This is a genomic window from Ruegeria sp. BA2 (assembly GCF_056539605.1).
In genome coordinates, this window is sequence record NZ_JBQFVE010000011.1 from 53,700 (window position 1) to 107,843 (window position 54,144).

Annotated in this window: 62 protein-coding genes (2 of these 62 running past the window's edge); 39 read left to right on the plus strand and 23 right to left on the minus strand. The window is 59.4% G+C overall.

What is annotated here, in order from left to right; translation table 11 throughout:
* The 3 genes from ACR0NN_RS19410 to ACR0NN_RS19420 all read right to left on the minus strand — a co-directional run.
* A protein-coding gene (locus ACR0NN_RS19410) for an AAA family ATPase (RefSeq protein ID WP_170724511.1) crosses the window boundary here: on the minus strand, positions 1 to 2,024 show its 5' portion. It extends 1,432 nt beyond the left edge of the window; only the first 2,024 of its 3,456 coding nucleotides appear in the window; it begins with the start codon at positions 2,022 to 2,024; its stop codon lies off the left edge, out of view.
* Positions 2,025 to 2,165: 141 nt separating this feature from the next.
* Positions 2,166 to 2,561, minus strand: a complete 396-nt coding sequence (locus ACR0NN_RS19415; protein WP_170724513.1) for a hypothetical protein — start codon at positions 2,559 to 2,561, stop codon at positions 2,166 to 2,168.
* Between the two features lie 44 nt (positions 2,562 to 2,605).
* Entirely contained in the window at positions 2,606 to 3,799 is a 1,194-nt protein-coding gene (locus ACR0NN_RS19420; protein WP_170724515.1) for an aminotransferase-like domain-containing protein, read from the minus strand.
* 151 nt (positions 3,800 to 3,950) lie between these two features.
* On the opposite strand from ACR0NN_RS19420, the gene ACR0NN_RS19425 reads away from it, so the two are divergent.
* The gene (locus tag ACR0NN_RS19425) at positions 3,951 to 4,721 is read left to right on the plus strand and encodes an FCD domain-containing protein (protein ID WP_170724518.1); all 771 of its coding nucleotides are present in this window, start codon (positions 3,951 to 3,953) and stop codon (positions 4,719 to 4,721) included.
* Positions 4,721 to 5,209, plus strand: a complete 489-nt coding sequence (locus tag ACR0NN_RS19430; RefSeq protein ID WP_170724520.1) for a metal-dependent hydrolase — start codon at positions 4,721 to 4,723, stop codon at positions 5,207 to 5,209. The genes ACR0NN_RS19425 and ACR0NN_RS19430 overlap by 1 nt, the downstream gene beginning before the upstream one ends.
* Before the next feature lie 67 nt (positions 5,210 to 5,276).
* Here the strand turns inward: ACR0NN_RS19430 and ACR0NN_RS19435 are convergent, their stop codons facing one another.
* The 5 genes from ACR0NN_RS19435 to ACR0NN_RS19455 form a co-directional block, all read right to left on the minus strand.
* Positions 5,277 to 5,837 (minus strand): F0F1 ATP synthase subunit B, encoded by a 561-nt coding sequence (locus ACR0NN_RS19435; RefSeq protein WP_170686638.1) that lies wholly within the window; start codon positions 5,835 to 5,837, stop codon positions 5,277 to 5,279.
* A gap of 5 nt (positions 5,838 to 5,842) precedes the next feature.
* Positions 5,843 to 6,394 carry a F0F1 ATP synthase subunit B' gene (locus tag ACR0NN_RS19440; RefSeq protein WP_170686637.1) on the minus strand — a complete coding sequence of 184 codons (552 nt, stop codon included), beginning with the start codon at positions 6,392 to 6,394 and terminating at the stop codon, positions 5,843 to 5,845.
* An 86-nt stretch (positions 6,395 to 6,480) separates the two neighbouring features.
* Positions 6,481 to 6,705, minus strand: coding sequence for a F0F1 ATP synthase subunit C (locus ACR0NN_RS19445; RefSeq protein ID WP_005981269.1), 225 nt, complete (start codon positions 6,703 to 6,705; stop codon positions 6,481 to 6,483).
* A 48-nt stretch (positions 6,706 to 6,753) separates the two neighbouring features.
* Positions 6,754 to 7,512, minus strand: a complete 759-nt coding sequence (locus tag ACR0NN_RS19450; protein WP_170686636.1) for a F0F1 ATP synthase subunit A — start codon at positions 7,510 to 7,512, stop codon at positions 6,754 to 6,756.
* Between the two features lie 2 nt (positions 7,513 to 7,514).
* Positions 7,515 to 7,847 carry an AtpZ/AtpI family protein gene (locus tag ACR0NN_RS19455; protein ID WP_170724522.1) on the minus strand — a complete coding sequence of 111 codons (333 nt, stop codon included), beginning with the start codon at positions 7,845 to 7,847 and terminating at the stop codon, positions 7,515 to 7,517.
* 259 nt (positions 7,848 to 8,106) lie between these two features.
* On the opposite strand from ACR0NN_RS19455, the gene ACR0NN_RS19460 reads away from it, so the two are divergent.
* Together ACR0NN_RS19460 and ACR0NN_RS19465 are read left to right on the plus strand one after the other, a co-directional pair.
* Positions 8,107 to 9,039: a hypothetical protein gene (locus tag ACR0NN_RS19460; RefSeq protein ID WP_170724525.1), complete on the plus strand. Its 933-nt coding sequence runs from the start codon at positions 8,107 to 8,109 to the stop codon at positions 9,037 to 9,039.
* Between the two features lie 30 nt (positions 9,040 to 9,069).
* Positions 9,070 to 9,402, plus strand: coding sequence for a metalloregulator ArsR/SmtB family transcription factor (locus ACR0NN_RS19465; RefSeq protein ID WP_170686633.1), 333 nt, complete (start codon positions 9,070 to 9,072; stop codon positions 9,400 to 9,402).
* On the opposite strand, the gene ACR0NN_RS19470 is transcribed toward ACR0NN_RS19465, so the two are convergent.
* From ACR0NN_RS19470 to ACR0NN_RS19485, 4 genes are all read right to left on the minus strand, one after another.
* A complete protein-coding gene (locus tag ACR0NN_RS19470; RefSeq protein WP_170724528.1) occupies positions 9,399 to 9,812 on the minus strand; it encodes a universal stress protein in 414 nt (137 codons plus the stop codon). The two genes, ACR0NN_RS19465 and ACR0NN_RS19470, sit on opposite strands and share 4 nt — an antisense overlap.
* A gap of 81 nt (positions 9,813 to 9,893) precedes the next feature.
* A complete protein-coding gene (locus tag ACR0NN_RS19475) occupies positions 9,894 to 10,172 on the minus strand; it encodes a hypothetical protein (RefSeq protein ID WP_480685341.1) in 279 nt (92 codons plus the stop codon).
* A gap of 57 nt (positions 10,173 to 10,229) precedes the next feature.
* Positions 10,230 to 11,141 (minus strand): DMT family transporter, encoded by a 912-nt coding sequence (locus ACR0NN_RS19480; protein WP_170724531.1) that lies wholly within the window; start codon positions 11,139 to 11,141, stop codon positions 10,230 to 10,232.
* Positions 11,138 to 12,016, minus strand: coding sequence for a LysR family transcriptional regulator (locus tag ACR0NN_RS19485; protein ID WP_170686629.1), 879 nt, complete (start codon positions 12,014 to 12,016; stop codon positions 11,138 to 11,140). The genes ACR0NN_RS19480 and ACR0NN_RS19485 overlap by 4 nt, the downstream gene beginning before the upstream one ends.
* Positions 12,017 to 12,136: 120 nt before the next feature.
* On the opposite strand from ACR0NN_RS19485, the gene ACR0NN_RS19490 reads away from it, so the two are divergent.
* Entirely contained in the window at positions 12,137 to 12,718 is a 582-nt protein-coding gene (locus tag ACR0NN_RS19490; RefSeq protein ID WP_170724533.1) for an NAD(P)H-dependent oxidoreductase, read from the plus strand.
* A gap of 64 nt (positions 12,719 to 12,782) precedes the next feature.
* On the plus strand, positions 12,783 to 13,523 hold the full coding sequence (locus ACR0NN_RS19495; protein ID WP_170724536.1) for an aspartate/glutamate racemase family protein: 741 nt from the start codon (positions 12,783 to 12,785) through the stop codon (positions 13,521 to 13,523).
* On the opposite strand, the gene ACR0NN_RS19500 is transcribed toward ACR0NN_RS19495, so the two are convergent.
* Entirely contained in the window at positions 13,524 to 14,054 is a 531-nt protein-coding gene (locus ACR0NN_RS19500) for a prolyl-tRNA synthetase associated domain-containing protein (protein ID WP_170724539.1), read from the minus strand.
* Between the two features lie 89 nt (positions 14,055 to 14,143).
* Here ACR0NN_RS19500 and ACR0NN_RS19505 point away from each other — a divergent pair, with 89 nt between their 5' ends.
* Complete coding sequence (locus ACR0NN_RS19505) at positions 14,144 to 14,659, plus strand: UbiA prenyltransferase family protein (RefSeq protein WP_170724541.1); 516 nt, start codon at positions 14,144 to 14,146, stop codon at positions 14,657 to 14,659.
* Positions 14,660 to 14,662: 3 nt separating this feature from the next.
* Here the strand turns inward: ACR0NN_RS19505 and ACR0NN_RS19510 are convergent, their stop codons facing one another.
* A complete protein-coding gene (locus tag ACR0NN_RS19510; RefSeq protein WP_480685345.1) occupies positions 14,663 to 15,550 on the minus strand; it encodes a sulfotransferase domain-containing protein in 888 nt (295 codons plus the stop codon).
* A 257-nt stretch (positions 15,551 to 15,807) separates the two neighbouring features.
* Here ACR0NN_RS19510 and ffh point away from each other — a divergent pair, with 257 nt between their 5' ends.
* The 12 genes from ffh to ACR0NN_RS19570 all read left to right on the plus strand — a co-directional run bounded on the left by ffh (position 15,808) and on the right by ACR0NN_RS19570 (position 23,135).
* The gene (ffh, locus tag ACR0NN_RS19515) at positions 15,808 to 17,316 is read left to right on the plus strand and encodes a signal recognition particle protein (protein WP_170724546.1); all 1,509 of its coding nucleotides are present in this window, start codon (positions 15,808 to 15,810) and stop codon (positions 17,314 to 17,316) included.
* Positions 17,313 to 17,867: a GNAT family N-acetyltransferase gene (locus ACR0NN_RS19520; RefSeq protein ID WP_170724548.1), complete on the plus strand. Its 555-nt coding sequence runs from the start codon at positions 17,313 to 17,315 to the stop codon at positions 17,865 to 17,867. Before ffh ends, ACR0NN_RS19520 begins: the two co-directional genes overlap by 4 nt.
* A complete protein-coding gene (locus ACR0NN_RS19525) occupies positions 17,864 to 18,400 on the plus strand; it encodes a GNAT family N-acetyltransferase (RefSeq protein ID WP_170724553.1) in 537 nt (178 codons plus the stop codon). The genes ACR0NN_RS19520 and ACR0NN_RS19525 overlap by 4 nt, the downstream gene beginning before the upstream one ends.
* Entirely contained in the window at positions 18,397 to 18,936 is a 540-nt protein-coding gene (locus tag ACR0NN_RS19530; protein WP_170724555.1) for a GNAT family N-acetyltransferase, read from the plus strand. Before ACR0NN_RS19525 ends, ACR0NN_RS19530 begins: the two co-directional genes overlap by 4 nt.
* Positions 18,933 to 19,229, plus strand: coding sequence for a chorismate mutase (locus tag ACR0NN_RS19535; protein ID WP_074737903.1), 297 nt, complete (start codon positions 18,933 to 18,935; stop codon positions 19,227 to 19,229). Before ACR0NN_RS19530 ends, ACR0NN_RS19535 begins: the two co-directional genes overlap by 4 nt.
* A 42-nt stretch (positions 19,230 to 19,271) precedes the next feature.
* A complete protein-coding gene (rpsP, locus tag ACR0NN_RS19540; protein ID WP_170356106.1) occupies positions 19,272 to 19,661 on the plus strand; it encodes a 30S ribosomal protein S16 in 390 nt (129 codons plus the stop codon).
* A gap of 12 nt (positions 19,662 to 19,673) precedes the next feature.
* On the plus strand, positions 19,674 to 20,309 hold the full coding sequence (gene bluB / locus ACR0NN_RS19545; RefSeq protein WP_170724567.1) for a 5,6-dimethylbenzimidazole synthase: 636 nt from the start codon (positions 19,674 to 19,676) through the stop codon (positions 20,307 to 20,309).
* Positions 20,310 to 20,311: 2 nt separating this feature from the next.
* Positions 20,312 to 20,458, plus strand: coding sequence for a hypothetical protein (locus ACR0NN_RS19550; RefSeq protein ID WP_170392664.1), 147 nt, complete (start codon positions 20,312 to 20,314; stop codon positions 20,456 to 20,458).
* Positions 20,451 to 20,954 (plus strand): ribosome maturation factor RimM, encoded by a 504-nt coding sequence (gene rimM / locus ACR0NN_RS19555; protein ID WP_170724569.1) that lies wholly within the window; start codon positions 20,451 to 20,453, stop codon positions 20,952 to 20,954. The genes ACR0NN_RS19550 and rimM overlap by 8 nt, the downstream gene beginning before the upstream one ends.
* Positions 20,954 to 21,769, plus strand: a complete 816-nt coding sequence (locus ACR0NN_RS19560; protein ID WP_170686617.1) for a hypothetical protein — start codon at positions 20,954 to 20,956, stop codon at positions 21,767 to 21,769. Before rimM ends, ACR0NN_RS19560 begins: the two co-directional genes overlap by 1 nt.
* Complete coding sequence (gene trmD / locus ACR0NN_RS19565) at positions 21,766 to 22,575, plus strand: tRNA (guanosine(37)-N1)-methyltransferase TrmD (RefSeq protein ID WP_170724574.1); 810 nt, start codon at positions 21,766 to 21,768, stop codon at positions 22,573 to 22,575. Before ACR0NN_RS19560 ends, trmD begins: the two co-directional genes overlap by 4 nt.
* 197 nt (positions 22,576 to 22,772) lie before the next feature.
* Entirely contained in the window at positions 22,773 to 23,135 is a 363-nt protein-coding gene (locus ACR0NN_RS19570; protein ID WP_170724576.1) for a hypothetical protein, read from the plus strand.
* Here the strand turns inward: ACR0NN_RS19570 and ACR0NN_RS19575 are convergent.
* Positions 23,114 to 23,935: a glycoside hydrolase family 25 protein gene (locus ACR0NN_RS19575; protein ID WP_170724578.1), complete on the minus strand. Its 822-nt coding sequence runs from the start codon at positions 23,933 to 23,935 to the stop codon at positions 23,114 to 23,116. The genes ACR0NN_RS19570 and ACR0NN_RS19575 overlap by 22 nt on opposite strands.
* Before the next feature lie 370 nt (positions 23,936 to 24,305).
* Between ACR0NN_RS19575 and rplS the strand changes: the two genes are divergently transcribed.
* On the plus strand, positions 24,306 to 24,689 hold the full coding sequence (gene rplS / locus ACR0NN_RS19580; protein WP_039541573.1) for a 50S ribosomal protein L19: 384 nt from the start codon (positions 24,306 to 24,308) through the stop codon (positions 24,687 to 24,689).
* A gap of 11 nt (positions 24,690 to 24,700) precedes the next feature.
* Positions 24,701 to 24,922 (plus strand): 50S ribosomal protein L31, encoded by a 222-nt coding sequence (gene rpmE, locus ACR0NN_RS19585; protein WP_170542971.1) that lies wholly within the window; start codon positions 24,701 to 24,703, stop codon positions 24,920 to 24,922.
* 78 nt (positions 24,923 to 25,000) lie between these two features.
* On the opposite strand, the gene ACR0NN_RS19590 is transcribed toward rpmE, so the two are convergent.
* From ACR0NN_RS19590 to ACR0NN_RS19600, 3 genes are all read right to left on the minus strand, one after another.
* Positions 25,001 to 25,678 carry an SOS response-associated peptidase gene (locus ACR0NN_RS19590; RefSeq protein ID WP_170724581.1) on the minus strand — a complete coding sequence of 226 codons (678 nt, stop codon included), beginning with the start codon at positions 25,676 to 25,678 and terminating at the stop codon, positions 25,001 to 25,003.
* A gap of 51 nt (positions 25,679 to 25,729) precedes the next feature.
* The gene (locus ACR0NN_RS19595) at positions 25,730 to 27,319 is read right to left on the minus strand and encodes an MFS transporter (RefSeq protein ID WP_170724583.1); all 1,590 of its coding nucleotides are present in this window, start codon (positions 27,317 to 27,319) and stop codon (positions 25,730 to 25,732) included.
* 118 nt (positions 27,320 to 27,437) lie between these two features.
* A complete protein-coding gene (locus ACR0NN_RS19600; RefSeq protein ID WP_170724585.1) occupies positions 27,438 to 28,325 on the minus strand; it encodes an AEC family transporter in 888 nt (295 codons plus the stop codon).
* A 218-nt stretch (positions 28,326 to 28,543) separates the two neighbouring features.
* On the opposite strand from ACR0NN_RS19600, the gene ACR0NN_RS19605 reads away from it, so the two are divergent.
* On the plus strand, positions 28,544 to 29,353 hold the full coding sequence (locus tag ACR0NN_RS19605) for a division plane positioning ATPase MipZ (RefSeq protein ID WP_170686610.1): 810 nt from the start codon (positions 28,544 to 28,546) through the stop codon (positions 29,351 to 29,353).
* Here the strand turns inward: ACR0NN_RS19605 and ACR0NN_RS19610 are convergent.
* From ACR0NN_RS19610 to ACR0NN_RS19620, 3 genes are all read right to left on the minus strand, one after another.
* Positions 29,350 to 30,063, minus strand: coding sequence for a DNA/RNA non-specific endonuclease (locus ACR0NN_RS19610; protein WP_170724588.1), 714 nt, complete (start codon positions 30,061 to 30,063; stop codon positions 29,350 to 29,352). The two genes, ACR0NN_RS19605 and ACR0NN_RS19610, sit on opposite strands and share 4 nt — an antisense overlap.
* Before the next feature lie 197 nt (positions 30,064 to 30,260).
* The gene (locus tag ACR0NN_RS19615) at positions 30,261 to 31,496 is read right to left on the minus strand and encodes an adenylate/guanylate cyclase domain-containing protein (protein WP_170724591.1); all 1,236 of its coding nucleotides are present in this window, start codon (positions 31,494 to 31,496) and stop codon (positions 30,261 to 30,263) included.
* 62 nt (positions 31,497 to 31,558) lie between these two features.
* A complete protein-coding gene (locus ACR0NN_RS19620; RefSeq protein ID WP_170724595.1) occupies positions 31,559 to 32,011 on the minus strand; it encodes a MarR family transcriptional regulator in 453 nt (150 codons plus the stop codon).
* Positions 32,012 to 32,076: 65 nt separating this feature from the next.
* Between ACR0NN_RS19620 and ACR0NN_RS19625 the strand changes: the two genes are divergently transcribed.
* The 8 genes from ACR0NN_RS19625 to ACR0NN_RS19660 all read left to right on the plus strand — a co-directional run bounded on the left by ACR0NN_RS19625 (position 32,077) and on the right by ACR0NN_RS19660 (position 38,576).
* Positions 32,077 to 32,700: a LysE family translocator gene (locus tag ACR0NN_RS19625; protein ID WP_170724598.1), complete on the plus strand. Its 624-nt coding sequence runs from the start codon at positions 32,077 to 32,079 to the stop codon at positions 32,698 to 32,700.
* A 22-nt stretch (positions 32,701 to 32,722) separates the two neighbouring features.
* A complete protein-coding gene (gene fahA, locus ACR0NN_RS19630; RefSeq protein WP_170724600.1) occupies positions 32,723 to 33,979 on the plus strand; it encodes a fumarylacetoacetase in 1,257 nt (418 codons plus the stop codon).
* 84 nt (positions 33,980 to 34,063) lie between these two features.
* Positions 34,064 to 35,014, plus strand: coding sequence for an MBL fold metallo-hydrolase (locus ACR0NN_RS19635; protein ID WP_170497905.1), 951 nt, complete (start codon positions 34,064 to 34,066; stop codon positions 35,012 to 35,014).
* Between the two features lie 134 nt (positions 35,015 to 35,148).
* Positions 35,149 to 36,759, plus strand: coding sequence for an FAD-dependent oxidoreductase (locus ACR0NN_RS19640; protein ID WP_170724602.1), 1,611 nt, complete (start codon positions 35,149 to 35,151; stop codon positions 36,757 to 36,759).
* 5 nt (positions 36,760 to 36,764) lie between these two features.
* Entirely contained in the window at positions 36,765 to 36,962 is a 198-nt protein-coding gene (locus ACR0NN_RS19645; RefSeq protein ID WP_170392682.1) for a DUF2783 domain-containing protein, read from the plus strand.
* 5 nt (positions 36,963 to 36,967) lie between these two features.
* Positions 36,968 to 37,510 (plus strand): VOC family protein, encoded by a 543-nt coding sequence (locus tag ACR0NN_RS19650; protein ID WP_170392683.1) that lies wholly within the window; start codon positions 36,968 to 36,970, stop codon positions 37,508 to 37,510.
* 7 nt (positions 37,511 to 37,517) lie between these two features.
* Entirely contained in the window at positions 37,518 to 38,156 is a 639-nt protein-coding gene (maiA, locus tag ACR0NN_RS19655) for a maleylacetoacetate isomerase (protein ID WP_170724605.1), read from the plus strand.
* An 87-nt stretch (positions 38,157 to 38,243) separates the two neighbouring features.
* Positions 38,244 to 38,576 (plus strand): DOPA 4,5-dioxygenase family protein, encoded by a 333-nt coding sequence (locus ACR0NN_RS19660; protein ID WP_170724609.1) that lies wholly within the window; start codon positions 38,244 to 38,246, stop codon positions 38,574 to 38,576.
* Here ACR0NN_RS19660 and ACR0NN_RS19665 read toward each other — a convergent pair.
* Positions 38,573 to 40,201, minus strand: coding sequence for an acyl-CoA synthetase (locus ACR0NN_RS19665; RefSeq protein ID WP_170724611.1), 1,629 nt, complete (start codon positions 40,199 to 40,201; stop codon positions 38,573 to 38,575). The genes ACR0NN_RS19660 and ACR0NN_RS19665 overlap by 4 nt on opposite strands.
* 222 nt (positions 40,202 to 40,423) lie before the next feature.
* On the opposite strand from ACR0NN_RS19665, the gene ACR0NN_RS19670 reads away from it, so the two are divergent.
* Positions 40,424 to 41,815 carry an aminotransferase class III-fold pyridoxal phosphate-dependent enzyme gene (locus tag ACR0NN_RS19670; RefSeq protein WP_170686599.1) on the plus strand — a complete coding sequence of 464 codons (1,392 nt, stop codon included), beginning with the start codon at positions 40,424 to 40,426 and terminating at the stop codon, positions 41,813 to 41,815.
* Positions 41,816 to 42,477: 662 nt separating this feature from the next.
* On the opposite strand, the gene ACR0NN_RS19675 is transcribed toward ACR0NN_RS19670, so the two are convergent.
* Positions 42,478 to 43,269 (minus strand): hypothetical protein, encoded by a 792-nt coding sequence (locus ACR0NN_RS19675; protein WP_170724613.1) that lies wholly within the window; start codon positions 43,267 to 43,269, stop codon positions 42,478 to 42,480.
* A gap of 465 nt (positions 43,270 to 43,734) precedes the next feature.
* On the opposite strand from ACR0NN_RS19675, the gene ACR0NN_RS19680 reads away from it, so the two are divergent.
* The 8 genes from ACR0NN_RS19680 to cobT form a co-directional block, all read left to right on the plus strand.
* A complete protein-coding gene (locus ACR0NN_RS19680) occupies positions 43,735 to 44,550 on the plus strand; it encodes an ABC transporter substrate-binding protein (RefSeq protein WP_170724617.1) in 816 nt (271 codons plus the stop codon).
* 1 nt (position 44,551) lies between these two features.
* On the plus strand, positions 44,552 to 45,385 hold the full coding sequence (locus tag ACR0NN_RS19685) for an amino acid ABC transporter permease (protein WP_170724619.1): 834 nt from the start codon (positions 44,552 to 44,554) through the stop codon (positions 45,383 to 45,385).
* Positions 45,385 to 46,116, plus strand: coding sequence for an amino acid ABC transporter ATP-binding protein (locus ACR0NN_RS19690; RefSeq protein WP_170724621.1), 732 nt, complete (start codon positions 45,385 to 45,387; stop codon positions 46,114 to 46,116). Before ACR0NN_RS19685 ends, ACR0NN_RS19690 begins: the two co-directional genes overlap by 1 nt.
* A gap of 101 nt (positions 46,117 to 46,217) precedes the next feature.
* Complete coding sequence (locus tag ACR0NN_RS19695; RefSeq protein WP_170724623.1) at positions 46,218 to 47,693, plus strand: Y-family DNA polymerase; 1,476 nt, start codon at positions 46,218 to 46,220, stop codon at positions 47,691 to 47,693.
* On the plus strand, positions 47,690 to 51,037 hold the full coding sequence (locus ACR0NN_RS19700) for an error-prone DNA polymerase (protein WP_170724626.1): 3,348 nt from the start codon (positions 47,690 to 47,692) through the stop codon (positions 51,035 to 51,037). The genes ACR0NN_RS19695 and ACR0NN_RS19700 overlap by 4 nt, the downstream gene beginning before the upstream one ends.
* Positions 51,038 to 51,182: 145 nt before the next feature.
* A complete protein-coding gene (cobS, locus tag ACR0NN_RS19705) occupies positions 51,183 to 52,169 on the plus strand; it encodes a cobaltochelatase subunit CobS (protein ID WP_010437533.1) in 987 nt (328 codons plus the stop codon).
* A gap of 13 nt (positions 52,170 to 52,182) precedes the next feature.
* Complete coding sequence (locus tag ACR0NN_RS19710; protein WP_170724649.1) at positions 52,183 to 52,884, plus strand: aspartate/glutamate racemase family protein; 702 nt, start codon at positions 52,183 to 52,185, stop codon at positions 52,882 to 52,884.
* A protein-coding gene (gene cobT, locus ACR0NN_RS19715) for a cobaltochelatase subunit CobT (protein WP_170724654.1) crosses the window boundary here: on the plus strand, positions 52,881 to 54,144 show its 5' portion. The gene runs 614 nt beyond the window's last position; the window shows 1,264 of its 1,878 coding nt (coding positions 1-1,264); the start codon lies at positions 52,881 to 52,883; the stop codon falls past the right edge of the window. The genes ACR0NN_RS19710 and cobT overlap by 4 nt, the downstream gene beginning before the upstream one ends.

Here is a 54,144-nt window from a genome sequence, read left to right on the forward strand (position 1 = left end):
CGGTCGGCTTCAGTCACGTCGGCCAGTTGCTGCGAAAGTGCCTCATGCGCGGCGCGGGCCCCGTCGGCTTGCGCCTCGGTGCGGGCGAGTTCCTGTTTCAGCGCTTCCAATTTGTTGAGCTGTTCCAGACGCAGGGCCGCAGCACTTGGCGCATCTTCGGCCCAAGCGCGGAACCCGTCCCAGCGCCACAGATCGCCCGAGCGCGAGACCAGCCGCTGACCGGGTTTCAGCGATGCTTGTAGCCGTGCACCCTGATCCCCATCAACCAGACCGATCTGCGCAATGCGGCGGCTCAGGCGATCCGGGCCAGAGACATGCAGCGCCAGAGGCTCAGCGCCTTCCGGCAACGGTTGATCGCTGTCATATCCTGCAACCTGCACCCAGCCCGAGGGGCCATCACCTTCGACCAGCGGGGCGCGCAGGTCGTCTGCCAGCGCAGCCCCCAGTGCCTTTTCATAGCCCGATGCCACGCGCAGCATGTCGAGCACTTGCCCGCCCTCAGCCGTGTCGCGTTCGACCAGCTTGGCCAGCGCGGTGGTCTCGGCCCTTATTGCGCCCAGTTCACCCTCGGCTTCGGAGCGTTTCGCGCGGGCTTCGGCCTCGCGTGCTTGCGTTTCATTGCGCAGCTCATCGGCAGCGGCGAGTGCTTCTTCGGCTGCTTCAGCGGCTTCGCGGGCCTCTTCTTCGCCCTCTTGCGCGGTCTCAAAGGCCTCGCTTGCGCGGGTCAGCGCATTGCGTGCGTCATCCACGGCGGCGCGGGCCTTCTCCTCTTCGCCCTCGGACCGGGCCAGAGTTTTTCGGCTGTCTTCTACCAAGCGCTGCGCCGATTGATGGCGAGCGACCAGACGGGCCATGTCTTCGGTTTCTTGCGAGAGGTGATCTTCGCGATCTTGAAGAACCGAGGCAGCCTCACGGGCAATCTCAGCAGCCTCGGCGACCTTCTCGTCATAGCCCTCGGCGGCTTTGGCAAGCTCGCGGGCCTCCCATTCCAGCCGTTCGATCATCTCGCCGGCATCGCGGTTCAGGCCGGATTCGCGTTCGATGTCGTTGCCCAACTGCTGGATTCGGTTGGTCAGCGTTTCAATCGTCTGGCGCGCGCGGGTTTCCTGATCCGACAGCTGATCGCGCTGCACTTGCTGGCGTTGCAGGACGGCGGCGGCGATGGCCTCTTCCTCGCGCAGGGGTGGCAGGGTTTCCTCGATCTCAGCGCGTTTGGCGGCGGCTTCGCGGGCGGCAGCTTCGGCGCGGGAGGCTTCGGTGATCCGGTCGCGCAGCTTTTCTTCTGCCGCTTGGCGGGCCATGTCGGCCTCTTTCCAGCGACGATAGAGCAACATGCCCTCGGCTTGGCGCAGTTGCTCGCCGATTTCGCGATAGCGCGCGGCCTGACGGGCCTGACGGGCGAGTTGCGCCAACTGGCCGCCCAACTGTTCCAGCACGTCATCGACGCGGGTCAGGTTGGCCTCAGTTCCTTTCAGCTTCAGCTCGGCCTCGTGACGGCGCTGATAGAGGCCTGAAATCCCGGCAGCCTCTTCCAGAATGCGGCGGCGCGCGCGGGGCTTGGCGTTGATCAGCTCGGCAATGCGGTTCTGCCCCACCAGCGCGGGCGAATGCGCCCCGGTCGAGGCATCGGCGAACAGCATCTGCACATCGCGGGCGCGGACGTCTTTGCCGTTGGTCTTGTAGGCGCTACCCACGTCGCGGGTGATGCGGCGGACGATTTCAAGTTGGTCGCTTTCGTTGAAGCCTGAGGGCGCAAGGCGTTCCGAGTTGTCCATGGTCAGGACAACCTCGGCAAAGTTGCGTGCGGGCCGGGTGGCGGCACCCGCAAAGATCACATCCTCCATCGCGCCGCCGCGCATGGATTTGGGGCGGTTTTCGCCCATCACCCAGCGCAAGGCTTCCAGAAGGTTGGATTTGCCGCAGCCATTGGGACCCACAACTCCGGTCAGCCCGTCCGCGATGATCAGATCGGTCGGGTCAACGAAGCTTTTGAAGCCGGTCAGTTTGAGTTTGCTAAAGCGCAATGGCTGCTCGTGTTATGATTCCTCTGACTACAAAGTCTGCGCAAGGGATGGGCAAGGTGTCAACGTGATTGCGCAGGATATGGGATGATTGGTCAAGTTATCCACAATATCTTGGCAAAACTACGTGAGGTTTCGCGTATCTCAGTACGACGCGCATTCAAAGACCTGATACCCGTAATCTTCGTAGTATCCATAGTCGATGCATTCATAAGGACGGCGAAGGAGTGCACCAAAAATCAGCTTTTCCCCCAGTTCCTGGTCGCAGCCGAGCACACCCACAGTGATCGCCGCATCGCCCAAAACATCCAGAAGCGGGCAGCCCGAGACCTGCGCCATCGCCAATGCGGCCCTGTCCCGGATCGGACCAAGGCGCGGGGCGTATTGAGCGTTCACGCGGACGGCCTCGGCCAGTTCGTTGCGGACGCGGACGTCAAACACGCTGCCATTCACTGAGACCCGCGTCGCGGGCAAGTCGCGGAAATAGGGAGTGCCACCCGAACAGGCGGCCAGCAGCAGGAAGGCGAGCAGACGGATCATACCGCCGTTCTTGCGGCAATATGGTTAACGAAACCTTTCGCCGATCAGGTGCGCAGCACTTCGCCTAGTCGCCGAATGCCTTCACGGATTGTGTCCTCATCCGAGTTGGAAAAACTCAGCCGGATTGTATTGGCCCCGGTGCCGTCCGGATAGAACGCCCCGCCGGGGACAAAGGCAAGCTTGACCGTTTCCAGAGCCCGGGCCAACAGATCGGCCCCATTGGTGCCTTTGGGCAGGGTTAGCCAGACGAACATACCGCCCTCAGGCCGGGTCCAGTCGACGCCGTCGGGCATGTGTTGGGCCAAGGCCCCAAGCATCGTGTCACGGCGTGCGGCATAGGCGCGGCGCAGCTTCGGGACGTGAGCATCGAAATGGTCCCGCGCCACTTGATGAACGGCCATTTGGTTGATCGTGGATGAATGCAGATCAGCGGCCTGTTTCAGCAGCACCAGTTGCGAGATCACTGGCTTGGCAGCCACCACCCAACCAACACGCAGACCGGGCGACAGGGTTTTCGAGAAGCTTCCGCAATAGATTGTGCGGCAGTTTTCAATCGATCCCTTGCGGGCCTGTTCCAACGCCAGAATTGGCGGGATCGGGTCGCCGTCATAGCGCAGCGCCTGATAAGCGCCGTCTTCGATCACGGCGCAGTCCAGATCGTCGGCCAGATCCAACAGAGCCTCCCTGCCCCGCAGGTCGACGGTCTCACCCGTCGGATTGGCAAAATCGGCGGAGAGGTAGGCGAACTTGATCGGGCTACCGCCTGCCGCGTCGCGATACTCAGCCGCGCCGCGATTGCCGTTGACACTCAGTTGGTCAAAGCGCGGCTCATAGGCGTCAAAGGCGTTGAGCGCGCCCAGATAGGTGGGCCAACCGACCAGCGCCGTATCGCCTGGAGACAGGAATAACTTGCCCAGATAATCCAGCGCCTGCTGCGAGCCTGAAGTGATCAGGATGTTGTCGATATCACACGCCACTCCGATCCCGCGCATGTAACCGACCAGCCATTCGCGCAGCGGTGCATAGCCTTCGCTTACGGAATATTGCAGCGCCTGCGCCTGTTGATCCGGGCCAAGCGCGTTTTGGAACGCGTCGGCGAACGCGTCAGCCGGAAACAAGTCTGGGTCGGGAATGCCGCCTGCAAAGGATATAATACCTGGCTCACCCAAAAGCTTGAGCAATTCGCGGATTTCGGATGCTTTCATCCGGGAGGTACGGGTGGCGTAGAGTTGATCCATCTCAGCGGGCCTCCTCTGCCCTTGCGTCGCAGATTAGGCAAAGCGCAACTTATGTCAATAATGCTGACCTTATATTTCAATCTGCGTGAGCGGCTTGATCCTCCCCCGCAATCGTGGTCAGGTGAGTTGACCAATTTCTAGTGTTAGCCTCATGCCCTTTCAAAAAGTCCAGACCGAAAAACTGTCTTTGGCCGTCGTGCGCCAGATCGAGTTGCTGATCCTACGTGGCATACTGCGCCCCGGCGAGCGCCTGCCCTCGGAACGGGAATTGGCCGAGCGCATGGGCGTCTCACGCCCGTCGTTACGTGAAGCAATCGCGGCCCTGCAGGATCAGGGCTTGCTGACCGCCAAGGCCGGATCGGGCATATACGTGGCCGAGGTTCTGGGTTCAGCCTTTTCACCCGCGTTGATCCGTTTGTTCGGCAATCATGACGAGGCGGTGTTCGACTATCTCTCATTCCGGCGCGATATGGAGGGGCTTGCGGCCGAGCGTGCCGCGCGCATGGGCTCGGGCAGTGATCTGAAGGTGGTGCAGACCATTCTGGACAAGATGGAAGACGCCCATGCCCGCAATGCTGCCGAGGAAGAGGCGCATTTGGACGCCCAGTTTCACATGGCGATCATCGAGGCCAGCCACAATGTGGTGATGCTGCACATGATGCGGTCGATGTTCGATCTGTTGCGGCGGGGCGTGTTCTACAACCGTCAGATCATGTTCCAACAGCGCACCACACGCGATGCCATTCTGGATCAACACCGCGCCATCAACGCCGCCTTGCAGGACCGTGACCCCAAGGGCGCACGCCAGGCGGTCGAGGATCATCTGAGCTTTGTCAAAAGCTGCATGGCCGATCAGCAGAAGGCCCTGCGCAACGAAGAGATCGCCCAGCAAAGGTTGAAGCATGAGACTGGAGAGGCTTGATGTTCATCGGGCATCTGCCGGGGGCTTATCTAATCTTCCGGGCTACTGCGCCAATCCTTGGTAAACTTGCTTTTGCAGCCGCAATGATCGGGGCCGTTGCGCCCGATATCGATATCCTATGGTTCTATCTTGTCGACGATCGCGGGCACCATCATCATTCCTATCTGACCCACCGCCCGATCATCTGGGCTGGCTTGCTGCTGGTGGGTCTGCTGGTCCGACAATGGCTTTATCGGGTCGGGACATTTCTGACCTTCCTCGGCGCTGGCGGTCTGGTTCACCTGCTGCTGAATTCAATCACGGGTGAAGTTGCCTGGTTGTGGCCGTTTTCGAACGCCACTTACCCATTGGTAACGGTACAGGCGACACATTCTCTTTGGATACTGTCTTTTCTCAATCATTGGACGTTCAAGGTTGAGATCCTGATCACCATGGTCGCTCTGATCGTGCTTGTGGCGACTTGGCGCAGGTCACTGAGAAAATCATAATTCCGGACACAAAAAACCCGAGCGCCTCGCAGCCCTCGGGTTTTTTCAGATCATGTGATCCGGACGATCAGTGCAGTTTTTCGCCCACATCCGCGATGGCGGCGTCGATCAGCTTGTTCGCCTGAGTGGCGGTCATCTGCTTGGCCAGCACAGCGTTGGCTGCCGAAACAGCAACGGTGATGGCCTGATCACGAACCTCTTTCACAGCCGAGGCTTCCGCCGATGCGATCTGATCCTGCGCAGCGGCCAGACGGCGTGCGATGGATTTCTCCAGATCGGCTTTGGCCTGCTCAGCAGCCAAAGCGGCGTCGTCCTTCGCAGCAGCCACAATGGCATCTGCCTGTGTCTGCACTTCACGCTGCTTGCGCTCATACGAGGCCAGCAGGCTGCGGGCTTCTTCGTGCAGGGCGCGGGCTTCGTCCAGCTCGGACTGAATGCCATCGGCCCGCTTGTCCAAAGCGCCGCCGATCATGCCGGGGACTTTGAAATAGAACAAAACCGCGATGAAGACGATGAAGCCCAGAGTGACAACAAAGTCGGTGTTGCCAAGCGAAAAGAACGGGCCGCTTGCGGCCAGCGCGGGGCTGGCGGCGCCAACGCTTAGGATAAGGGCAAGAGTGTTCCGCATGTCACTTATCCTTTCGTCTGCGCGTCTACGGCACTGTTGATCGCTTTGGCATCCGCCTCGCCGCCCAGTGCAGTGACCAGTTCAGCCGCCGTATCCTTGGCAACCACTTGAATGCTTTCCAGCGCACCGGCACGGATGTCGGCAATTGCCTTTTCCGATTCAGCCGCCTTTGCAGCGATTTCCGCATCCGCCTTGGCAATCGCGTCATCCAGACCAGACTGGATTTCGGCGCGGGCTTCCGCTGCGATACGCTGTGCCTCTGAACGGGCATCGGCCAGCGCTTTGTTATAGGCCTCTTCGGCCTCGACCGCTTTGGCCTTCAGATCTTCGGCCGCAGCCAGGTCATTTGTAATGGTCCCCTGACGTTCAGCCAGGATTGCCGCGATGCGGGGCAGAGCCACGCGGGACAGGACCAGAAAGATGACGACCAGCGTGATGACCAGCCAGAAAATCTGGTTGGGGAACCAATCGAAGCAGAGCTGCGGCATCCCGATGGCAGAACCATAGGAGTCGACGCACGAGCCGGCTACTTCTTCTGTAATGGGTTCAGTCGCCATGATATCCTCCGTCGGAAACTTGTCTTTACAACAGGTGGGCCGCTATGGCTTGGACCCACCTGCGCGTAAGGATCAGGTTCCGCAGATTATACGGCGAACATCAGCAGCAGCGAGACCAGGAATGCGAAGATCCCCAGGGCTTCTGCGAAAGCGATACCGATGAAGAGGGTTGCGGTCTGCGAAGCAGCCGCCGAAGGGTTGCGCAGGGCGCCGGCCAGGAAGTTGCCTGCAACGTTGCCCACCCCGATTGCGGCTGCGCCGGAACCGATTGCTGCCAGGCCTGCGCCGATGTGTGCGAGATCGCCTTCCATGATGTATCTCCTTACGAATTGGAAGTTTCGATGTTGGGTGTTCGGACCTTAGTGCGACGGATGCAGCGCATCCTTCAGATATACACAGGTCAGAATGGTGAATACGTAGGCCTGAATGAAGGACACGAGGACCTCAAGGCCGTACATTGCGGTGATCGCCAGAACGGACACGGGCGAGATCGCGGCAATCGCGGCAAAGCCTGCGAACACTTTGATCACGGCGTGGCCTGCCATGACGTTACCAGCAAGACGAATGGAGTGGCTGACCGGGCGTACGAAGTACGAGATCAGCTCGATAATCGCCAGAACCGGGCGAAGCGCCAGCGGTGCGCTGGAAACCCAGAACAGGCCCAGGAACGCGGCACCGTTTTTGACAAAGCCGAGCACGGTCACGGTCAGGAAGACCGACAGAGCCAAAGGGATGGTCACGGCGAAATGCGATGTTGTGGTAAAGGACATGGGGATCATGCCCAGGAAGTTGGCGCAGACGATGAACATGAACAGCGTCATGACATAGGGGAAGTACTTGACGCCTTCCTTGCCGCAGATGTCTTCCAGCATTTTGTAGATGAAGCCATAGGCCAGTTCGGCCACCGACTGCATCCGGCTCGGAACAATCGCACGCTTTGAGGTGCTGAGCACCAGCAGGGCAAAGATCGCCGCAATCGCCAGGAACAGCCACAGGGTCACGTTGGTGGGCGTGTACCAGGCAATCGCACCGTCGCCAAAGAGCGGCTTAACGATGAACTGGTCCATCGGGTGGAAAACCAGGCTGCTGCCTTCTGCTGCGGTGGTCTCAGTTGCCACGTTCAGTCCCTCTCGTCCTTCTCGGCAGCTGTCGCTGCCGCTTGTTTCTCTTGAACCTCTTTCGCGCTGCGGAGCATAACCTTCACGCCCGCGACAAGGCCCAGCAATGTGAACAGCACCAGAAAGATCGGGATCGTCCCGAACAGGCTGTCCAGCCCGTATCCGATGCCAAACCCGATCCCCAGACCGGATACCATTTCGATGACCATCCTCCAGGCAAGCTCGCCCCCGGATACGTCAGCATCTGCGCGGGGCTTGGGCGCTTTGGCCTTTTTCGCCGCTTCGATCTTGGCCTCCAGCTGCGCCATACGCTGCTTTTGGTCATCATCGGTCACGGGCGTTTCCCTCGTACAGTCTTGGGTAGGGTGCTAAGGGGCTGAGGGCGCAGAGTCAACGGCGTTAAGCGCGCAGGATGTATGCTGGTAAGTGTAAGATTTTTATACTAAAAATCTCAACCTCGCTTGGTAGCCTCGTAGCGCAAGAACTGTGGATTGAGCAAATGGGCCTGAATCTGCATATTCAACCTTTTGGTTGAGTTTAGCTTTGCTCTCCTAGCGCCAAACTGTCGCCCAGTTTTGCAGACAGATGTTCAGAATGAGATTTCAGGTACCGATTGTGACGACCCCTATCAAAAAACAGGCCATTCTTCTGGGCATTCTCTTGTGCCTGTCGATTCTCAGCTACACCAAGCTTGGCGAAACCATCGCATTGATCGCCGCGATCAGCATGATCGGGTTGCCAATCACGTTGGTTCTGTTTGCCTTGCCCACAATTGCCGCCGCGATCGCAATCTTGCTGATAACCCAGGCCACGGGTCGTTTGGCCGGGATTTCATTTGGATGGATATTTGGTGCTGCGATTTGCATCGGGTTTTATCATTTGCCCGAATATGTCCTGCGGCCCGCTGCCAAAGCTGAAGCCGAAGCGATGCTGGCGCAAGACACGGGCTGGGATGGCGCCTTCGGGGAAAGGCGTATTGCACTGTTGGGCACCCGCCGCATCGGCGAATGCAGCACTCGCTGCCGTGAATTACTGGCTGCAGGGGCTGAGGAGGTATTCATACCCGACCAAAGAGAGGACTACTGGCAACTTGATCAACTGTCCGGCAACGTCGGGGGCTTGTCATTTTTCATGCGCGCGCAAGGACAGTGCGATCCCGTTCTTGATGAGCTTCGGCGCGCCCATTCGGGCGTAATGGTATCCCGGTTTGATCGGGATGAGTGTTATCAGGCAAGACCCGCCATCTTGGATGAAATGGACATCGCCATCTGGAATGGACGCATCCGACACCCCGCCGGAACACGCTGGATTGAGAACCTTCACCGCAGCCGGTTGTTCCGCCGCGATACGACCGGGTGGCAATTGGCTGAACAGTCCAGCCAGGCCTCATATCGACTGGTGATCCACGCCATGCTCACACATTGGGGCGGCTATGGGATGGAGATCAAGTTTGATCCCGGCTTCTACTGGAAGCGGGCCACAATCGGAGAGCGCCCGGAAACTCCGTTCTTCAAAGCTGGCTCTTGACCCGCCGGGGTTATGCGGTGAGTTAGGAATATGTCCAACGACCTCGATACTGTGTTTGCGGCCCTCGCCGACCCCACTCGACGCACCATCCTTGCAATGTTGCTTGAGGATGACATGGCCGTCACGGACGTGGCGGAACCGTTCGAGATGTCGCTGGCCGCGATTTCGAAACATCTGGTGATTCTGACCAAGGCAGGGCTGATTTCTCAGGAAAAACGCGGCCGAGTGAAATGGTGCAAGCTGGAACCTGACGCCCTGCGCGCCGCGTCGGTGTGGATGCAGGGGTTCGGACAATTCGAGCCGGTCAATCTGGACGCGTTCGAACGGTTTCTTGAGGTTGAATTGCCCTCGGACGAGGCCTAGCGCACCACAAAGACCGACATGCTGGCGTGTTTGGCCAGATATCCCGCGTGGCTGGACAGGATGTAGTCTGTGATCCGGGGCGCGTGGGTGCCGACGACGATCAGATCGGCCCCGATCTCTTCGGCTGTGCGGGTGAGATCCCGGTCAACCTCGACCGCGACATCAACCGAGTGAATGTTGCGCGTGTCCACTTGTGTGCCGCTTTGCATCGCAATTTCGCTTGCGAAGGTCTGCAATTCTTTGGCGATCGCGTCTGTTGTCAGCTTGCTATCCCCAGGCTGCGGGCCAGTGACCGTGACGATGGTAACCTTGGCATCCTGCCATTTGGCCAATTGCGCAGCAACCTCGGTGGCCTTCTTGACCTCAGGTGGCATGTGCAGATCGATCGGGACCATGATGTGTTTGAACATAGTGGCGTCCTCCTGAACCTGAGATATGTCAGCCCGCGCAATTCGCCAGTCTGACCCACCGCTACGACTTGGGCAGCGGGCTCAGCCCTCGCGGCTGTATTCCACCCCGGTCACAACCCCCGTCGCGTCGGCGCGACAGAGCCACGGTGCTTCCGCCCCGGCTACGAATACGCTGGTGACCGAGCCCGTCGGGCTGGACTGGGTCGACATCGCTTTGACGCCATCAGGCCCGGTGCCGGTTTCGGCCCCCACCAAAGCCTCGCAACTGGCTTGCAGGTCGGCTTCGGCCGAGTCGTTTGCGCCGCCCGGGGCGCAGGCGGACAGCGTCAGCAAAGCGGGAATAAGTGACAGTGTTTTCATGGCCCAGCTCCTTGGTGGTGGCAGGCAGGCTGCCACATCAGGCAGAAATCACAAGCTTCAATTCGAGCGCACCGGAGTGTTTGCAGGCGCGTCTTCACCTTTCAGCAGCAACAACAGCGCAACAGCAGTGAGCGCAGCACCCACCAGCACCAACGCGGTCGGCGCAGGGCGACCCAACGCGATTTCCCACAGGATCACCCAACTGGGTGTCAGGTAGGTGTAGGCCATGACCTTGGCTGCAGGCAAACGCAACGCTGCAAACTGGACCAGAACAAAACTGGCCGCAGTCGCAAAAAGCGAGATGTAAAGCAGCGTCACCCAAACGATCCCGGGAAGATTACCCCAATCGACTGCACGAATGTCCGACCAGCCCCAGGCCGTCAGGATCAAACACCCGGCCACCAGCGTGCCGAAGGTGAACACAACCGCAGGCTCCCCCCGGTTCAGCCGCCGCACCATGGGCGTATAGACGGCATGGGCAGCGCAGCCCCAGAAATAGATAATCTCTCCACCACCGATCTCGAACGCCTGAAACGCCTGCCAATCTGCCCGGAAGATCACCCAAAGCGCCCCAACAGCACCGACGCTCAGCGCAAAGGCCATGCGCGGCGTTGTTATCTGGCGCAGCAGCACCCACCCGGCCAGCGCTGACATGACCGGGGTCAGCGTAAAGACCGCAGCCGCACTGACCGGGGGTGCAGTTTGCAACCCGTAAAACATCAGAACAAAATACGTCCCGAACAATCCGCCCAGCACCAGATAGCGCCATGGCGCCTGTGCTGCGCTGCGCGATATGCCTGTGGTGGCAAGCGCTGCGATACCGATCACCACTGCCGCAATCGCAAAGCGCGCCGCTGTGATCGCCGAAGGTGCAATTTCATTCGCCGCCATTGAACCCAGCGAAAAGCTGCCCGCCACCAGGGCCGAGAATGTCAGCATGGCCAGATGGCCGCGCGCTTGTGGGGTCACGGCAGCCAGCCTTTGGACTGATCTTTCAGGAAGCTAAGGAACGCCTGCACTTTGGTTGTCCGATGCAGATCCACGTGGGTCACCAGCCACAGTTTGCCTGACCATTCGGGCAGAGGCGCCATCACCTCGACCAGTTCGGGGTCGCGCGCGGCCTCCCACCGGGCCATGAAACCGATGCCGGCCCCGGCCAATACGGCCTCGCGCATGCAGAAGTTGTTTGTGCAGCGGAAGGTGATCGCCTGTTCCGGTGCGTTGGCGCGCAGCCAACGGGAAAACGGCGCGCGGCTGTTTTCATCATCATTGCCAACAAAGAAGTGGTTGGCGAAATCCTCGACCCGCGCGGGTTTGCCGTGGCGCGCGATATAGCTTTTGCTGGCGAACAGCCCGACCTCCTGCGGAATGAAGGGTTGAACAACATTGTCGGGCTGATCCGGCGCGGCCCCGGCCCGGATGGCCACATGCGCCTCGCCATATTCCAGCCGGAACAGGCGGTCGCCCGTCAGATAGCGCACGATCAACCCCGGATGTGTCTGCTGGAACTCGGTCAGCGTCGGTACAATCAACGGGGCCAGAGAGGCCAGTGAGGTCACCACCAGCTCGCCCGAGACATCATCGCCGCGCCCTTTCATGCGGCCGACCAGTTGGTTGAACTGATCCTCGGTCGCCTGCGCCACGCGCAGCAGATCTTCGCCCGCTTCGGTTGGGGTATAGCCGCGCGCGTGACGCTGGAACAGTTTCACGCCCAACCGTGCCTCGATTGCATCGATATGGCGGATCACCGTGGCATGGTGCACACCCAGCACGTCCGCTGCCCCGCTGACCGTTCCCATGCGCGCCACCTGATAGGCGGTTCTCACTTCATCCCAATTGTCCATTGCATCTGATCCAATGTGCAAATTCTAACAATGCTTGTTGATATATCCGAGTTTTGTTCACATTCGCAATAGTCATATTGAGGCAACAGAAGGTAAATCCGCAACAAAGGACACCCCGAAATGACTAATACCATCCTGCATATCGACGCCTCCGCCCGCCGCAACGGATCTGCGACGCGTGATCTGTCTGACCGGGTGGTGCGCCACCTGAACGCCAGCCGGATCATCCGCCGTGATCTAGCCAGCCCCCTGCCCCTGCTGACCGAAGACTGGATCGGTGCCAACTTCACCCCCGCAGATCAGCGCGACGCAAAACAGCACGAGCTGCTGGCCCTGTCCGACGAATTGGTGGCCGAGCTGCAAAGGGCCGATACCATTGTCATCGGGCTGCCGATCTACAACTTTTCGGTTCCCGCCGCGTTCAAGGCCTGGATCGATCTGGTCGCCCGTGCGGGTCTGACATTTGCCTATTCCGAGGAAGGTCCCAAAGGCCTGCTGGAGGGCAAACGCGCCATCCTCGCCGTTGCTTCGGGCGGTACCGCTGTTGGCTCCGAGATCGACTTTGCCACCACCTATGCCCGCCATGTTCTGGGCTTTATCGGCATCCATGATGTCGAGGTTATTGCCGCAGACCGCATGGCACTGGACCCCGAGACCACTTTGTCCAAGGCACAGAAAGCGGTCACTGAGTTGGCGGCCTGATTGACCTGCACCCCCTGAACCGTCCAGTCTACGCCAAGGCAATTCAGTAGACTGGGCGTTTCACATGAAGAAGATCGGGATTCTGGGCGGTGTAGGCTGGGCTTCGACCGTCGACTATTACCGCGCGATTGCCGAAGGCGCGGGCCGGTATTTCGCAAAGCGCGGCCATGGATCGCCACTGCCCATTCCACCCATGACCATCGAATCCGTCACCCAAGCCAGAACCCGCGCCTTGCGCGGCGTGGCCGGTGATGAGGAAAGCTGGGCCGCCTTCGACGCGGTGTTCCGAGAGGCCCTGCTGACATTGCAAAACGCAGGCTGTGATTTTGGCATCATCGCCTCGAACACCCCCCATGCGCGCCTTCATGCAATCCGCGACGGGGTCTCGATGCCCATTCTCAGCATATTCGATGCAACCGCCGAAGCGACTGCCACGACCGGCGCGACCAAAGCGTTGGTTCTCGGCACCGCAGTGACCATGCAGGCCAGCAATTACGCTGATCGATTGGCTGCCGATGGGATCACAGCAAACACCCGCCTGCCCGATCCTGAGATTGCCGAGATGCAGGCGATGATCGACGGCGATTTCTACGGCGGCGCATCTAACACCGCACATGCGCGTCTGCTGGCCTTCTGCAACAAACATGCCGCGCCTGGTACGGCCATTCTGCTGGCCTGTACCGAGTTGCCGCTGGCCTTCCCCAACCATCTTGACGACCCGGTGTTCGAGGCGGATGGCCACTTGTTCATCAACCCTTCTGCCGCCCATGTCGCTGCGGCGTTGAACGTAGCGCTTGAGGGGTGATCAGGGCAGCCAGGTCACTTCGCATCCGGTCCTGGAAAAGAATGTCATCAAATCATCGCGCGCGAACGCGACGGTGCGGTCATTCACCAGCGGGTGCATGTAGATCACGTCTGCCCTCTGCGCCGCGGCATCCATGAAAAACCGCACGTCATTCTGAACCCCGTTGATCATGGCCAACGGGCTGACCGCACCGGGACGAATGCCCAGATTCTGCATCAGCCGATCGGCCGAACCGAAGGACAGATTGCCAATCCCCAATTCAGAAGCCAGCGCCTTGAGGTCAATCTCGCGGCTTTGTTCCAGCGTGACCAGGTAGTTCCGCTTTTTCTTGTCGCGCAGGTACAGGTTCTTGAGCCGCAGGGCGTTTTCACCCGGCACCATGAACTGATCTTCGACCCCTTTGGCGTCCTCGACCGTTCGCAGCGGCACATGGGTGTGCAGGCGATACGGCAGTCCCCAATCGTCCAGCTGCGCCAACAGCGCATCCGAGCTGAGCGGCAGTGTATCCTGAAATGCGGATGATGCGTCCATGGGAACCTCCTCGTACACCGCGCTCATCGCGCAACCGTGGGGTAAATTCAAGCCACGACAGGCGCCGCATTCGATGCTAGCGTGCCGCCATGAAAGTCACACGCAATTCCCCGAACCAACTGATCCTGTCTGATACGCCATGGTTCATTGGCATCTCATTGATGTTCTTCATCCTCGCCTTTGTCGGCGCGGGCCTGTTCATGGTTACGCAAGGGGGCGAGGGTATCTGGTTTGGTATCTTCTTCGCTCTCTTTGGTGGCGGAATGGGGGTCGGAGCCTTCTGCACCTTTGTACGCCGTGTTCAGGTCATACTGGACCGGGACAAGGATAGTATCATGATCCGCAGGCAATCGGTCTTTGGCTATGAGGCGGTTGAACACAAGCTGTCAAACCTGTCCCATGCCGAAACCGAACAAACGGTGTCACGCCGAGACAGCAGCTCATCCACCCTGTATCGCCCTGTCTTGATCCTGGATGAAGGCATGAGCGCCGGACGGCATCCGATTGTCGAGGCGTTCTCGAGCGGTCGTGGCGCGCGTGAAATGGCGGATGCGGTCAATGAATGGCTTCCTGCGCGACAGGAGGAGGCCCGGATAAAAGCCTGACGCTTACAAAGTTTGCCCGTGCTCCAGCCAGGCGCGTTCGGATGCGCTGACCATCTCGGACAAACGCGCATCATAGCGGGCCATGTCGTCTGCGGTCAGCCTGCCGTCCCACTTGTTGCTGGTGCCAGAGGCGAAGAATTTCGCATAATCCTGAAACCCGCTTTTGAACCCTGGCTTTTGTGACATCCGCCGCGCGTTTTCCTTCATCGAGCCAAAGCTTCCAGCTTGCGCGATATCGTCAATCATCGCTGGTTCGACCTCGGTCCTCATGATCCGGGCAAGCCGTGCCACCTGCCCCGACAGATCGCGGCTAAGTTCCGCGTAATGCAGGAAATGGATGTTCGGCAGATGCCGGAAGGTCGAAAATGACCGATAATGATGGATGAATGAAGCCAGAGTCAGATCATCCGTGCCCTTGGATAATGCGGGCCGCTCAAGGAACATCGCGAAAGCTTCGGACATATCTTCGGGAAACAGGTAATCCAGCCAGTCGTCTTTCATATTCTCCACATGACTGCGCAGCGAAAAATGCACGTCGACCGGGTGACGATGCACCACCAGATAGGTCGCCTCTGGGGAATAGGTGATCCCATCCAGCGGCGTATGTGTCTTGATACAGCGTCTGTGGGTTTGCGCCTTCAGCAAAGCGTCCTGCTCGTCGCGGTCTCTGAACCCGCAATCCACCCAAGGGGAAACCCGGTTGTTGTAGGTTGCAGGGTCGGCGGTTTTGGTGATCAGCATCCGGACCAGCGACTGCGTCCATGTGGTGCCACACTTGGGCGGCGTGCAGACAAAGATATCGTCCGGGCGGATTTCGAAACTGGACCAGATGTCGGTATTCGTAACTTCGCCGACATAGTCCTTGGTGCGCTGCGGCAATGATTGACCCATGGATAATCTCCAAACCTGCCCCCGACCTCAGGACGCTACACCATCCGGTCTTTTGCTCAAAGCGCTCGCCTTGACTCAGGTGGCCCATCAGCGTAGAGGACGCCCAAACATCCGGAAGCGTCTGATCTTCCGGTCCCTTGAGTCGTTCAGGGATCGCCCCTCACCAGCGAGTTTCGCCCGTGGGGGCGTTTGTGCATTTAACCGACGCGTCCTATCTAGGGCACGCCACCAGATAACCGGCTAAGGAGGCCGAAGGCATGTTTGAAAATCTATCCGAACGCCTTTCCGGCGTCTTTGACCGGCTGACCAAACAGGGTGCCCTGTCTGAAGAAGACGTGAAAACCGCCCTGCGCGAAGTCCGCGTTGCCCTGCTTGAGGCCGACGTCTCGCTGCCGGTGGCGCGCGAGTTCGTCAAGAAAGTACAGGAACAGGCGACCGGTCAAGCTGTCACCAAATCGATCACGCCCGGCCAGCAGGTCGTCAAGATCGTGCACGACGCGTTGGTAGATACACTGCGTGGTGAGGAAGACCCCGGCGCGCTGAAGATCGACAACCCGCCCGCGCCGATCCTGATGGTCGGCCTGCAAGGCTCGGGCAAGACGACCACCACCGGTAAGCTGGCGAAACGCCTGAAAGAGAAAGAGGGCAAGAAGGTCCTGATGGCCTCGCTCGACGTCTATCGTCCGGCGGCGATGGATCAGCTTGCGGTCCTGGGCACGCAGGTTGGTGTAGATACGCTGCCAATCGTTCCCGGCCAGACGCCGGTCGATATCGCCAAGCGCGCCAAGCAACAGGCAACGCTGGGCGGCTATGACGTCTATATGCTCGACACCGCGGGCCGTCTGCACATCGACGAAGTCCTGATGGACGAGGTGGAACAAGTCCGCAACGTCGTCGACCCGCGCGAGACCCTGCTGGTGGTCGACGGTCTGACCGGTCAGGTCGCCGTGGAAGTGGCCGAAGAGTTTGACACCAAGGTCGGTATCTCGGGCGTGGTTCTGACCCGGATGGACGGTGATGGGCGTGGCGGCGCGGCGCTGTCGATGCGCGCTGTTACCGGCAAGCCGATCCGCTTTGTTGGCCTGGGCGAGAAGATGGACGCGCTGGAGACCTTCGAGCCGGATCGGATCGCCGGTCGTATTCTGGGCATGGGCGACATCGTTGCTCTGGTCGAAAAAGCCCAGGAAACGATGGAGATGGAACAGACCGAGCGCATGATGAAGCGCATGGTCAAAGGTCAGTTCAACATGAACGACCTGAAAATGCAGCTGGAGCAGATGATCCAGATGGGCGGTATGCAGGGCATGATGGGCATGATGCCGGGCATGAACAAGATGGCCAAGCAGATGGATCAGGCCGGTCTGGACGATAAAATCCTGCGCCAGCAAATCGCGCTGATCCAGTCGATGACCAAACGCGAACGCGCTAACCCGCAACTGTTGCAAGCCAGCCGTAAGAAACGGATTGCAGCCGGTTCGGGGATGGAGGTCAGCGACCTCAACAAACTGCTCAAGATGCACCGGCAGATGTCGGACATGATGAAGAAAATGGGCAAGATGGGCAAAGGCAAGATGCTGAAACAAGCCATGAAGGGCATGTTCGGCAAAGGCGGCCCCTCGCCCGAGGACATGGCAGCAGGCATGGACCCCAAAGCGCTGGAACAGGCAGCCAAGGCGATGGGTGGCAAGATGCCCGGCGGAATGCCCGGTCTGGGTGGTGGCATGGGTCTGCCTCCTGGTCTTAGCGGGTTCGGAAAGAAAAAGTGAACCTGATTGCCGATCATATCCCACGGTTAGAGACCGAGCGCCTGATCCTGCGCGCGCCGTCCGAGGCTGACCTGGACGCGGACACTGCGTTCTTTGCCAGCGATGCGGCGAAGTTCGTCGGTGGCCCTCTGCGCCGGGATGAGGTGTGGCGGGTGTTTGCCTCGCTTCTGGGCCACTGGGCCGTACGCGGCTACGGCTATTGGAGCGTTGATGAGAAAGACACCGGTGCTTATGTCGGTCGGATAGGGCTGTGGTTCCCCGAAGGCTGGCCCGAGCCAGAGGTCGGTTGGACGCTGATGACGCACGCCACCGGCAAAGGTTACGCGACCGAGGCGGCACTGGCTGCACGTTCGTATGCCTATGACGCGCTGGGCTGGGAGACTGCGATCTCGCTGATCGATCTGGACAATACCGCCAGCAAGGCCGTGGCCAAGCGGATGGGAGCGCAGTTTGAATATAACTATGAGCACCCAAAATATGGCACCTCGGAAATCTGGCGGCATCCTGCGCCTGCCGATCTGGTGAATGGCGGGATGGAGGCCTACGCATGATCGATCTCCAAATCCCCACTCTGAAAACCAAGCGCCTGATACTGCGCGGCCCCGAGGCACTCGATTTCGATAATGTTGCAGAATTCTTTGCCGACAAGGAACGCAGCTGGGGCTTTGGCGGCCCGCTGGACCGCAATCAGGCCTGGCGTTGGTTTGCCAGCATGATCGGCCATTGGGTCCTGCATGGTTATGGTTTCTGGACCGTCGAAACACATGATGACAAACCAGTAGGCTTTGTCGGGTTGTGGTATCCGGAAGGCTGGCCCGAACCGGAACTCGGCTGGGTCATGTTTGCCGGGAGCGAAGGCAAGGGATTTGCCCGGGAAGCCGCCGAAGAAGCGCGTCGCTATGCATATGACGTGCTAGGCTTTGAGACTTTGAGTTCGAATATCTTTCCGGGCAATGATCGCTCGGTTGCTTTGGCCGAACGCATGGGTGCGCGTTACGAACGCAGTTTTGAGAATGTCTCGCACGGTACCGAACTGGTTTATCGCCACCCCGGTCCTGACCAGATTTTGGAGGGGATCGCATGACCACGTTCACCATCCCCTCTGTCGAAACAGATCGCCTGATCCTGCGTGCGCCACATCTGGATGATTTGCCCGGAATGACCGAATTCTTCGCGACCAAGCGCAGCCATATGGTCGGCGGGCCAAAGGATCCGTTTGAGTGCTGGAATTCGTTGTCCAACCGGCTGGGTCATTGGGCGCTGCGCGGTTATGGCCTGTGGCATCTGACCGAAAAGGCCAGCGGCGCATTCGTGGGTTGGGCTGGAATCATCGACGTCCCCGGCTGGGCAGAACCCGAACTGGGCTGGACTCTGATGGCTGAGGCCGAAGGCAAAGGCTTGGGATTTGAGGCCGCAGCGGCTGCGCGCGACTATGCTGCCCGGCATCAGGGCCTGAACGGGGTGATTTCCTATATCGCCCATGCCAACGATCGCTCGCGCGTGTTGGCCAAACGGTTGGGCGCAACGCTTGAGATTGAGCGCGCCGAGCTATTGGGCAAGCACGCTCAGATCTGGCGCCATCCGCAAATTGACTTGACCACCGAAAGGACCGGCCAATGACCAACCCCGTGACACAGGCTGCCACGCTGTTGAAAGAGCATCGCGAAAGCATCGACCGGCTGGATGCGATCCTTGTCTATACGCTGGGCGAGCGGTTCAAGCACACGCAGGCTGTTGGCAAGCTCAAGGCCGCACACGACCTTCCCCCGTCCGATCCCTCGCGCGAGGCTGCGCAGATCGCACGGTTAGAAGACCTGGCGAAAGAGGCCGATCTGGACCCCGATTTCGCCAAGGCTTTCCTGAACTTCATCATTCAGGAAGTCATCCGACACCACAAGAAACACCAGAACTAAGCCGGTCTAGCACCGGATACGCCATTCAAAGGAGATACCACCATGGCAATGAAAATTCGTCTCGCCCGCGGCGGCTCGAAAAAGCGTCCTTTCTATCGCATTGTTGCGGCTGACAGCCGCATGCCGCGCGATGGCCGTTTCATCGAAAAGCTGGGCACCTACAACCCGCTGCTGCCGAAAGACAGCGAAGAGCGCGTGAAAATGAACCTGGAGCGCATCCAGTACTGGCTGGATCAGGGCGCACAGCCCACCGACCGTATCGCACGCATGCTGGAAGCTGCTGGCGCACGCGACAAGGCCGAGCGCAACAACCCCAACAAAGGTACTCCGGGCAAGAAAGCTCAGGAGCGCGCGGAAGAGAAAGCGGCCAAGGCGGCTGAAGCTGCCGAAGCCGCTGCTGCACCGGCTGAAGAAGCAGCTGCAGAAGAATAAGCAGTCGGGCGCGTGCAGGATCAGGCTTTTACCGACGATTTTCGCGCGCAGTTCGATCTGTTGATGCGGCTCCGGCGCGATGTGCGCCGGTTCCGCATGGACGCGGTAGACGAGGCAGTGCTTATGCGCTGCCTCGACGCGTTTCGACTGGCCCCTTCGGTGGGGCTGAGCGAACCCTGGCGCGTGATCCGCGTCGAAACTCAGGCTGCGCGTGACGCGGCGCTGAAGAATTTCCAAGCCGCAAACGAACAGGCGCTGACCGGATATTCCGGCGAAAAGGCGCAGCTGTATAGCCAGTTGAAACTGTCCGGGATGAAAGAAGCCCCGGTGCAGCTGGCCGTGTTTTGCGACGATGCCACCGACAAAGGCCAAGGTCTGGGCGCAGGTACTATGCCCGAGATGCGGCGCTATTCTGTGGTCTCTGCCATCACCCTGTTCTGGCTTGCCTTACGGGCAGAAGGGCTGGGGCTGGGTTGGGTCTCGATCCTCGACCCGGACCAGATGGCGCGCGATCTGGAGGTGCCCGCGGACTGGCGTCTGATCGGTTATTTCTGTGTAGGCCTGCCCGAAAGCTATTCGGATACGCCTGAACTGGAGCAGGTCGGTTGGGAAGACCGCAATGACACTTTGCCCATCGAGGTGCGCTAGACATGTTCGGATTGTTACGGCTTCCCATCCTGCTGGCGATCGCCTTTATTGTGGGCGTATTCTTCGAACGCTCGAACCAGCGCGAAGCGTGCGAGGTGATCGGGCAATGGCGGGACGGGCTATGTGTAACGGATGGTCGAAATGAGTGATCTGATCTGTGTGGGCAGCATCGCGGGCTCATATGGGGTGCGCGGCGAGGTGCGGCTGAAAAGCTTTTGCGCCGTCCCTGAGGATATCGAAGGCTATTCGCCGCTGACCGATGAGACCGGCAAGGATCGCTATCCGGTGGTTCTGACCCGCGCGATCAAGAACGGTTTTGCCGCCCGGTTGGGTGGGGTTGAAACCAAGGAAGCGGCGGATGCGCTGAATGGCCTGCGCCTTTACGCGCGGCGCGATCAATTGCCGTCGCTGCCGGATGATGAGTTTTACCACACCGACCTTATCGGGCTTGAGGTTTATGACACCGGCGGCACTCTGCTGGGCCGGGTGAAGGCGGTTCAGAACCACGGCGCGGCGGATCTTCTGGAACTGCATGGTCCGGGGCTGAAAGCCACCGCGCTGCTGCCCTTCACGCTGGAGTCGGTACCGACCGTTGATCTGGACAAAGGCCGCATCATCGCTGATCCGCCCGAGGGCCTGCTGTAATGCGCCGTGTGTTGCTGCATCTGGGTCTGCATAAGACCGGGACGACGGCGGCGCAGTCCTTTCTGTTCGAAAATCGCTCATTGATCTGGCCGCACCATGCGTTGGTCCTGCCCTATCGGACCCGCAAAACCGGCCTGTCCGAAGCAGCCACACGCTATTCCGTCTACGGCACCCCTGGCGCGATGAGCGATTTCAAGGATCAGATGCGGCACTTCCTGAATTCACTGGAGTTCGGCCAGAAGCGCGGGCTGGTTCTGAGCGAAGAGAATTTCTCGGGCCTGCGCCCCAGCCGCAATGTCGCGGTGGGATATGAGGCCGCGCCCCAGCTCGCCTCGTGCCTTGTCGGCCTGATCCGCGACCGATTTGCCGGGGAAGAGGTGCATATCACGATCTACTACTCGTTGCGCCAACGCGGAAGCTGGCTGCGCAGCCTGTGGGCGCATGATCTGCAACGATCACGCCTGATTCAGGATTTTGAGACCTTTCGCGCCAGACTTGAACCGGTTTCCTCGCCACAGATCGCGGCAGAGGCGGTGCGCGACCGCCTGCCCTCGGTCTCGGTCCGGACGGAATGGTTGGAGGACCTGCAGGGTCTGCGCCACGGACTTGGACATACCTTTGCCGAATTCCTGGACCTACCCAAGGACAAGGCCGCCGAATTGGTCGGCCCGACCCGATCCAACCCACGCCTGCCTGAAGATATCCTGCAGCAGATGTTAGAGATGAACCGCTCGGCTCTGGACGATGCGGCCTTGATCGATCAAAAGGCGGCTCTGGTGCAAAGCGTCCAAAATGATCTGATCGGCTCGAAATGACAGAAAAACCCGGAAAGTCCCATGGCCGCAAAGCCATCCGCCCGACGCTGAAACCGCGCGAGTTGATGACGCCCACGCCAGACCTGCACGGGGTGTGGAAGGCCAAGATCATCACGTTGTTCCCGACCGCCTTCCCCGGCGTTCTGGGCGAAAGCCTGACAGGCAAGGCCCTGCAGGACGGGTTGTGGCAGCTGGAAACCATCGATCTGCGCCAGTTCGGGGTCGGCAAGCACCGCAATGTGGATGACACCCCTGCGGGCGGCGGTGCAGGCATGGTGCTGCGCGCTGATGTTCTGGGCGAAGCCATCGAACATACGATGGCGGGCATCCGGGGCAACTGGCCGTTAATCTACCTCAGCCCGCGCGGACGTCGGATGGATCAGAGAATGATGCAAAACCTGGCCCGCTGCGATGGCATGACCCTGCTGTGCGGGCGGTTCGAAGGCGTCGATGAGCGGGTGCTTGAGCATTACGGCGTGCAAGAGGTCAGCTTGGGCGATTTCGTCATGACCGGTGGTGAGATCGCCGCACAAGCACTGATCGACGCCACAGTCCGGTTGATCCCCGGTGTGCTGGGCAATCAGGCCTCAGCCGAGGAAGAAAGCTTTTCCTCGGGCCTGCTGGAACATCCGCAATACACCCGCCCGGCCGAGTGGAAAGGCCGCCCGATCCCCGATATTCTGATGTCGGGTCATCACGGCCGCATTGCGGATTGGCGTCATGAGATGTCTGAACAGATCACCCGCGAACGGCGGCCCGATCTGTGGGACGCCTATCGGAAAGCGCAGGACGAAGCATCAGACTAGGTCGCCTAGTGTGGCGCGCACGCCGCAACATCCGGTATTTATCGCTCGCATCTTGAAGCTGAACAGTCGCTGATTTACTCGTGCCATAGATGTTGCTTGAAGCAATTTCCGTTCACTTCATTACAGGCTGCCACATGAAAAAAATCCTTTGCGTAGCTGTGCTTGCCGTATCGGCTTGCACAACCAAACCCATCGAAATGTCAGTCCCAACGCAAGCTGGCCACAATCTGCATTCTGCGCGCATCGCTGTGCAAAACTGCGCAACCGAAGCTGACATCGGGGGCGACGCCGCTGTGATTGGCGCGTATCCTACCTTTATTCTGATGTCATCGATTTTAGTCGGTTCAGTCACGGCCTATGTCACGCGGCATGATCTGCGTGCTCAAGGGGAAATCGATCAGGTTGATCGCTGCATGACCGAGCACGGATTTGAACGCCGCGAATTGAATGGCGGCGAACGCTTCTGGCTGCGTGACTCGGTCGGAGAAGAGCGGGTGCGCCGGTTGGATCACCTTGTCGGCGGCGGCACCATAGAAACCTATGGTGTGCCCGCAACGTGAGGCGTTCCTGACTTCCACAACGCCCAAGTCTCGGGCGTGCCGTTGAAGGTGTTGATGTCAACCTTGCCCTGAACCCCCGGCACTAGCCCGGTGCCGGTGTATTGCCAGAACCGCCAGACCGAGCCTGGATATACGTTGCGCGGATGGCCCGCGACCGAACGAAGCCAGAATTCGGTTTTGGGAAGTCGTCCGATATCGGTGTCGCCGTAGAAATCTACCGTCGTGTAGACAATCGGACGTCGGCCATAGTGGCGTTCGAGGATGTCGAGGAAGCGCTGCGCTTCGGCCCGGACGGTGCGGCCATCGGGGCGCAAGGTGCAGGTTTTGGAATGGGGCGTCCATTCCATATCGAGCACATGCGGCAGGTCGGACCCTTTGGGTACATTCCGGATGAACCAGCGGGCCTGCTCATGCGCCGGACGGCAGAAATAGTAATAATGATAGGCCCCCCATGGCACCCCGGCGGCCTGCGCGCCGCGTCGGTGTTCATCAAACATCGGATCGGTAAAATCTCCGCCCTCGGTGGCTTTGATGAAGGCAAAGCTGACACCGTTCTTTTGTGCGGTCCGCCAGTCAATCGGCCCCTGCCAGCGCGACACATCCAGCCCGTGCACCGGGTAATGGCCGGGATGACGCCCCTCCCACGGGTGCGGGTCGGCGTCGCCAAAGGCGGGGTAGATGATCGAAGGCGGGGTCGTGTCCGCAAAGGCCTGCGGCTCAACCGCCTGTGGCTGCGGGCCGCGGCGGCCACATGAGACGAGTGCAAGTGCCAGAACGGCCAGCAGGATTGCTTTGCGCATCTTATGATCCTGTATCAAATATCTGCTCTTATAATTGATCCCAGAATGCCTGATCTGGCAGACAAGGCAACGGTGGATTTGACGGGCGGCAAAAACTCACCTGTTTCACCACGAATAAGTCTTGATCCCCGCCCGCAAAGCCCGTAAAGCAGCGCAATCCGGTGTGGCGTAACGCGACTCCGGTGTTTTGGTTTGCATCCTGACGTGACGCCCGGCTTTCTTCGGCCACGGCGCAACAGGGCGGACCGGACCAAAAGGAACATTCGATCTGACCTCTGGCGGGCTGTACGCAGGACCCGGTGAAGACCAAGAGCTCTCAGGCCGTGCCCAAACTTCGTGGACCAACCACGAGCAGATAGGAGTAAATGCGATGGACCTGATCGCACAGCTTGAGGCGGAACAGATTGCCGCCCTGGGGAAAGACATCCCCGATTTCAAAGCCGGTGACACCATCCGTGTCGGCTTTAAAGTGACCGAAGGGTCGCGTACCCGTGTGCAGAACTACGAAGGCGTCTGCATCGCGCGCAAAGGTGGCAGCGGCATCGCCGGTTCGTTCACCGTTCGCAAGATTTCGTTTGGCGAAGGCGTGGAGCGTGTGTTCCCCCTGCATTCGACCAATATCGACAGCATCACCGTTGTCCGCCGTGGCCGCGTTCGTCGCGCCAAACTGTACTATCTGCGTACCCGTCGCGGTAAATCCGCACGTATCGCAGAAGTCACCAACTACAAGCCCAAGGCTGGCGCCGAGGCGTAAGGAGCGGAAAGATGAAAAAAGACATCCATCCCGATTATCACCTCATCGACGTCAAAATGACCGATGGCACCGTGGTTCAGATGAAATCCACCTGGGGCGCCGAAGGCGACCAGCTGGCTCTGGAAATCGACCCCTCCGTGCACCCCGCATGGACCGGTGGCTCGTCGCGCCTGATGGACGCTGGCGGTCGTGTGTCGAAGTTCAAGAAGAAATACGAAGGTCTGGGCTTCTAAGCCGGACTTTATTCAAGATGCGAAAGGCCGTCCTGTTTGGGCGGCTTTTTTTGTTCTTCTGCCGCGTTTACTGTTTGATCAGAAATCAAACCCGGTCTGGACGGGCGGCGTGTAAGGCTCGATCATGTCCTCGCCATCGGCCCCGCGTTTGATGGGTTTGACGGTGTGATATTCGAACCGGCCTTCGTACTGCGTGCCCAACGACTGCTGCGCCTCTTGCGCAGTTGTGACGCCCGATAGCCAGCTTTCGATCTCATCCGGGGTCAGGATCACCGGCATTCGGCTGTGAATATGCGCGATCTGAGGGCTGGGTGGTCGGGTCAGGATCGTACAGCTGTGGCTGCCATCATCCGTTCGGTAAAACCCCGCAAAGAACATCACCGGGGCATTGCGCTGAACCGAGATGTAGACCGGACAATCATGGCCCTGATCCTTGGGCCATTCGTAATAGCCCAGCGCCGGAATAAGACAGCGCCCCTTGTTCCAGTACTCCTGCCAGAAGCTGACATTTTCGATCTTCGAGTTGATCATCGGCTTCTTGCTGCGCGGGTCCTTGATCTGCCAGCGCGCCGTCGCCAGCTCGGCCCGGTCTCCGTCCCAACGGACCATGCCAACCCGATTGGTCGGAGACACATTGTACCCGCCCGAAGGCAGCTGTTCGGGCAGATCAGGCGAGACCTTGCCGTAGAGAAAATACTCGGTAATCGCCAGCATTTCCCGCTGTGTCAGGTGACCGGCTGCAAATTTTCCACACATGGCGAAAACCTAGGCCGATTGGGCGATTGTCACAAGTGGACCATTGGGCATTCAGTCCTTGGTCAGATCAACGGCGCTGTGTGGTGGGGGCACCGGTCCCCGCAGCAGCGCGGCGGCTAGGATCATACCCAAAAGCGTCGCCATGGCAGCGACAAACATAGCGCTGTTAAAGGCATCATCCTGCAAATCCCGCAGGGCACGCGCCAGCGTTTCGCCTGTGGTCGGATCAAGCCCGGCGATAAGCTGTTGCACCTGACTTGCGGTGCCATGTGTCAGCGCATGGGCCAGATCAGCCCGTTGCTCGGATCCGGTGGGCAAGGCATTGATCACCTCGGTCAGGCCACGCCGGGTGGTGACCGCTTCGGCCAACCCGCCGACCACCGCACCAAGCGTGGCCCCAAAATAAAGAAACGCATTCACCACGCCCGAGCCCTGCCCCACATGCTCTTCCGGCAACAAGCGCAGGCCCAGACGCGGCAGCAGCGAGAATCCGATGCCCATCCCGATCCCGATGATCACCAACTTCCACCAAATCGCGCCCATTCCGGTTGTGTTCGTCGTTGTGGTCAACAGCAGGAACCCGCAAGCCATGAACCCCATGCCCAGGATCACCGGCCATCGAAAACTGTAAGGCGCCAGAAAGCGCGGGGCGACCACGGATACGACAAACATGCTGAGGCTTAGTGGCAGGATCGCCACCCCGGCCCCGACGGCAGACAGACCGAATGCATCCGGCGATTGCACGAAGACGTTGAAATAGACGAAAAAGCTGAACAGCGCGAAGCCGGTGATGAACATCCCTGCCGCCGCCATGAAATAGCGGGGGTGGCGGAAATACCGCAGCTCGATCAGGGGGTCTGCGCTGCGGCGCGAGGTGATGACCAGCGCAATCACCGCCACAGCCGACACGGCAAGCGGGATCAGGGTCGATCTTGTGACCCATCCGTGGCTTTCCCCATTGCTGAGTGCAAAGGACAACGGGCCAAGCAGCAGGACCAGTGCGAATGCCCCCGAAAGATCGAATTTTGCGCCTGCAAGACGGGTGTCGGGGACGTAATGCTCTTTACTGACCCGCAACCCGACCACAAAGGCCACGATCAGCAGCGCCAGATCGGTGGCAAACACGCCCCGCCAGCTGAGGTAATGCGCAAAGGCACCGCCGACGATCGGACCAACTCCGATTGCCAGCCCCACGATTGCGCCCCAGGCACCGGTGACGCTGGCGCGCTGTTCCTCGGGCGTGGCGGCAGTCAGCAGCGACAGCGAGGTGCCAAACAGCGCCGCCGCCCCTGCGCCTTGCGCCCCGCGGCCCGCCAGCAGCATGGCCGCGTCCTGCGAAAACAGCACAAGGGCAGAGCCAAGGGCAAACACGATCATCCCGGCAAAGAAAACGCCCATCTTGCCGGTGATGTCGCCAAGCCGGCTGACGATGGTGACAAGCGTGGCGCTGACGACGGTATAGATCGCCATCACCCATTGCAGGCTAGAGGGTGACAGATCAAACTCGGCTTTCAGGTTGGGCAGGATCGTCGCAACGGCCGTGGTATTGAAGCCAACAACCATCATGCACAGCGCCGTCATCAGCAGAACCAGACGTGCCCCCGCCGCGCCGGATGTGCCCTCGGTTGTGTCTTTTAACATCTGCCTGTCCCCCATTCAGGAATAGCGCACTGACCCTTCGGGCAGCGTGTTGTGCCTATTATTAAACGATTTTTTGCCGATAGGTATAATTTTTACCGGATGGCGCACCCTGCGTCCTTCAGACCCAGTAAGACAGCGCCACTGGCAGCACCAGGATCGTGGTCAGCGTCGAGACCAGAATAAACCCGGCCACATCCGGCCCATATTCCGGCACATGCTGATCAATGAATAGATAGGTCGCGACCGAGGATGGCATCAAGCAGCACAGGATCACCGCGCCTCGCTCGGCCCCGGTGAAACCAAAGGCCCAGACCAAAGCGCTGGCAATCACCACCGCCATCACCAGATGCAGCACGGTCAGCAAGACAGCACGCCCAAGGCTCTTGATCCGAAGCGTCGCCAGCGTGTGGCCCAGCGTCAGCAACATCAGCGGGATCGAGAGCCCGCCCAGAATGTCAAAGGATTTGGCCACCGGTTGCGGCAGGCTGGTTCCGGTGGCCATCAACACCAGCGACAGTGCGACCGCGTAGATAATCGGCGATGTTGCCAGTTTCTTGGGCGAAAACTCTCCGGCCGGAATCCACATGCCGATCGTGAAGATACTGATCAGCACAACGACCACAAACCCCATCGTATAGGCCATGCCCGCATCGCCCAGCGCCAAAAGGGTTATGGGCAAGCCGATATTGCCCACATTGCCATGCATCAGGGGCGTCAGAAACGCCCGCACCGGCAGCCGCATCAGCTTGAGCGCGACAAAGCCCAACAGACCAAATCCCGCAATCGCCAATGCCGCCGCTGTCATGACGTCAAGAAAGGCGCCCACGGCGATCTGGGTAGTCGACAAATGTGAGATGATCAACGTCGGATACCCCACACGCGAGACAATTCCACCGATGACCTTATTGTCAAACGGGGCTTTGATTACGGCCAGAACATAGCCGATTCCAGCGCAGATCAAGACGGGCAGAACCACGTTCAGGACATTCAGAAACAGATGATCCAATGGCTGCCCTCGATCACAAATCCATAGGAAGGACAGTGAAACAGGGGTGTGTGTTTGGCAAGGATTTACCCTAACCCCCAAGTACCACGCACTTTTCCAATTTGAGGCCTGATAATAGCGCGCAAGACGGCCCGAGGTTCTTCCCTTCCCGGCTCACACAACATATAGTGGCTGCCAACAACGTGTAGGCAAACACGGCGGGACTTGGGAATACAGGCATGGCACATATCATTGTGGTCGGGAACGAAAAGGGCGGCGCAGGCAAATCGACCGTGTCGATGCATGTGGCCACCGCTCTGGCTCGGTTGGGGCACAAGGTCAGCACGCTGGATCTGGACCTGCGCCAGCGCAGCCTGGGCCGGTATTTTGAAAACCGGTTGAATTTCCTCAACGGCTCGGACCTGTCTCTGCCTAGTCCTCGCCACCATGACCTGCCCGAGATCGACGCCAGCGCGCTGAAACCCGGTGAAAACATCTATGATCACCGCTTGTCGGCTGCTGTGGCCGAGTTGGAGAGTGACAGCGATTTCATCCTGATCGACTGCCCCGGCTCGCATACCCGCCTCAGCCAGGTGGCCCATTCGCTGGCCGATACGCTGATCACGCCTCTGAATGACAGTTTCATCGATTTCGATCTGCTGGCACGGATCGATTCAAAAGGTGAGAAAATCCTTGGCCCTTCAGTCTATTCCGAGATGGTCTGGAATGCGCGCCAGCTGCGCGCGCAGGCCGGTTTGAAACCCATCGATTGGGTGGTGGTACGCAACCGGGTCGGTACCCAGCGCATGGTCAACAAGGAAAAAATGCAACGCGCGATCGAGATGCTGTCGCAGCGCATCGGTTTCCGCGTCGCTTCGGGCTTTTCGGAACGAGTGATCTTCCGCGAACTCTTCCCGCGTGGCCTGACCTTGCTGGACCTCAAGGATATCGGGGTCAAGCAGCTCAACATCTCAAACATCGCCGCGCGTCAGGAGCTGCGCGACATGATGAAAGAGTTGAACCTGCCCGGTGTTGAGATCGATTTCTAAAGGCTCAGAGCGGACGGCGCTTTCAAGGGTTTCGGATAGGATTTGTTCGGCGGGGCGGCCTGCGCCTTGCCGGTGCTGGCCTCAACATATTCCGTCTTCATCTTATAGGTGATTTTCTCGGGAAGCTTTTTCAGCTTCCGTTTCACCCGATCCGTGCAGTTGCTGAACCAGGGCGACATGCTTCCATCCGCTTTTACCGTCAGCTGGACACGGACAAAGTGCTTGTTTGACAGCATTTTCTCGGCGTTTTTCGCCGCCTTAAAAAAACTGTACAAGGCCGTCTCAAACCTCTCCATCACAGCGTTCTTGTTGCGGTCCAGCGGCACAAGGTTTTCGGCTTTCCCCGACCCGCCCAGCTTTTGCGCCAGAAGATGGCCGCGCACCCAGCGCTGTGCATTCAACTCGGCGTAATCTGCCAGCTCAAGCACACCCGTCAGTTTGAGTTCCTTAAGCAACGAATCCACAGACCGCATGCGTTCAATCTTTTTTACATCAAGGCTGGAAACCGCTGCAGCCACGTCCGAGACATTGACGAAGTCGCGCACATTCCAGTTCGTGTTGAATTCATCAACAATCACGCATTCGCTCTTGCTGGCGCTTTGACCCCGGTCCAGACAGGTTGAGGTCAGCGTGGCAATCGCTGCCCTGCCTCCGAAAACCTTGTCGCTCGAGCCATATTTGACCGAATATTTTGGAACTTTCAGTGCCATCAATCTTACAAAATCCTGGTTGGGTAATTTTCAAAAACATATCAAAAGCCACTCGTGACCGTGCAATTTCACGGATCAAGCCGCGGCTGCAGAAAGGCAGCCGCCTGCAACGATGATAGTTAACCTATTGCTGCAGCGTCAACTGACGAGCATTCTCAGGGTCACAGCACGCTGCGCAATCCGCGCCAGTCGTGGCCTCAGCTCACAGCTTGATAAACCGTAAACAACTCTTTCGGCTCCACCACGCCCCGCAACATATAGCGCCCGACCGAGATCAGGTCGTGCTCACAAGGCTGCGCCGCGCGGGCCACATCATCCGAGATCAAAATACGCTGGCCCAATGATCGATGCATTCCCGCAATCCGCGCCGTCTGGTTCACGGCAGGACCAATCACGGTAAAGTCCAGACGGCTGTCTGAACCGATATTGCCGTAAAGAATTTCGCCCGAATGCAGTGCCAGAGTATAATTTGATACGGGTTGGCCTCTGGATGCGCGCTCGGCATTCAACTCGGCCATGCGGGTTTGCAGCAGGGTCGCCGCGGCCAACGCGGCGCGCGCGTCGGCATCTATCTCACCGACATCAAACATCGCCATGACGCCATCGCCCATGAATTTGAGAATATTGCCGTCGCAGTGATGAACCACATCCACAACCACCGCGAGGTAATCGTTCAGCATATCGATGACCTCGATGCCCGGCAGTTCTTCCGAAAGGCTGGTGAACCCTTCTAGGTCAAAGTTCCAGATCACCGCATCGATTTGCTGCAAGGATCCGCGCCTGATCTCACCGGACAAGACCCGCCGACCGGCATCGCGCCCTAAATAGACGCGCATCAAGTCCTTCGACACCCGCGCGTTCGACGCTGATTTCAACGCCAAACCCAGATGCGGCAACGCCGTATTGATCATCCCAAGATCATCGTCGCAAAATCCTTCGGGGGCGTTGCTCGACCATGACATCAAAACGCCGTCGATGGCGTGCTTTTCGTCATATGGATTACGCTGCGCCGGTACGTCAAAGCTGACACCGGTCGCGAAATAGTCCGTGGCCCCGTTTTCCCGCAGATCATTCAGCAGAGGAAAGCGGCTGGGTTCATTCTGGTCGACCAGCCGTTCGCGGATCGAGTCAATATCTTCGTGCAAAATGGCATATAGCGGGCTTTGCGTCCAAACCTCGCTGGGCTCTTCGGAATACTCAAAGGTTTCCAGATTGCTGCCTTTGTTTTGGTACCAGCTATAGCCCGTTCCGCCATAGACAGGATGCAATGCGGGTTGCGCCGCGTGGAAACGCATCAAAGGTACACCGAGATCAACCAAACGGTTACAATACCCGTCCAGCAACTCTTGTTTGTCGGCCCCTTCCAGGCCTCGGGTCACCAACCAATCGATTAGGTCATGGGATTTTGCCGTTGGGGAAACCGGCGCTGTCATATTATCTTCCTGTGTCCGTTACGTGGTTGATCTGGGGTTGGGGGTCGCGAATTTCCAGTGGCTTATTCCATTCCGGCCAGACGCCGCAGCATCATGCGCAGCAATGCCGCCTCGCCCGTCGTAAAGCGCGACGCCAGCTTAGCGTCATAATCGCGCGCGATGCCACTTAGTTCACGATAAACCTTCTGGCCAGCATTGGTCAGTGACAGCCTTTCGACTCGCCTATCATTTTCATCCCGCAACCGCTGCAGGTATCGGCGTTCTTGCAATCGGCTCACGGCGCGGCTCACTTTGGTCTTGTGTATCTTGGCGCGCACCACAATATCCCGCGCTGTCATCTCACCATGATTGCCGAGGTGAAACAGCACCCGCCATTCGGTGCGCAGAATCCCGTAGCGATCTTTGTAAACGCGCTGAAACTCAAGCGAGCTTTCCTCGGCCGCCTGATTCAACAGAAACGGCAGGAAATTTCGCAAATCAAACTCATCTTTTTCGTCATTATTTGGCTGTGTCATCCTTGTTAGTTACAAAATCAACTATTATTCGACAAGTAGCAAGTTGAAGGACCGGCGGAAACAAGATGAGCTTTGAACTCTGGATCACCTATGTCGCGACGGTGTTGCTGCTAATGAGCACACCGGGGCCCAGCCAGTTGCTGATGCTGTCCAACTCCGCGACCAATGGATTGGGGCGTGGTGTGTTCACTGCCGCCGGGGATCTGACGGCAAACTTCCTGCAAATGCTGGCCGCTGGGCTAGGTTTGGCCGCCCTGATCGCCACATCCGGGACCGCGCTGGCCGTGATCAAATGGCTGGGTGTGGCCTATCTAGTCTATCTCGGCGTCAAGCAAATCGTGAAAGCACGCGTTGCCGAAGCCAGCGATGCGCCACGCGCCAGCCGCAAAGCGCTCTGGATGCAAGGCTTCATCACATCTGCCGCGAATCCGAAGGCTGTGGTGTTCTTTGCCGCTCTGTTTCCGCTGTTTATCGATGGCGCGCTGCCGTTCTGGCCGCAATTCGCCATCCTCTCTGCCACCTACCTGATTATAGACGGGTTGTTTCTGACCGCCTATGGCGCCAGTGCCAGTTGGCTTGCCCGGCGCCTGCAGGGGCCGGCAAGGCTTTGGCTCGACCGGATCGGTGGCAGCTTCATGATATTGGCGGCAGTCCTGCTAGGATTCAAATCCCTGCGCGCCGCCTCGTAACCGAAAGACATAAGGACGCAACATGCCTTTGATGAATTCCTGGGTCGCATCGGCCAATTCCGCCGAACACCCCTTCCCCTTGAATAACCTGCCCTATGGCGTGTTCTCGACCGAAAGTACCGAGCCCCGCTGCGGTGTCGCCATCGGGGATATGATATTCGACGTGACTGCCGCCGAGGCTGACGGGTTGATCGCCCTGTCGGATGAGCCGCTGTTCGATCTACCCTTCTGGAACCCGTTGATGGAGGAAGGCCCCGCCGTTTGGGCCGCGCTGCGCGACCGCCTGATCGCGCTTTTGGCCGAAGGCTCGGACGAACAGCATAAGGTCGAAGGCCTGCTGATCCCGCAGGACGAGGCCGAGATGCACATGCCTTTCGCCGTCAGTGAATACACAGACTTCTACGCGGGTCGGAACCACGCCCAGAACGTCGGCACCATGTTTCGCGGCCCCGAAAATGCGCTGCCGCCCAACTGGTTGCACATACCAATCGGCTATAACGGGCGCGCCTCGTCCGTGGTCGTTTCGGGCACCGATATCCGTCGCCCTTGGGGGCAGTTGAAGTCCCCCGATCATAACCTGCCCGCCTTCCTGCCCTGCCGCCGCTTTGACATCGAGCTTGAGATGGGCGCGGTCGTGGGCACGCCCTCGGACGGTCCGATTTCGGTACGGGAAGCGGATGACCACATCTTCGGCTATGTACTGCTGAACGACTGGTCCGCGCGCGATATTCAGGCCTGGGAATACCAGCCGCTGGGCCCGTTTCAGGCCAAGGCCACCGCAACCTCGATCAGCCCGTGGATTGTGACCAAAGCCGCGCTGGAACCGTTCCGCTGCGATACGCCGGATCGCGAATTTGCCCTGCTCGATCACCTGAAAGATTGCGGGCCGATGCTCTATGACATCGATCTGGCCGTGACCATGGCGCCCGACGGCAAAGACGCCACCACCATCGCCCGGACCAACTACCGCGAGATGTACTATTCGGCGGCGCAACAACTGGCGCATCACACCACCTCGGGCTGTCCGATGAATACCGGCGATCTGCTGGGCTCAGGCACCATCTCGGGGCCAAACAAGCCCGAACGCGGATCACTGCTGGAACTCAGCTGGGGCGGGAAAGAACCACTGACGCTCGACACCGGAGAAACCCGCAGCTTCATCGAAGACGGGGACACTCTGACGCTGAGCGGCGCTGCCAAAGGAGATGGCTACACAATCGGGTTCGGAGACTGCACCGGCACCGTCCTGCCCGCGTTAAGCGATCCGTACGAAGGGTAAGCCCTAACGTCACCTTTACCCAAATACTCCCGCCGGAGGCATTCCAATCCAGCAACCGGCGCACCGTAAAGAAGGACCAATCACATGGCCAAAGCATTCGCGTCCCAGGGGGACATGTCGGAAAAGAAAATCAGCTTCACCGAGGTGGGTGAAGGGCTCTATGCCTTCACCGCCGAAGGCGATCCGAATTCGGGCGTGATTATCGGCGATGACAGCGTCATGATTGTCGAGGCGCAGGCGACGCCGCGTCTGGCCAACAAGGTGATTGAATGCGTGCGGTCGGTGACCGACAAACCGATCACTCATGTGGCGCTGACCCATTACCACGCCGTCCGCGTGCTGGGCGCCAGCGCTTTTGGCGCACAACAGATCCTGATGTCCGACATGGCCCGCGCCATGGTGGTCGAACGCGGTCAGGAAGACTGGGACAGCGAATTCCAACGCTTCCCGCGTCTCTTTGAAGGACACGAAAGCATCCCCGGCCTCACATGGCCCACCACCACCTTCAGCGACACAATGACGGTTTATCTGGGCAACCGCCGGATCGACCTGATGCATCTGGGCCGTGCGCATACCGCTGGCGATATCGTCATCCACGTGCCCGATCAGAATGTCATGTTCACCGGTGACATCGTCGAATACCATTCGGCCTGCTATTGCGGCGACGGGCATTTCGGAGATTGGGGCGACACGCTGGACGAAATCAAGTGGTTCGATGTGGACGCCATCGCGCCGGGGCGCGGCGACGCTCTGGTCGGTAAAGACATGGTCAACGCGGCCATCGAAAACACCCGCGATTTCGTAGAAAGCACCTATCGACCGGCGGCCAAGGTCGCGGCGCGCGGTGGCAGCCTGAAAGAAGCATGGGACGCGGTGCGCGCCGAATGCGACCCCAAATTCGCCGACTATGCGATCTACGAACACTGCCTGCCCTTCAACGTCGCCCGCGCCTATGACGAGGCGCGCGGCATCGACACACCCCGTATCTGGACCGCCCAGCGCGATCTCGAGATGTGGGAAGCCCTGCAGGGCTAAGAATTCCGAGCCGGATTTGATCCAGATCGTGGCGGCCCGGATTTGACAGTGAAACGCTAAGACCACCCCTCCGGCGCTGTCCCGCCGGAGAACAGATGAGGTGTGCCCGCTGCACCAGAACTGGGAGAGAGACCGTGAACAAGATTTTCGAAGTTCCACTTTACGCCTACAAGGCCAGCCCGGACCAATCCGCCCCCGCGCCCGTGCGCCACAAGGTCATTGTTGTCGGGGCCGGTCCGGTTGGTCTGGCCGCCGCCATCGATCTGGCCCAGCAAGGGGTCGAGGTGCTGGTGCTGGACGACAATGACAAGGTCAGCTTTGGCAGCCGTGCGATCTGTTTTGCCAAACGCCCGCTGGAAATCCTCGACCGTCTGGGCTGCGGGCAGCCGATGGTGGACAAGGGTGTTCTTTGGAACAAGGGCAAGGTGTTCTTCGATGAACGTCAGGTCTATGAATTCGACCTACAGCCCGACAGCGGCGATCAACGCCCGGCCTTCATCAACCTTCAGCAATATTATTTCGAGCAGTTTCTGGTCGACCGCATTCGCGAGTTGCAGGAACAGGGCGCGCCTATCGAAATCCGAGGCCGCAACAAGGTCGAAGCTGTCGGCACCCATCCCGATCACGTCAAGCTTGAGGTCGAAACGCCCGAGGGTTCGTACACGATCGAGGCCGATTGGGTCATCGCCTGCGATGGTGCGGGCTCACCTATGCGTGCGATGATGGGTAAGGATTTTGTGGGCCGGGTGTTCGAAGACAACTTCCTGATCGCCGATGTGATCATGGAGGCCGATTTCCCTTCGGAACGCTGGTTCTGGTTCGATCCGCCCTTCAACAAGGGCCAATCGGCGCTGCTGCATAAACAACCCGATGGCGTCTGGCGTATCGACCTGCAATTGGGCTGGGACATCGATAAGGAGCGTGAAAAACGCCCCGAAAACGTGATCCCGCGCCTCAAGGCCATGCTGGGTGAGAATGTCAATTTCGAACTGGAATGGGTCAGCATCTACACCTTCCAATGCCGACGGATGGAGCAGTTCCGCCATGGCCGCGTGATCTTTGCAGGCGATAGTGCCCATCAGGTCAGCCCATTCGGGGCGCGAGGTGCAAACTCGGGCGTGCAGGACACCGACAACTTGTGTTGGAAGCTGAAACTGGTGATTGACGGAAATGCGCCTGAATCTTTGCTCGACAGCTACGATCAGGAACGCATTCACGGCGCGGACGAGAACATCCTGAACTCGACCCGTTCAACCGATTTCATAACGCCAAAGTCGCAGATGTCCCGCATCCTGCGCGACGCGGTGTTGGACCTGAGCGAGCATTACGATTTTGCCCGCCCGATGGTAAATTCAGGTCGGCTCAGCGTACCTTGCGTCTATGACGGCTCGCCGCTGAATTCAGCGGATGCGTTGAATGGGCCGACGCAGACGCGCCCCGGTGCGTCCTGTCCCGATGCGCCTTTGGGTGATGACTTTCTGCTGCCTAAACTGGCTGGACAGTTCACGCTGCTGACCATCGACGCCGATGCACCAGATGAGATCGAGGTTGACGGGATCACCGCCAAACGCCTGGCGCTTTCGGTCAAGGACGACCCGACCCTGACGCTGAAGCGGCGCTATCTGGGCGATGCGACAAGCGCGGTCTATCTGATCCGACCCGATCAACACGTGGCCGCCCGCCGCGACACCTATGAAGAAAACGCATTCCGGCACGCAGTACGCCGCGCCACAGGCAAGGAGTAAGCGATATGGCTGATCTGATCCTCTCATCCAATCTGACCCAGGCGGACGATTTCTATGCCGATCTGGTGGCCGCCCATGAAGGGCTTGAGAAAGCCGAAAGCGATGCGTTCAACGCGCGCCTTGTGCTGGTTCTGGCAAACCACATCGGCGACAACGCGGTGCTGAAACAGGCGCTGGATGCCGCAGCCCTGAAACAGGAGTAAGCCTCATGAAAATCGAACAGATTCACCACGTCGCCTATCGCTGCAAGGACGCGAAAGAGACAGTGGAATGGTACGGCAAGATGCTGAACATGGATTTCATTCTGGCGATCGCCGAAGACCATGTGCCTTCAACCCACGAACCTGATCCCTACATGCACTTGTTTCTGGATGCTGGGAACGGCAACGTGCTGGCGTTCTTTGAATTGCCCACCAAGCCAGAGATGGGCCGCGATCCGAACACGCCGATCTGGGTGCAGCACATTGCCTTCAAGGTGAAAGACCGCGATGAACTGATTGCGTTCAAAGACCATCTCGAAGCCAACGGGGTCGAGGTTCTGGGTGTAACCGATCATTCGATCTTCCACTCGATCTACTTCTTCGACCCCAATGGTCACCGGGTGGAACTGGCTTGCCCCGACCCCGAGGAAGAGGCCATGTTGGCCCGGCTGGATTCGGTGAAATGGGATATGCTCGAAGAATGGTCGCGCACCAAACGAGCGCCCCAGCATGCCGACTGGCTGCATGCCAAGGAACTGAGCAAGGGCTAAATTCTGAATGAGCGACGTGGTTCTGTTTGACTACTGGCGATCCTCGGCCAGCTACCGGGTGCGGATCGCATTGAATCTGGCCGGCATCACCTATCGCCCTGTTGTGGTTGATCTGGTGAAAGGGGGGCATCGCGCCACTGATCATCTGGCACGCAATCCGCAGGGTCTGGTTCCGGTGCTGGATATCGATGGTGTTCGGTTGACCCAATCGCTGGCGATCATCGATTATCTGGATGAGACCCGCGAACTGGGTCTGCTGCCAACCGATCCGGCCAAGCGAGCCGCGGCGCGGGCATTGGCCCAGAGCATCGCCGTGGATATCCATCCGGTTTGCAATCTATCGGTTGCAAAAAACGCCACCGCGCTCAGCCAAGGTGCAGCCGACATGCCCGGTGACTGGATGCGCCACTTCATTCGTCCGGGCTTGCTGGCGTTCGAATCCCTGTTGGGTGGCTTTGATCAAAGCCCGTTCTGTACCGGTGACACCCCCGGTCTGGCCGATATCTGCCTGATCCCGCAGCTTTATAATGCGCGCCGGTGGGAAGTTGATCTCTCCGACATGCCACGCCTGACAGCAGTCGAGGCGGTCTGCGCCGAGCATTCTGCCTTTGCCGCAGCCCATCCCGACCTTCACGCTCCGCTCTGATCCGGCGCACAGGGTCTGTGTGGCGATGCGGGTGCACAAGCGCTCGGGTCGCCCTTAGGTTTTCCGCAACGACAGACGGAGACCCCCATGCCCGAGATTACCGGTTACCACGCCCATGTCTATTTCGATGCCGACACGCAGGACACAGCGCAGCAGGTCTGTGAAGAGGCCGCGCATCTGTTTCCCACCGTGCAGATGGGCCGCATGCATGCGCGCAACGTTGGCCCTCATCCGCGTTGGAGTTGCCAGCTGGGCTTTCCCGCCGAAGCCTTTGATCAGGTCTTTCCCTGGCTGATCCTAAACCGGCAAGGGTTGACCATCTTTACCCATCCAGAAACCGGCGATCACTTGGCCGATCATCGGGATCGCGCCATCTGGATGGGCGAGATGCTGCCGCTTGATCTGTCGATCTTCGATTAACCCAATTCACGCGCCCGGTCGCGCAAGATGAACTTCTGTATCTTCCCGGTCGAGGTCTTGGGCAGCGCGCCGAACACAACCGTCTTCGGTGCTTTGAAATGGGCCATGTGATCGCGGCAGAAAGCGATGATCTCAGCCTCATTCGCATCTGCCTGCGGCTTCAATTCAACAAAGGCGCAGGGCGTTTCGCCCCACTTCTCGTCCGGGCGGGCCACCACCGCAGCCTCCATCACGGCCGGGTGTTTATAAAGCGTGTCTTCGACCTCAACGGATGAGATATTCTCGCCCCCCGAAATGATGATGTCCTTGGACCGATCCTTCAGCGCGACATAGCCATCCGGGTGCATCACACCCAGATCGCCGGAAGCAAACCAACCGCCCTTGAAGGCCTTATCCGTCGCCTCGGCGTTCTTGAGATAACCCTTCATCACGATGTTACCCTGCATGAAGATCTCACCCATGGTTTCGCCATCCGAAGGCACAGGTTCCATCGTTTCGGGGTCCGCGACCATCAGGCCCGAAAGCGCTACGTATTTCACCCCCTGACGCACCTTCAGCGCAGCACGATCTTCTGCACCCTTCTCGTTCCATTCGTCCTTCCACGCGCAGACGACGGACGGGCCATAGGTCTCGGTCAGGCCATACACATGGGTAACCTCAACACCCATTCCCTCCATCGCTTCGATCACCTTGGCAGGTGGCGGCGCGCCAGCGGTCATCGCCTTAATCTGCTGCGTGAAATCCTTGAGGTGATCCGGCGCGTTGGCCAGCATGTTCAGCACAATCGGCGCGCCGCAGAAATGAGTCACACCCTCTTCTCGGAACGCACGATAGATCGGCTCGTCCCGCACGGCGCGCAGGCAAACCGATGTGCCCGCATTTGCCGCCATGGTCCACGGGAAGCACCAGCCATTGCAATGAAACATCGGCAGCGTCCACAGATAGACCGAATGCTGCGGCATCCCCCATGTCAGGATGTTCGAAGTTGCGTTCAGCGCGGCGCCGCGGTGGTGATAGACCACACCCTTGGGGTTGCCTGTGGTGCCCGAGGTATAGTTCAGCGTGATCGCATCCCATTCATCTGCGGGCAAAGACCAGTCGAACTCCGGATCACCCTCGGCCAGCAGAGCTTCGTAGGTCAGATCGCCCAGCCGCTCGCCACCGTCAAAGCTGTCATCTTCGATATCAATCACCAGCAGGTCATGATCCACCTGCTCCAGCGCCAGTTTCACAACGCCTGAGAATTCGGGATCAACCAGCAGAACCTTGGCTTCGGCATGGTTTAGAATGAAGGCGATAACCGGCGCATCCAGCCGAGTGTTGATCGCATTCAGCACCGCGCCGGCCATCGGCACACCAAAATGCGCCTCGTAGAGCTCGGGAATATTGGCCGCGATGATCGACACCGTATCGCCAACACCCACGCCACGCGCCGTCAGCGCGCTAGCCAGCCGTCGGCTTCGCGCATAGGTGTCGGCCCAGCTATACTGGCGCGCACCGTAAACAACCGACGGATAATCCGGATACACCGCCGCCGTCCGCTCAAGATAGCTGAGCGGGGACAAGGGCGTAAAATTCGCAGGGGTTTTGCCCAGATGCTGCTGGTAAATTGATGTGGCTGACATCCGGCGATCCTCCCAAACTCGTCAGATTGTCGTATTGAGCACAAAGTTTGCGACATAACAAACCCGTATTAATACGCGTTTGAGCTACACTGGAGATATTCTATGGAGTAATCTGGCCCTACTTCACGCGTCTCATTCGCGTTGATCTGCAGCATCACGTCACTATGCGCCCACCGGGAGCTAAATGATTCCCTGCGCGCCCTATTTTTGAAAGGACATGTCATGGACGGCACGTTCAACGAAAACGATCTTTCCCGCGTGGTCGAGGCCGACCGCGCCCATATCTGGCATCACCTGATCCAGCATAAGCCGTTCGAAACCAATGACCCTCGCATCATTGTCGAAGGCAAGGGGATGCGTGTCTGGGACCAGAAGGGCAAGGAACATCTGGATGCAGTTTCGGGTGGCGTCTGGACAGTGAACGTAGGCTATGGCCGCGAATCAATCTGCAAGGCCGTTTATGACCAGTTGATGAAGCTGTGCTATTTCGCCAACTCGGCCGGGTCGATCCCGGGGTCGATCTTTGCGGAGAAGCTGATCAGCAAGATGCCGGGCATGAGCCGCGTCTACTATATGAACTCGGGCTCTGAGGCGAACGAGAAAGCCTTCAAGATGGTCCGCCAGATCGCGCATAAGAAATACGGCGGCAAGAAAACCAAGATCCTGTATCGCGACCGCGACTATCATGGCTCGACCCTGGCAACCATGTCGGCGGGCGGTCAGGACGAGCGCACCGCGCAATACGGCCCCTTCGCACCGGATTTCGTGCGCGTGCCGCATTGCATGGAATACCGCAAGCACGAGCTGGACGGCGCGCCGGAAGAGAACTTTGGCGAATGGGCTGCGGATCAGATCGAAGAGGTCATCCTGCGCGAAGGCCCCGATACCGTTGGCGCGCTGTGCCTTGAGCCGGTCACCGCAGGTGGTGGCGTGATCGAAGCACCCGAAGGCTACTGGCAGCGCGTGCAGGAGATCTGCGACAAGTACGACATCCTTCTGCATATTGACGAGGTTGTCTGCGGCGTTGGCCGAACCGGCACCTGGTTCGGTTATCAGCAATACGGCATCAAGCCTGACTTCGTCACCATGGCCAAAGGCGTGGCATCGGGCTATGCGGCCATCGCCTGCATGGTCACGACCGAAGAGATCTTTGACATGTTCAAGGACAACGCCGACGATCCGATGAACTATTTCCGCGATATCTCGACCTTTGGTGGATGCACCGCCGGTCCGGCTGCGGCAATCGAAAACATGCGGATCATCGAAGATGAGAACTTGCTGCAAAACTGCATCGACATGGGCGACCGCATGACGGGCAACCTTCAGGCGCTGATGGAAAAGCACAAGGTCATTGGCGACGTGCGCGGCAAGGGCCTGTTCCTGGGAGCCGAACTGGTCGCAGATCGCGGCACCAAAGAGCCTGTGGACGAGAAAATGGCCCAGGCGGTTGTAGCCGACTGCATGGCGCAGGGCGTCATCATAGGCGTCACCAACCGCTCGATCCCCAGCCGCAACAACACACTGTGCTTCTCGCCCGCGCTGATCGCAACGGCAGATGATATCGACCAGATCACCGACGCGGTGGATGGCGCGCTGGGTCGAGTCTTCGGCTGATCCGACAACACAGCCAAACTGAGTACCGAAACCCGCCAATTTTTGGCGGGTTTCTTTTTCGGATAGGACTGTGAGTTATGGCAGCTCTGGTCCGCGCGGCGCGTCGATACTTTTCCCGACGTCGCTCATATGTTTTCCGAAAGCATTGATTCAGCGCTTCGTGCCCAACTGAAACTGTCTCCAGACCCACTCGCCTGATTGTCCGCAATGCGGGGCAAAACTGCTGTTGGCTTTCATCGGCGCAATGCCCGGATCCGGTAAGAGATATTTTCTGAGGAAAGGCTCAACTATTTGGGAAATAGCAAGGTAGCTACAAGTCTTACGCCCCAACCGTCAGGTTCACTATCTGGTCCGCCGGCCCAGTAGCGTACTCCTCCGCCTACGCTGATAAGTTGATCCCCGAGTTGGGCAACTTTGGTGACAACACCGTTGATCGGCACAGACCATTGATCGTTTTCCCAGTCGTAGGTGGACTCAGTGTTTAAAGTGAACGTCCACGCGTTCGAATTTGTGTAGGAAATAAATGGCTGTAAGAGCGTCTGGTTGATGTCGGTGTGACTACTACGGATAACAGGAGAACATTGGGGACAGCCATGCAGCTTTGCGGAGCCCGAAAACACGGATGGCAGCTACGTGACTGGTTCTAAATTGAAGGGAAAACGTTAGACCTTGTACCAGTTTTGCACGGCCTGAGCCGCTTCTTCAGCACTCATCATCGTCTCAATTTCAGCAATGGCGCTTGCGGCATCTGTGCGCGTTGCAATCAGTTCGCTGAAGCCGCTCTCCAAATCGTGCGCAGATCCGCCTCCGGAATAGACTGCATCAACTTCAAGCGCTCGAGAAACCCGATGTTGTAGGAGGTGGTCGAAAAAACGCCTGTAGATTATCTCTGAGTATTTGCCGTGCGCATCGACATCATCCGGCGCAACCAAACTAAGTTTTAGGGCTTTTTCGTGCGTTTGGCGCCAAGCTAAGTCCATGGTTGCGGGCGGGGCATCTTTGGCTTCGTGTGGGTGTTGTGGTTTCGCAAAAGTAGCTTTCCGGATCGCCTCTAACCTCTCCCGTACCTCTGGCGTTGGCACAGGATAGAAGAAAGCAGCGCTATCGGACGCCAGCACTTGCTCTGCTTGGTCCGGAAGTGTCTGAACAAATTCAGAATACCTGTTCCCGACAATCGGGACTTCCCCAATGATAATTTCCGTTGGGTCAGTGTTCTCCACAAGCCAACGGGCAATGGATTGCCTCCCCCAATATCCGGCGGCTCTTCGAACAATCGGATGGCTCCCATCCACAACATCCGGGTACTTCGCAAGAATCCATTCTTCTTGGAATGGCGCAAGTGCAATGTCCCAACGCATCATCTTAACGCGGCGCTTTGCTGTCTTCGCAATCAAGACCGCCTCGCGTAGCAGGAAAGATTTTCCGGATGCAGGCAATCCAGTAAAAAAGACCAACCGGCGGTGTCGCACGGCGTCGTTCAGAACCTTCCAAGTGCTTGTTTCTGAAAAGTTATCGGTCGAAATGGCGCGCCCCTTGATACCCGCGACGAAAGAACAAATGCAGCGATACCTCTAACTAAAAGTACCGTCACGAAACGGTAAGACATTTGGAGAAAACTGCAAGCGGCTCCCACGGTGGCTCGCCTCGCAGCACAAAGGTTTTTCGGGATCTGTGGCGTCGCCAGTGGTGCCTCAAGAGAGACTCGCATGTGTTGCGTGCCGGACAGTCGTGCCGCACTCAGAATTTGTGGTTTTGGGCTCATTTCCGACATTATTCGCTACCAGATTGGCCATCATTCGTTCATCTCAAAAACGTGGAAATCAAATCCGCGCGACGTCCAACAACCACGCATCTGCTGGACAGGCCTGACCGGCAGAACTACCGTAGCGGCAAATGTTCCAACAGAAGGATTCACTCGGATGTCCAGGACACTCACCATCGCGGCAAGTTCGGTTCTGTTTCTGTCAACAGCGGCTTACGCGCAGGATCAATGCGCTGCTGGCAAAACATTGACAGATGGCAAGTTCACCATCGCAACAGGCAACCCTGCTTATTACCCGTGGGTGATTGATGACGCGCCTGAAAGCGGCGAAGGATTTGAGGCCGCCGTGGCTTACGCGGTCGCCGAAGAGATGGGGTTCGCGGCTGAGGATGTGGTCTGGGTCCGGTCGTCCTTCGACGAGGCGATCCAGCCCGGCGCCAAGGAATTTGACGTCAACATGCAGCAATATTCGATCACGCCCGAGCGCGATCAGGTGGTCGATTTCTCTGCCCCCTATTACACCGCTCCGATGGCGGTTCTGGTCAGCCCTAACTCAACCGAAACGGCCCCAACGCTGGAAGCGTTGAAAGGCCTGCAATGGGGGGCCGTTGGGTCCACCACGGCGGTTCCGAAACTGGCCAGCATCATCCAGCCCGACAGCGATCCGCTGCTGTATGGCGACAATGCGGATGTGAACGCCGCGATGACGGCCAACCAGATCGATGCGGCGCTGTTCGATCTGCCCACCGCCCTGTTCCTCAGCGCGGTGATGATCGAAGGCTCAAAAGTCATCGGTCAGTTCCCGGCGGATGAAAATGACAATCCCGATCATTTCGGCATGCTGATGGAAGAAGGCAACCCGCTGAAAACCTGCGTGGACGAGGCGCTGGCGGCCCTGGCGGCAAACGGCAAACTGGCCGAGATCGAGGCCAAATGGCTGCAGGACACCACTGGTGTCCCTCTGATCAAGTAACATGGCAGATCACAAGGCGGCGGGGATGACCCGCCGCGAACGGTACGAGGCGCACCAACGACGACGCGCGTTGGTGATCGCCACGATTAGCACGGTCACCGTTGTGGCCGCGATTTACCTTCTGGTGCCGTTGGCGCCGGGCTGGTCGAAGGTTCAGCAGAGCTTTTTCAACGGCGAGACGCTGGTCAAAACCTTCCCGAAACTGCTTGAGGCGTTTCGGATCAACGTAATGATCTTTTTGTGGTCCGCACCCGCAATCGCGGTGCTTGGCCTGTTGATTGCCTTGGCGCGGGATGCCAAATCGCCCGCCCTGTTTCCGCTGCGCATCTTTGGCGCGGCGTTCACCGACATTTTCCGCGGCGTGCCTGTGATCCTGACGGTCTATCTGATCGGCTTCGGTATTCCGGGGCTGGGCCTGCCGCGCCCGTGGAATTCGCCTTACATCTGGGGCTCGCTGGCACTGATCCTGACCTATTCGGCCTACGTGGCTGAAATCTTCCGTTCCGGCATCGACAGCGTCCACCACAGCCAGCGCGCCGCCGCCTTGTCGCTGGGTCTGTCCGAACGGCAGGTCATGCGCGACGTGGTGTTGCCGCAGGCCATCCGCAATGTGGTGCCGTCGCAGATGAACATGCTGATCGCGCTGCAAAAGGATGTCTCGCTGCTCAGCTTTATCGGCCCGGTCGAAATCTTCCGTCAGGCGGGGGTATTCAAATCGCTGTTGGCGAATTTCACGCCATATGTAGGCGCGGCGATCATCTTCCTGATCGTCACCATCCCCGCCACACGCTACGCCGATCACCTGATGGCCCGCCAAATGCGAGAGAGGCGCTGATGCCAAAACTGGAACTTCAGGGCGTGGTGAAACGCTTTGGCGACCGCACGGTCTGTGACGGGATTAATCTCACCGTTGATGAGGGCCAAATGGTTTGCTTGATCGGCGCATCCGGGTCGGGCAAATCCACTCTGCTGCGCTGCATCAACCTGCTGGAACCCATCGAAGACGGCGCGATCTTTCTGGATGGCGAGGATATCTCGATCCCCGGTCTGAACCCGCAATCGGTGCGCGCCCGGATCGGGATCGTGTTCCAAAGCTTTAACCTGTTCCCGCATATGACCGCGCTTGAGAATGTCATGCTCGCCCCTCGCCGGGTGCGTGGGCTGACACGCGCCGAATTGCAGCCCGAGGTCGAGGCGCTGTTCGCCCGGTTCGGACTGGCCGACCGGATGCACAACTATCCCGACCAATTGTCGGGCGGGCAGCAGCAGCGCGTCGCCATCGTACGCGCCTTGGCCATGCAGCCTGAGGTCATGCTGTTTGATGAGATCACCTCGGCCCTCGATCCCCAACTTGTGGGCGAGGTGCTGGATGTTCTGCTGATGCTGAAGAAACAGGGCATGACGATGATGATGGCCACGCATGAAATGGGCTTTGCCCGCGAGGCCGCCGACAAGATCTGTTTCCTCGACAGCGGACGGATCATCGAAGAAGGCCCGCCCGAGGAGGTGTTTGACCACCCCTCGCACCAGACGACGCAGGCCTTTCTGGCGCGGGCGCTGAAGTAAGCGCCCGGACTCTGAATCCCTGACGATCTGGCCCTCAAGGACTCGACTCTTTGAGGGTCAAGAACATATAAGAACAAATGTAGAACATTTGGGGGTTTTATATGTTCGGCGGGATGCAGCGCCGCATCGTTTCACTCTGGTTTCCCCGGCTGGCAAGCGACCGGGCTTTGCGCCTGCGCCCGGTCGATGGGCCGTTTGTTCTGACGCTGAAACAGAATAATGCAAACCGGGTGTATTGCCTGAATGTGCAGGCCCAGCGGCAAGGCCTGCACAGCGGCATGCCCTATTCCGATGCCCGCGCCTTTTGCCCCGATCTGCAAAGCCATCCTGCCGACCCGCAAGGAGATCAGCGGTTTCTGCACGCCCTGCGCCGCTGGGCCACGCGCTATTGCCCCTGGGTCGGGCTCGAGGGTGAGGACGGGCTGGTTCTGGACATCACCGGATCGGCTCATCTTGCGGGCGGGGAAGAGATGATGCTGACCGATATGCGCAGGCGTCTGACCCGGGCCGGGCTGGCGGTGCAGATCGGTCTGGCCCCGACACGCGGTGCGGCCTGGGCTTTGGCCCATTATGGCGAAGGGGTTGCGACCCAGGATACGCTGAAGGCCATCCGCGCCCTGCCGGTGGCAGCGCTGCGGCTGGATGAGGATACCTCGGTCGCGCTGCAACGACTGGGCCTGCGCCGGATTGGTGAGCTGGCGCAAACCCCGCGCGCGCCATTGACGCGCCGGTTTGGCCCCGAGGTTCTGATGCGGCTGGATCAGGCGCTGGGGGATCAACCTGAACAGATTACCCCGCTGGCCGACCCGCCCCATTACGGCGTGCGCATGACCCTGCCCGAGCCCATTGGGCTACTGTCCGACATGATGGCCGGGGCGGAACGGCTGCTGGAACGGCTCTGCGACAAGCTGAAAGCGCAGGAAATGGGCGCGCGCAAGCTGTGCATCACCTTACGCCGGGTGGATCAGGACCATCAGCAGGTCGAACTGCGGCTGGCCCGCCCCTTGCGTGATCCATATCGCATCCTGCCCCTGTTCGAACGCGGGCTGGCCGAGGTGGATGCAGGCTTTGGCGTCGATCAGCTGCGGCTGGAGGCTACGCTGGTGGAACCCCTGCCGGTGCGCCAGATCAGCCGCGCCGCAAGCCGGGGCAAAGATCAACTGGATGACCTGATCACCCGCATCGGCACCCGGATCGGGCTGGAACAGGTCCACCGCCTGCTGCCCGCGCAAAGCCATATCCCCGAACGCAGCTTCATCATCTCGCCCGCCGCCTATTCCGACCCTGCAGGCGGGTGGGCCGCCCTGCGCCCGCGCCCCCTGCAGCTGTTTCCGCCGGAACCCATCGCCGGATCAGGCCCACACCCGCCGCGCTGCTTTCGCTGGCGACGCATGTCGCTGACCACAGGCCGCTCAACCGGCCCCGAACGCATCTGCCCCGAATGGTGGCTCGAGGATGAGAACTGGCGCACGGGCCTGCGCGATTACTGGCAGGTCGAAACCCGGCAGGGGCGGCGATTGTGGCTGTATTACACCCCGCAAAATCCGGGATGGTTCGTGCATGGGGAATTCGCATGAGCAAACCGAACCCGCCCAGCTCACACGCGCAGGACCCCGGCTATGCCGAGTTGTGCGTGACCACCAATTTCACCTTCCTGACCGGAGCCTCGCACCCAGAAGAGCTGGTAACCCGCGCGGCAGAGCTGGGCCTGAAGGCCATCGCGATCACCGACCGGAACTCACTGGCCGGGGTGGTCCGGGGCTGGAGCGCATTGAAAGAACTGCGGCGCGAGGCGGAAGGCGCAGTTCAAATCCGCTCGCAACACCGGCTCGATTCCTCATCCCGGCAAGAGGTCGGGCATGTGCAGCCGATCGACAAACCGGACGTACCCGCCCTGCCCAAGCTGATCGTTGGCTGCCGTCTGGTTCTGCGCGACAGCGCGGTGCACTGGCTGGCCCTGCCCCGCGACCGCGCCGCCTATCAGCGACTGACCCGGCTGCTGACGCTGGGCAAGCGACGGGCCGAGAAAGGCGACTGTCATCTGGATTTGAAAGACATGCTGGCGGCCTGTCAGGGGATGATCCTGATCGCGCTGCCTCAGTCAGGGTTGAAACAGGCCATCCCCGACATTCAGACCGTCCGGCGGCAGTTTCCCAACGCGGTCTTTCTGGGGGCCGTACCGCGTTATGACGGCAGTGACCGGGCCTATCTGGCGGCCTGTGCGCAGGCGGCGCTGCGGGCCTCGGCCCCCATGGTGGCGGTAGGCGATGTGCTGATGCACCGTGGCAACCGCCGCCAACTGGCCGATGTGCTGACCTGCATGCGCGAACACATCACGATTGACCAGATCGGCACCCGCGCCCTGCCCAATGCCGAGCGGCGGCTGAAAGGCTACGCGGATATGGCTCGGCTGTTTCAGGATCACCCCGGCGCGCTGCGCCGCACGTTGGAAATCGCCGATCGCTGCAGCTTTGACCTGAGCGAGCTGTCTTACGAATACCCAGACGAGATTGCCAGCACCGAGACCCCGCAGGCGCGGCTGGAACGTCTGGCGCGCGAGGGGCTGAAACGGCGCTATCCCGATGGCCCGACCGAGAAGGCCATCAGCCTAATGAAAAAGGAACTGGCCCTGGTCGCCGATCTGGATTTCCCGGCCTATTTCCTGACCGTGCATGACATTGTGCAATTCGCCCGCTCGCAAGGCATTCTGTGTCAGGGGCGCGGCTCGGCCGCCAATTCGATCCTGTGTTATCTGCTGGGCATCACCGATGTCAGCCCCGACATGATCGCCATGGTGTTCGAGCGTTTTGTCTCGAAATACCGGGGTGAGCCGCCGGATATCGATGTGGATTTCGAACACGAGCGGCGCGAAGAGGTGATCCAATGGATTTACGAGCAATATGGCCGCCACCGCGCGGGCCTCTGTGCCACGGTCATCCATTTCCGATCCCGCGCGGCAATCCGCGAGGTGGGCAAGGTGATGGGCCTGTCTCAGGACGTGACCGCGGGCCTGTCCGGCCAGATCTGGGGGATGAGCAATGGCGGCGTTGATGCCGAGCGGCTGCAGGAACTGGGCCTCGACCTCAAGGACCGGCGGCTGATGCAAACTGTCCGCCTGATTGGCGAGATCATCGGCTTCCCGCGCCACCTGTCGCAGCATGTGGGCGGGTTCGTCATCACCAAAGGGCGGCTGGATGAGCTGTGCCCGATCGAAAACGCCGCGATGGAAGATCGCACCGTGATCGAGTGGGACAAGGATGACATCGACGCGCTTGGCATTCTGAAGGTCGATATACTGGGGCTGGGGATGCTCAGTTGTATCCGCAAGGCGTTTGACCTGATGCAACAGCACAACAGCGAAACCCTCAGCATCGCCACCGTCCCGCAAGAGGACACGGCGACCTATGACATGCTGTGCGCCGCTGATGCGGTGGGCGTGTTTCAGGTCGAAAGCCGGGCACAAATGAATTTCCTGCCCCGGATGAGGCCGCGTGAATTCTACGATCTGGTGATCGAGGTCGCCATCGTCCGCCCCGGCCCCATTCAGGGCGATATGGTGCAACCCTATATCCGGCGGCGCAACGGGCTGGAAAAATCCGAACCCTTCGGCCCTGCTTTGGAAGAGGTGACGCGGCGCACGCTGGGCGTGCCTCTGTTTCAGGAACAGGCCCTGCAAATCGCCGTGGTAGGCGCTGGGTTTTCGGCGGAAGAGGCGGATCACCTGCGCCGCTCGCTGGCCTCGTTCCGGCGCATGGGGACGATTGGCACTTATCGCGACAAGTTTATCGCAGGGATGCTGAACAATGGCTATACGCCCGAGGTCGCCGACCGGTGCTTTGGCCAGATCGAAGGCTTTGCCGATTACGGCTTTCCCGAAAGCCACGCAGCGGCTTTTGCCATGCTGGCCTATGTCTCGGCCTGGATGAAATGCCACCACCCGGCGATCTTTGCCTGCGCGCTGCTGAATTCGCAGCCCATGGGGTTTTACGCGCCTGCCCAGATCGTGCGCGACGCGCGCGAGCATGGGGTCGAGATTCGTCCGGTCTGCGTCAACGCCTCGGAATGGGGCAATCTGCTGGAACGCCGTGCCGATGGGGCGCTGGCCCTGCGGCTGGGTTTTCGTCAGATCAAGGGATTCAAGCAGGAAGACGCAGACTGGATCGTGGCCGCGCGGGGCAATGGGTATCCGGACCCCGAAACGCTGTGGCTGCGGGCCGGATTGCGCCCGGATGTTCTGACCCGTCTGGCCGAGGCGGATGCGTTCTCCGGCATGGACCTGACCCGGCGCGACGCCCTGTGGCATGTCAAAGCCATCCGCAGCCGAACCGCCCTGCCGCTGTTCAATGACCCCATCGATGGCGAGAGCATCAATGAGCCGCAGGTCAACCTGCCGGTGATGCATCTGGGCGAGGAGGTGGTCGAGGATTATGTCTCGACCCGCCTGACCCTGCGCTCGCACCCGATGGAGCTGTTGCGCCCGTCCCTGCCCGGCCTTGTGCCGCATGCCACGCTGCAGGACATCCCGCTGGGCCGCTACAGCGTGTGTGGGCTGGTGATCACACGTCAGCGGCCGGGAACCGCCTCGGGCGTGATCTTTCTGACGCTCGAGGATGAAACCGGTGTCAGCAATGTGGTTGTCTGGCCCAAGGTCTATGAACGATTTCGCCGCATCGTGATGGGCGGGCGGTTGCTGCAGGTCCGTGGATATCTGCAACGCGAGGGAATCGTCGTGCACCTGATCGCGCAGGAAATCACCGATATGTCGCACAAACTGTCCGAGCTTGGGCATCCGCTGGACGAAGCTATCGGCATCACCCAACCGCAAGCGGATGACACCCCGCGCCCCCGCCAGAACGGCCCAAGCGCCCGCCATCCGCGCGAACAGGCCAAACGGCTGTTTCCAAGCCGGGACTTTCACTAGAACACGCATCATCATAAGGCCAGTTTCAAAGAAACATCCGGCTAACGTGATCCGGTCACCTCTTTCCCTTGCCCTTGCCCGCAATATGTTGCACCACACACGGGTTCAAACCCGGTGAACGGGCCAAAGGATAAGGACAAGGCGCATGGCTGACGGATCGATCGACATCAACGCAAAACCCACCGAGGACATTTCGGTTCGTGAGGTGTTTGGCATTGACAGCGATATGGCAGTCAAAGGCTTTGCCGAACGCAGCGACCGCGTGCCGGTAATCGACCCGACCTACAAGTTCGATCCCGAGACCACGTTGGCGATTCTTGCAGGCTTTACCCATAACCGCCGGGTGATGATTCAGGGCTATCACGGCACCGGGAAATCGACCCATATCGAGCAGGTCGCAGCGCGTCTGAACTGGCCCGCCGTTCGTGTGAACCTCGACAGCCATATCAGCCGGATCGACCTGATCGGTAAGGACGCGATCAAACTGCGCGACGGCAAGCAGGTCACCGAATTCCACGAAGGCATCCTGCCCTGGGCTCTGCGCAACCCGGTTGCCATCGTGTTCGACGAATACGATGCGGGCCGTGCAGACGTTATGTTCGTGATCCAGCGCGTGCTGGAGCATGACGGCAAACTGACCTTGCTGGACCAGAACGAGATCATCACACCGAACCCGAACTTCCGCCTGTTTGCGACCGCCAACACCGTCGGTCTGGGCGACACCACTGGCCTCTATCACGGTACACAGCAGATCAACCAGGCGCAGATGGACCGCTGGTCTCTGGTCTCGACGCTGAACTATCTCAGCCACGATGCGGAAACGATGATCGTGCTGTCGAAAGCCCCGCATTACAACACCGCCGAGGGCCGCAAGACCGTCAGCCAAATGGTCACCGTCGCCGACCTGACCCGGACCGCCTTCATGAACGGCGATCTGTCCACCGTCATGAGTCCCCGGACCGTGATCAACTGGGCCCAAAACGCCGAGATTTTCCGCAATATCGGCTATGCTTTCCGCCTGTCCTTCCTGAACAAGTGCGACGAGCTGGAACGCCAGACGGTTGCCGAGTTCTATCAGCGCTGCTTTGACGAGGAGCTGCCGGAAAGCGCGGCGAGCGCCAGCCTGGGGTGACAGGAGGGCCGCCATGCATATCGGATTGATTGGCGGGATCGGTGTTGCTGCAACGGTGGTTTATTATCAGCGGCTGAGTGCGGCGATGGCGGCGCGTCGAAAGCCGATGGAACTGACCATCGTGCATGCGGATGTGCAGGAATTGATCCGCAACAATCTGGCGGACGAACGCGATGCACAGGCGCAGGTCTACGCAGGGCTCATTGATCGCCTGAAGGCGGCAGGTGCGGATTGTGCAGCAATCACGTCGCTGGGTGGGCATTTCTGCTATGATAAGGCCGTGCCATTGTCTTCGTTGCCCCTTGTTTCGGCCGTGAAACCTCTGGATGCGTATTTCGCCTCACAGGGGTTTGGCACTGTTGGGTTGCTGGGAACGCGTATTGTGATGCAGACCAAACTTTACGGTCAGCTTGCGCAAACCCGGGCGGTTGCGTTGGAAGATGAGATCGAAGTGCTGGGACAAACCTATCAGGATATGGCGGTCGCCGGGGTTTGCTCCGATCAGGATCGCGCGCTGTTTCTGGACGCAGGTCGCCGTATGGTGGATGATTTGAATGCCGATGCCATCGTGTTGGCCGGGACAGATCTGAACCTCGCCTTTGACCGGCGAGATCCCGGCTATAGAGTTGTTGATGCGCTGGATGTGCATGTGGATGTACTGGCGCGTCTGGCAAGTGATGAAATGACGCTTGAAGAAGCAGGTGCGGACAGATGAGCAAACCAAACGACAATCCTGCTGATCCATTCAAGAAGGCTCTGGCCGAGGCCACCAAAGTCATGGCCGACGATCCCGAATTGTCGGTGACTTACACGGTCGATCCGTCGGGCGTGTCTGGCGAGTCGATGCGATTGCCGCAGGTCAGTCGGCGGATGACGCGCGAAGAAGTGTTGCTGGCGCGCGGTACGGCAGATGCTCTTGCCTTGCAGCGCAAGTACCACGACGACGCGACGCACGCGCGCTATGCGCCGCCGGGTGATATGGCACGCGATCTCTATGAGGCGATGGAGACCGCCCGCTGCGAAGCGATGGGCGCGCGCGATATGCCCGGTACCGCATCAAATATCGACGTCAAAATCGGGCATGAGGCGATCCGGCGCGGTTATGACCAGTGCAAACAGCCTGCGGATGCTCCATTGGCTGTGGCGGCGGGCTATCTGATCCGGCATCTGGCCACGGGCCGTGACATGCCGCCTGCGGCCGAGAATGTCATGAACCTATGGCGCGGCTTCATCGAAGAGCAAGCCGGCGGGACGCTGGAGAACCTTGACGAAATCCTCTCGGATCAGGCCGAGTTCGCCAAGTTCGCCCGCCAGATGATCAAGGATCTGGGATATGGCGACCAGTTGGGCGAAGACCCTGATGAGCTGGACGACGAACAGGAGGATCAGGCCGAGGAAGACGCCGAAGAACAGCCCGATCCCGACAGCACCGGTCAGGATGATCAGGACGAACAGGACGCCGACGCAACCCCTGAGCAAACTCAGGAAGAGCAGCAGGACCAGTCTCAGGCCCAGGTCTCGATGGACGAGATGGCCGAGGATGAGATGGGCGATGAGGCGGAAATGCCCGAAGGCGAGGCCCCGCTGGAGCCGCCTGCCCCGCCGCCCGCGTCAGAGGCTGACCCGGATTACAAGGTCTATCTGAACACCCACGACGAAGAGATCGCGGCCGAAGATCTGGCCGAACCGGCTGAACTGGAACGCCTGCGCGCCTATCTGGACCAGCAGCTTGAGCCGCTGAAAGGCGCGGTCAGCCGTCTCGCCAACAAACTGCAACGCCGCCTTCAGGCGCAGCAGAACCGCAGCTGGGAGTTCGACCGAGAAGAGGGCATTCTGGATGCCGGACGTCTGGCGCGTGTCGTGGCCAACCCGACCACGCCTCTAAGCTTCAAGGTCGAGAAAGACACCGAATTCCGCGACACAGTGGTGACGCTGCTTTTGGACAACTCGGGCTCGATGCGCGGGCGTCCGATTT

Bases quoted from the DNA above. Each gene is read 5' to 3' on its own strand.
- ACR0NN_RS19560 (WP_170686617.1), top strand. From the start codon at position 20,954: ATGCGCCGTGTGTTGCTGCATCTGGGTCTGCATAAGACCGGGACGACG.
- ACR0NN_RS19635 (WP_170497905.1), top strand. From the start codon at position 34,064: ATGGCCAAAGCATTCGCGTCCCAGGGGGACATGTCGGAAAAGAAAATC.
- rplS (WP_039541573.1), top strand. From the start codon at position 24,306: ATGGACCTGATCGCACAGCTTGAGGCGGAACAGATTGCCGCCCTGGGG.
- ACR0NN_RS19575 (WP_170724578.1), bottom strand. From the start codon at position 23,935: ATGCGCAAAGCAATCCTGCTGGCCGTTCTGGCACTTGCACTCGTCTCA.
- ACR0NN_RS19430 (WP_170724520.1), top strand. From the start codon at position 4,721: ATGTTCATCGGGCATCTGCCGGGGGCTTATCTAATCTTCCGGGCTACT.
- ACR0NN_RS19460 (WP_170724525.1), top strand. From the start codon at position 8,107: ATGAGATTTCAGGTACCGATTGTGACGACCCCTATCAAAAAACAGGCC.
- ACR0NN_RS19500 (WP_170724539.1), bottom strand. From the start codon at position 14,054: ATGGACGCATCATCCGCATTTCAGGATACACTGCCGCTCAGCTCGGAT.
- ACR0NN_RS19615 (WP_170724591.1), bottom strand. From the start codon at position 31,496: ATGACAGCGCCGGTTTCCCCAACGGCAAAATCCCATGACCTAATCGAT.
- ACR0NN_RS19435 (WP_170686638.1), bottom strand. From the start codon at position 5,837: ATGCGGAACACTCTTGCCCTTATCCTAAGCGTTGGCGCCGCCAGCCCC.
- ACR0NN_RS19690 (WP_170724621.1), top strand. From the start codon at position 45,385: ATGCCAAAACTGGAACTTCAGGGCGTGGTGAAACGCTTTGGCGACCGC.
- ACR0NN_RS19470 (WP_170724528.1), bottom strand. From the start codon at position 9,812: ATGTTCAAACACATCATGGTCCCGATCGATCTGCACATGCCACCTGAG.
- ACR0NN_RS19610 (WP_170724588.1), bottom strand. From the start codon at position 30,063: ATGGCACTGAAAGTTCCAAAATATTCGGTCAAATATGGCTCGAGCGAC.
- ACR0NN_RS19605 (WP_170686610.1), top strand. From the start codon at position 28,544: ATGGCACATATCATTGTGGTCGGGAACGAAAAGGGCGGCGCAGGCAAA.
- ACR0NN_RS19695 (WP_170724623.1), top strand. From the start codon at position 46,218: ATGTTCGGCGGGATGCAGCGCCGCATCGTTTCACTCTGGTTTCCCCGG.
- ACR0NN_RS19535 (WP_074737903.1), top strand. From the start codon at position 18,933: ATGACCAACCCCGTGACACAGGCTGCCACGCTGTTGAAAGAGCATCGC.
- ACR0NN_RS19680 (WP_170724617.1), top strand. From the start codon at position 43,735: ATGTCCAGGACACTCACCATCGCGGCAAGTTCGGTTCTGTTTCTGTCA.
- cobS (WP_010437533.1), top strand. From the start codon at position 51,183: ATGGCTGACGGATCGATCGACATCAACGCAAAACCCACCGAGGACATT.
- maiA (WP_170724605.1), top strand. From the start codon at position 37,518: ATGAGCGACGTGGTTCTGTTTGACTACTGGCGATCCTCGGCCAGCTAC.
- ACR0NN_RS19465 (WP_170686633.1), top strand. From the start codon at position 9,070: ATGTCCAACGACCTCGATACTGTGTTTGCGGCCCTCGCCGACCCCACT.
- ACR0NN_RS19510 (WP_480685345.1), bottom strand. From the start codon at position 15,550: ATGGGTCAATCATTGCCGCAGCGCACCAAGGACTATGTCGGCGAAGTT.
- ACR0NN_RS19590 (WP_170724581.1), bottom strand. From the start codon at position 25,678: ATGTGTGGAAAATTTGCAGCCGGTCACCTGACACAGCGGGAAATGCTG.
- ACR0NN_RS19505 (WP_170724541.1), top strand. From the start codon at position 14,144: ATGAAAGTCACACGCAATTCCCCGAACCAACTGATCCTGTCTGATACG.
- ACR0NN_RS19495 (WP_170724536.1), top strand. From the start codon at position 12,783: ATGAAGAAGATCGGGATTCTGGGCGGTGTAGGCTGGGCTTCGACCGTC.
- ACR0NN_RS19475 (WP_480685341.1), bottom strand. From the start codon at position 10,172: ATGAAAACACTGTCACTTATTCCCGCTTTGCTGACGCTGTCCGCCTGC.
- ACR0NN_RS19425 (WP_170724518.1), top strand. From the start codon at position 3,951: ATGCCCTTTCAAAAAGTCCAGACCGAAAAACTGTCTTTGGCCGTCGTG.
- ACR0NN_RS19490 (WP_170724533.1), top strand. From the start codon at position 12,137: ATGACTAATACCATCCTGCATATCGACGCCTCCGCCCGCCGCAACGGA.
- ACR0NN_RS19645 (WP_170392682.1), top strand. From the start codon at position 36,765: ATGGCTGATCTGATCCTCTCATCCAATCTGACCCAGGCGGACGATTTC.
- rpmE (WP_170542971.1), top strand. From the start codon at position 24,701: ATGAAAAAAGACATCCATCCCGATTATCACCTCATCGACGTCAAAATG.
- rimM (WP_170724569.1), top strand. From the start codon at position 20,451: ATGAGTGATCTGATCTGTGTGGGCAGCATCGCGGGCTCATATGGGGTG.
- ACR0NN_RS19530 (WP_170724555.1), top strand. From the start codon at position 18,397: ATGACCACGTTCACCATCCCCTCTGTCGAAACAGATCGCCTGATCCTG.
- ACR0NN_RS19620 (WP_170724595.1), bottom strand. From the start codon at position 32,011: ATGACACAGCCAAATAATGACGAAAAAGATGAGTTTGATTTGCGAAAT.
- ACR0NN_RS19625 (WP_170724598.1), top strand. From the start codon at position 32,077: ATGAGCTTTGAACTCTGGATCACCTATGTCGCGACGGTGTTGCTGCTA.
- ACR0NN_RS19420 (WP_170724515.1), bottom strand. From the start codon at position 3,799: ATGGATCAACTCTACGCCACCCGTACCTCCCGGATGAAAGCATCCGAA.
- ACR0NN_RS19550 (WP_170392664.1), top strand. From the start codon at position 20,312: ATGTTCGGATTGTTACGGCTTCCCATCCTGCTGGCGATCGCCTTTATT.
- ACR0NN_RS19485 (WP_170686629.1), bottom strand. From the start codon at position 12,016: ATGGACAATTGGGATGAAGTGAGAACCGCCTATCAGGTGGCGCGCATG.
- ACR0NN_RS19700 (WP_170724626.1), top strand. From the start codon at position 47,690: ATGAGCAAACCGAACCCGCCCAGCTCACACGCGCAGGACCCCGGCTAT.
- ACR0NN_RS19670 (WP_170686599.1), top strand. From the start codon at position 40,424: ATGGACGGCACGTTCAACGAAAACGATCTTTCCCGCGTGGTCGAGGCC.
- ACR0NN_RS19710 (WP_170724649.1), top strand. From the start codon at position 52,183: ATGCATATCGGATTGATTGGCGGGATCGGTGTTGCTGCAACGGTGGTT.
- ACR0NN_RS19665 (WP_170724611.1), bottom strand. From the start codon at position 40,201: ATGTCAGCCACATCAATTTACCAGCAGCATCTGGGCAAAACCCCTGCG.
- trmD (WP_170724574.1), top strand. From the start codon at position 21,766: ATGACAGAAAAACCCGGAAAGTCCCATGGCCGCAAAGCCATCCGCCCG.
- ACR0NN_RS19525 (WP_170724553.1), top strand. From the start codon at position 17,864: ATGATCGATCTCCAAATCCCCACTCTGAAAACCAAGCGCCTGATACTG.
- ACR0NN_RS19440 (WP_170686637.1), bottom strand. From the start codon at position 6,394: ATGGCGACTGAACCCATTACAGAAGAAGTAGCCGGCTCGTGCGTCGAC.
- ACR0NN_RS19685 (WP_170724619.1), top strand. From the start codon at position 44,552: ATGGCAGATCACAAGGCGGCGGGGATGACCCGCCGCGAACGGTACGAG.
- ACR0NN_RS19570 (WP_170724576.1), top strand. From the start codon at position 22,773: ATGTCAGTCCCAACGCAAGCTGGCCACAATCTGCATTCTGCGCGCATC.
- ACR0NN_RS19445 (WP_005981269.1), bottom strand. From the start codon at position 6,705: ATGGAAGGCGATCTCGCACACATCGGCGCAGGCCTGGCAGCAATCGGT.
- ACR0NN_RS19650 (WP_170392683.1), top strand. From the start codon at position 36,968: ATGAAAATCGAACAGATTCACCACGTCGCCTATCGCTGCAAGGACGCG.
- fahA (WP_170724600.1), top strand. From the start codon at position 32,723: ATGCCTTTGATGAATTCCTGGGTCGCATCGGCCAATTCCGCCGAACAC.
- ACR0NN_RS19415 (WP_170724513.1), bottom strand. From the start codon at position 2,561: ATGATCCGTCTGCTCGCCTTCCTGCTGCTGGCCGCCTGTTCGGGTGGC.
- rpsP (WP_170356106.1), top strand. From the start codon at position 19,272: ATGGCAATGAAAATTCGTCTCGCCCGCGGCGGCTCGAAAAAGCGTCCT.
- ffh (WP_170724546.1), top strand. From the start codon at position 15,808: ATGTTTGAAAATCTATCCGAACGCCTTTCCGGCGTCTTTGACCGGCTG.
- ACR0NN_RS19660 (WP_170724609.1), top strand. From the start codon at position 38,244: ATGCCCGAGATTACCGGTTACCACGCCCATGTCTATTTCGATGCCGAC.
- ACR0NN_RS19595 (WP_170724583.1), bottom strand. From the start codon at position 27,319: ATGTTAAAAGACACAACCGAGGGCACATCCGGCGCGGCGGGGGCACGT.